Source organism: Mesorhizobium sophorae (genome assembly GCF_002270415.1).
In the GTDB taxonomy this organism is placed as follows: domain Bacteria; phylum Pseudomonadota; class Alphaproteobacteria; order Rhizobiales; family Rhizobiaceae; genus Mesorhizobium; species Mesorhizobium sophorae.
The window spans coordinates 1-57,671 of record NZ_NNRI01000017.1; the positions used below are offsets into that span (position 1 = coordinate 1).

A 57,671-nucleotide genomic window follows, 5' to 3' on the forward strand; every position below is an offset into this window, starting at 1 on the left:
GTGCCAGGGCATCCGATAGTCGTCGGCGCCGGCCTCGATGGCGGCGATGATCTGGCTGGTGACGCGCTCGTAGATGTCGGTCCGGGTCTCATGTGTGCGATTCGTGGTCATGGCTGCCTCCTCAAGCTCGCCCTCTCCGTCGAGGGCGAGGCGGCAGAGGCAGACGCGGGAAGCCGGCCCGTCACACCCTGTTCTCGGTGCTGGTGCGGAACAGGGTTGACGGGCCGGCAGCGTCTGCCACAACCCGAGCCCTGCCTCGACGGGCGAGCTTGAGGAGGCGGCCATGACCGGCGCGCCGAGACCGGATCGATGAGGATGACGCGCGGCTCTCAGCCGCCACCACGAGGCGGACGCCGCAGCGGCACGACTCTGGCGTCAACGGATCGTGCCAGCTCGTCCTGCAGACCGTCGATCACGGCATCGCGCTCGGCGACCTGCAATGTCAGCACCTGGATATGCTGCGCGAGCGTGCGGGCGAGCGCCCGCAGCTCGGCCATCTCGGCACCGCGCACGGCGCGCAGCTCCGCTTCGAGAGCGCGGACGCGTTCCTTGAGGGCGCTGGGCGACGATCGTCGCTGGCGGACCTCGGCGGTCCGGAACTCGATGAGAAGATCACCGGCCCGGTTCGCCGTCGCCCGGCTGATGCCGGCCTCGCGTGCCAGATTGGCGATGGTCAGCGCCCCGTCGGTGCGCTCGGGGCGGCCGTCGAGAAGCCGCGCCATGGCCGCCCTCAACGCGGCTTCGCTCTTCGGCCCGAGCGCTGTCATGCGTCACCCTCCAGGAGGGGTGCTACCAGTCGGCGCTTCCGCTCATTGTCCTTAAGGATTGCCGTGCGCTGCAGCTGCGACAGGCGCCGGTCGGAAAGGAGCGCTTCGCCCTCGGCGATCGAAGTCTGCCAAGGCCCGAGGTGCCGGACGGTCAGACAGGCGTTGGGACAGCGGTCCGGGCTGCATCGCGACAAGGCCGGCGCCGTTCGTTCGGAGTCCGACACGCCGGTGAGGCAAAGCGCGGTCGCCGCTTCGAAGAGACAGTCGTTGAGGAAGCCGACATGCAGCGTCCGCCCGAGATGGGCAAGCATGGTGCGCAGCCGCTTGCGGTCCATCATCCGGCCGGGGAGATCGCCTAGTTCGCCCTCAACGCGGACGAACTCCCGTCGCAATCGGGCCGCACCCGGTCCGGCCGGACCTTCCTGGCGAAGGAACGCCTCGTAATGGGCGACGATATCGTCGAGCTGGCCGAGCGCGCGCTCGCGCTCGACAGCGAGCCGGAAATCGGCCTGGCTCGATCCGGCATAGCCCTCGAACATGGCGACGGAGGCGTGCTTGTACTGGATCTTGCCGGCGACCGTACCGAACGGCCGGTTGGCGATGTACCAGGCGACCGTGCGGCGCAATTGCCGCGTCGTGAACTTCCAGGGCTCGTCACCAATGCGCGGGATGGCCGGCCCGTCTTGCGCATGCGCATCGACACCGTCGCGGAAAAGATTGAGCGTCGGCGCCGCACCTATGCCGAGATGATCGGCGCTCCAGGGCCAGTCCTTCAGGGTCACCCACAGGGACGAGAGCCCCTTCTCCTTGCGGTTGCGTGCCGAGAGCACTTCCATGACTTCCACGGCGCGGGCTACCGGCTCGATCGTGATCCAGTCGGCCGTTACGCCGCGCGGACCATGGCGCTTGTAGACGGTGCTGCGCACCCGATAGCGTTCGACCAGGCCGTCGGCGCTTCGCACCAGCGACACGCAGCCCGGCTGCATGGCCTGAACCTCGCTGTCGCGCATGCCCGTGAGATAGGCGCAGACGAGATAGCAGGCGCCCTGCAGCATCCGCTCCTCGCGGGCGAGACTGAGGCTATCGAAGCGCTCGCGCCATGGCAGGCGCGTGTCCGGATCGACCGAGATCGGCGTATCGAGACCACCGACCTCGGTCCCAAGTTCGGCGACCATCTCCTCGATCAGCCGCGCGGTCGGCTCGGACTGGCTGACGCGTCCGCTCTCCGGCGCGCCGGCGTGCAAGCGCATTAGATAGAGGTTGTAGGGCGGCAGCTCTTCGCCGGTCAGCGGATTGATCCGCCGCGCGGCGTTGGGCGCGCGCTCCCAGATCGGCACGCCTCGGCCGGCGGCTCGGCGCGCGTCGAGCCACTTCGCCACGCGGGCGCGATAGGTCTTGGCGACGGCCCGTCCTGTGCGCGCATCCCGCGCCATCAGCCGGGCGCCACGAGCTTCGAGAGCGTCCAGTTCCGCCCGCGCGGCAAGGATATTGGATGCATAGACCTCGACATACTTGAGCGCCCAGCGGAGCATGGCCCCGATGATCGGCTCGGGAATGCGCGGCGTGGCGTTCTCGGCCGGCGCCGGCGGCCGGCCGGCAACGCGGTGCGCGGCGCGCCCGCGCCACGGCAGAAGGCCGATGCCGCCGCCGGTCAGCCACGGCGACAGGTGATGCATGTCGATCGGCACCTCGACATACTTGACTGTCTCGTGAGGCGTTCTCCGGCCGCCATCGCGGGCATGCGCCAGATAGGCGTCGAGCAAAGCCTGATCGATCCGGCCGAGGTCGACTACGCCGAGCTGCGTGCACAGGAACGCAGCAAAGTGCTGGACGTAGCGCAGGAGCCGGATCGCCGAGGTCGCCCCACAAGGTGCGCGATATCCCGGCACATGGATGCGCAGGCGGGCGATCACGTATTCCTTCGCCAACCGCCGCGTGGCCGGATCGGCGATCCCTGCGAAGTTGAGCCGGTAATTGCTGTAGCGGGCGTTGACCCGGAAAATGGCGGCGCTCAAATCCCAGTGATCGTCACCGAAGCGGGGAAGCTGCGCGCGGTCGGCATCGTCCCTGATCGGAATGCCGCTGAGCACCGGCTCGTCATCCCGGTACATGGCCGAAGGCAGCGACGGCCGCGGCGAATGCTTGGCAGAGCCCGGCATTACGGCGCCCGCGCTTCGGGTGGCAGGTAGATGAGCGTCGGATCCGAAGTTGCAATCCGGCGCGCCTCCTCGATCTCGACGTCTGCAAAGCGGGGAAGAATCTGATCAGCAATGCGCCCGTGAACCTTGGCGAACTTGGTGATCCAGTCGGCTTCACTCAGCACCTGTCGCTGCGCCCGGATGAAGCCAAGGAAGGCCAGAAGCGCTGGTAGCTTGCGGGAGGTGATCACCGCATTGCTGCATTCAAGGCAGCCCCAGAAAGGGGACGGACAGGCCTCCCCTTGCGCGCCGAACGGGCTCGCGTAGAAGCCCGAGCAACTGGCGAGCCAGACGTCCTGCTCGCTGCCGAGCAGCGCGTTTACCGCGGCGGCGCCTGCAATCGGAAGGCCGGTCGCCTGGTCGGGATCGGCCCGAACGGCCGCCTCCTCTTCCGACGATAGGACGCAGGGGCGCATGGCGGCGTCGAGCGCATCGCTCATGGCGTCGGCAACGGTCGCCTCGTGCAGGTGGCGGAGCGCGGGGATATCGGCGTAGTGGTTCGCCGCGACCGCGACGGTGTGGCCGACGGCGAAGCGGTCGAGTTGGCCGCCCGTGCGCCGATACCATGCCGCCTTGTGGGTCTTGCGCAGGCGCGTCAGATTGAGACGAAGCGGCTGACCCTGTTCATCGGCGATGCCATGTCGCCTGACCCATGAAGCCGCAGTCTCCTTCATGCTCAACACGCGCGGGGTCAGTCGGCCCCAGGCGCAATGGACCCAGAGCGTGTCGGTGACGAGCCGGCTTCTTGCCGGCTCCGTCCATTGCAGCACCTTGCGCAGCAGGCCGCCCGGCGTCGAGGAACCGCCGTCGCGCACGCGTAGCCGCTTCCACTCGGCGCCGCGCGCACGCCGCTTGCAATACTCGATCTCGACATAGCCGCCTGCCGGGTTCTTCAGGCAGTCCGCGCGTAACTCCTTGATCGCTTCGATCTCGAGACCCGTGTCGAGCGAGATAAGCACGATGAGCGGCACGAGATCGGCGGCGATGAGATGCCGGCGGCCATGCAGATCGTGGATGAGGCGGTCGTTCGGCAGGCCGCTCTCGCGGCGCAGCGTGTAGAGCCGCGTGAAGAGAGGATGCCGGTGCCCGATGACGCCTTCCGCATCGATCAACGCCATGGCCGCTTCGTGAGCCGTTGCCAGAGCCTCGTTCCGATCAACAACGTCGACCGTCGGAATGCGATCGGCCTCGGCGAAGCGACGAATGATGGCGGCGAGATCGGTGCGCGCAGCGGTCCGCAACGCCGTAGCGATGTAGTCGCCATAGGCATCGCGTGGACGGGCGCGCACGCCGGGCCGGTCGCTCGTGTACATCAGCCGCCGCGAGGCATCGGGCGGCAGGCGGCCGGGCTCCGCCGCCTCGGCGAGCCGGAGGAGGTTGAGCACCTTGCTCATCCGCTGCAGCCGGTGATTGGGATGGAGACCGCTCTCCTCCATCCAGGCATCGAAGCCGTCGATGCAAGCGGCGTTGACGTCGGAGAGACTGGCGACGCGCGGTCTGGTGGAATCGAGATAGCGCCAGAACGTCTTGAGCGCATTGGCATAGGCGGAGGCTGTCGAGATCGAGCCCGCTGGACCCCCGACCTGGCAGGCGCGCCAGAGCGCGCCTGCAAAAGTCCGGGCCAATGCGGTTCGACCGCTCAGCGTCATCAGGTCGATCGTGACGCTGCGATCCGCCAGTGTGACGGTGAAGCGGAGCGACGCGATCGCAGCACCGGCTTCGCCTTCCGGATCGGGCAACGCCTCGGGAAAGAGGGCACGGCGGCCCGGCCGCCGCACCGCCGCAGCTACCGTGGTCATTCCACATCACCGGTCGTCTCTTCAGCCCAACGATCGGCCGCCGCATCGACCAGCTCCTGCGCTTCGGCAAGGCTGTCGAGATAAATGTAGGTGCTCGTCACACTAGCGTGCCCCAGGAGGTGCTGGAGCTTCTGCAACGGATCGCCGAGAATCCGTCGATAGGCCGCACCATGCCGATCCTGTGGATCGAACACCGCGCCGATCTGCTCGCGGATCAACATGGAAAGCATGCTGACAGCGAAGGTGTGCCGCAGGGTGTGCGGCGTCACGTCGAGATCAATACCGAAGCGGCGGCAGCGGGCGCAGGCCCGGCGGAAGGCGGCTTCCCAGGTGGCCGATGGCACAGGCTGGCCGCCTTCGGTGAGCCAGAGCAAGGCGTGCTGCGCCTTGCCAAGTGCGCCGATCAGCACACGCCGGCGCTCGCCCGGCGTGAGCCGGTCGAGCCGGACGCGCTTGCCCGCCGCGTCGACAGCCTTCCCGGCATCCGGAGTCAACCACAGCGGATCGGGCATCGAAAGCTCTGAGCGCGCGGACGTGATGGTGCGCTCGAGATCGACATAGTCGCCGATCAAGGTCAGCACGCGGCGGGGAATGCGAATGCGCCGCGGTCGTCCGCCCTTGGCGATCGGACCGGGAAGATCGAATGGAACGGAGCGCGATCCGGGCTCGGTCGAGCGCGGCAGCTCGGTCAGAAGCAGGCTGCCCGCCTCCGTCAGCCGCAGACCGGTGGTTACCAGAAGCTCGGCGAACAGCGCGTTCCGCTCACCATTGCGGCCGCGCCATGTCGGGTCCTCCGAGCCGTCGGGCAAGCGTCCGCGCAGCCCCACGTCGCGGAACAGGAGATAGCGGCCGAGGTCGATGTAGCGCATATCGTGCCGCCGCGCTGCGCGCTCGCGCGCCCGGTTCGTCTGGACGGCCAGCACGGCGCGCGTGCCCGCCGCCCTGCGAAGAGCGACGCCATAGCTGAAGGGTGATGCCGTGGTGATCGCTTCTTCGACGGCCCAGCGGTAGAGCTTATCAAGCGCTGCAACGCTCCGATTCCAGCTTGCCGCCGAAATGCGGAACGCGGCGTCCGACAGGCGCCGCGCCCGGTGAAAGGCAAGCACGTCATGACGGTCCGCCTGCCAGACCGTCTTGCCGCCGCGCCGCTCGCCGAGAAAGCGCGCCCAGACGAGAATATCCCGGGCATAGGAGCGCCACGTGTTCGGCGACCGCGCGCCCACGCCCGGACAGGCGCGAAAGAACCGATTGAGGTTGGGATCGTAGCTGCCGTCATCCATCAGGATGAAGGGCATGCCGTCGATCAGACCGGCGCGCTCGGCGATGTCGAGCGCGCCGGTCATGATGTTCACGGGGGAGCCGTCAACAGAAAGCGGGCGCGACAGAGCGCCAAGATCGGTAAAATACAACTGCACGCACGTGACCTAAGCGGAGCGCCTACGGCGCAAGTTATTGTCTTGAATGCGAGGGGTTCCCCTCGCGCTCTCCCGCTCGCCGCGTGGCAGGGGTGCAGGACTTCGCCTGCACCCCATGAACAGCTTGTCGTGCCGCCGCCGCGTCAAGCGTTGTCCTCGCTACGCTGCGGGAACGCTTGACCCGGACGTCTGAAGAGCCTCACCGGAACAGTCGGTGGGGCCCCTCAATGCCTGATTCTGAGACAGGATTACAGAGTCAGGATAACGCCCGATGGCTCAAAAGGCCATGCTGCAAATTGATGCCTGCCAGAGGTGCAGGAAGCTGGCGCATGTAGGTTGCCGGTGCGCTGACAAGACTGCTAAGCTGGCCAAAGCTCCAATGCGTCGGCGCGATTGGCTGCTCCTGTCCGGGAACGATAAGCGAAAGCCGCTCTGCATTGTCGCGGGTAGCTTCCACGCGCACCGCGCGGCTCTCGACGGTGCGAGCCGTTGCCCGATCCGCTCGCTGCTTTACGGCGTCGTAGAGTTCAGTAAGGCCCAGAAAACGCTCGTCATCGGGGCGCGAAAACCATTCCGAAGAAACCCGCCCGATCCGCTCGCCGCGTGTAATGTCGACGCGGAAGCCGCTAGAAGCCGCCTGCCGCTGGTTGTTGCTCTCGCCGTCGATGATGGTGGTCATGTTCATTGTGCTCACTCCTTTTTCCGTCAATGCCGAAGGCATGTCTCCCGGCATGCCTTCCGGGGGCGCGTGAGCGCGCGGGAGTGATGGGGGCCAATGCCGGAGCGCGGAGCCGGGCTGCACGGTCGAGCGAAGCTGATGGAAATTGAACGCGACAAATTGCTTCGGTCGGCCGCTTTGCGAGCCGGCGGCCCTGCTCTGCACAGGCGGCAATGGCGGGGAAGCGAGGGGAAGTCCTCGCTTCCCGACGGATCGGCAAGGCTATCCGCAGGCGATCAGAACGATGAAAGCGAAGCTTACCTTTACAATATTGGCGAGAGGTGTGGATTGTAGAAAGGAAACGCACTATTTGCCACAATGGCGGGCTCGGGAAAACAAACGACGTTTAATTCGTCCGATACAATAAGAGGAAAACTGTATGACCACTTCTCTCGAACAAGACGGCCAACTGGATACCGTGTCGATAGCGGCTGACATTGTCGCCGCCTATGTGTCGAACAATCCACTACCGATCGGCGAGTTGCCGAAATTGATCGGCGATATCCATGCCGCTTTGAAAGGTATTGGCACGCCGGCGACGGAACCTGTGGTCAAGCAGGAACCGGCAGTATCGATCAAGAAGTCGGTAACGCCGGACTTCATCATCTGCCTGGAGGACGGAAAAAAGTTCAAATCCCTGAAGCGCCATATCGGAGTCCATTACAATCTGAGCCCTGAGGAATACCGGCAGAAGTGGAACCTGCCGGCCGATTACCCGATGGTGGCGCCGAACTACGCGGCTACCCGCTCGGCCCTGGCGAAATCAATAGGGCTCGGACGCAAGGCGACGACGCCTACACCAGCCGCGGCAGAGAAGCCAAAGCGAGCGGCTCGCGCCGCAGCGGCGACAACCACCTCGACAGCAGTTAAGTCGCCGGTAAAGAAAGCAAGGAAGGCCGCCGCCAAGGCCTAGCATGCTGCACCTGGCAACGGTGACATGGTGTGGCGAACCTGAACACAGAGAAGCCCCGCCTTGCGGCGAGGCTTCGTTTTGTGGGCCGGATCACTCGGCGGCGCGGCGGGACCAGATGAGCGAGAAATCGCCCTCGGTGTCGGTCTCGACCAGGCTCGCGTAGATCGGAGCGGGGAAGCTTGGATCGTCGAGCTTGACGGAGTGGTAGTCGCGGCCCTCGCGCGAGGTCTTCTTCCATGCCGCCCCGAACTCGGTGGCGCCGGCGAAGATGCGGAAGTCCGGACCCTTTTCATTGTCGCCGTCGGCCGGGGAGAACGTTACCGTCTTGACGTTGAGGTTGAGGGTCTTGACCGAGCCGGAGAAGCCGTTCGCGGTGCGGGAGAAAGTGCCGATCGTAGCCATTGTGGTGTTCCTTTGTGTTTTGTCGGGCCGCGCCAATCGCGGCCTCGATGGTGGTCGTGAGACCGGAGACGATCGGTCTGCATCCCGAAGGGGCTGAAACGAAGTGAAAGACGGCGGCGCGAGGCTTTCTTGGACCGCGAGGAATGGACGCGCAGCGACCAGGGGAAGAAAACGCAGCGACGTCGTTGCGGGAAGACGATCGAGACTGAGCGCAGCGAAGGCGGTCTTCGGTCAGACCCAATCCATTCGAGGACGCCGTGGGCGTGGCTTGGAAAGAATACGCGGAAGAAACGCCACAGTGGCTAAGATCAGTCACGGCCATTGTCGCTTGCGCCGCTGCGCTTCTCTATTTCGGTCAAAGACGCTTCCTCACCCGCCAGGGCGGTGTTGGTCCTACTCCAACCAGTGAAGAAGGGACGTCCGATTTCCCTAATCTTTGGGCTGAATCGTCATCGCGTTCGGGGCGGCGCCGAAGGCGACCAATTGATTGCTGAGGGCAGCGGCTTCCAAGCCGCCAAATACCGTGACGATTTCCTGTCTCACGTCGATTCGATGCAAGTCTGATTTGAGATCGAAGGCGAGGATAGCCGCGTCACACTTGATCCTCCACCGCATGACCGAATGATCCCGCTGCGGTCACGCCTCACGCACGGTGAGGCATTGCTGGGAAGGGTCGCCTCCACGCCGGGCGTCTGATGCTGAGGTGATGCGCTGCGTGACTTTCGCGATAAGAGTGGTGGAAATTCCCGGTTCGAGCGTTGGTCTGCACCGGATTCCGTTCCTTGACGCGATGACAGTGTGGAATTGCCTGTGCCATAAGGCCAATCGTTGAACCAACTCAGAAGGGATGGAAACGATGGCTGTAAACACGATCGATATTGCCGAACGCCTTGCAGACGCGCACGGCCTGTCGAAAACCCAAGCGAAATCCGTGGTCGAGGATGTGCTGAAAGGCATTGCGGAAGCCGCTGCCAAGGGCGAGGAAATCAGCCTCAATGGCTTCGGCAAGTTCAAGGTACAGAACAAACCAGCACGTGATGGCCGCAATCCGTCGACTGGCGCCACGATCAAGATCGCCGCATCGAAGAAGATCGTCTTCCAGCCGGCAAAAGCTCTCAAGGACTCGGTGAACGGCTGATCATTCAATGACGATACCTCTCGTCTGATGGTAACGCACTGTCCTGTTGGACGATGGTGTCTCATGCCAAGATCATCAGCTTCTCATTGCTGCCGTTGTTAGGTCGAGGTGCCCGGCCGCGCAAATGGCGCGGCCGGAAAATTCTCCAACAGAAAGCTGGCCGGAACCGCGCGGCGGGTCCGGCCGTCGCGCTTATTCGGCGGCGATGTTGAAGGGTTCGCCCCCCTCGGCCAGGGCGCTGCTGTCGGCCAGCTTAGCGTTCGTCGTGTCCGGCTCGGGGGCTTCCGGCTCCTGTTCAGCAACGTCCGCCGATCTGGCGTCCGCACCTTCCTCGTCTTGCCGCTCAGCGAACACCGCAGGTTTCCGGGGTCCGCAAGACTGCAGGCAGCCATCCAGTCCCGGCGAGCAACTGCTCGGCGGCTTCCGCCATTGGCTGCTTTTTCAGGTCCGACAGCCTCTCTGCCGCCTCTTCGCTGGCAGCTTCGCGCACGGCGTCGAGAATATGTGCCTTGGTGATGCGCCCGAGATACGTCCGGGCGGTCGGCGTCCAATGTGCCGTCATATCGAGGTTGACGGCTGTCGCAAGCCTGTCCGCTGTCTCGTGGGCGCAAGGCTTGCGCTCCCAAGGCTGCTTTACGGCATTGACGGTAAGCGAGGCGCAATGGGCAAACAACGCCATGACGCTGGCATGGTCGAGCGAGGCGATGAACCCCCACAGGTCAGCCACGTCGCAAGGCATGTCCGCAGACCACTCCGCATGTCGATCTGCCAGTGCCTTGCCTGCCGCAGTGTCCTCGATGCCGTCCGCATGACCGGCGAGATAGACGCTGGTCGGGCGGATTTCGAGGCAATTGGCTTCCCTACCCGGATAGAAGGTCTGCGCGGCAAGCGCATGGGTAACGGCGACAAGTGCGATGTCCGGCTGTTCGCCAAGCGCAAGCCTAAGCCCAAGCGTGCGATGAGCGGTCAAGTCGCGAATGAGAAGGTCTGACAACGGCTTGCCGTCGTCCTCAGTTTCTTCGTCGCTGCCACCATCGGTATTCGAACCGCTGCCGGCTTCGATGATCTCGCCATCATCGTTGACGGCGCAATCCTCGCCGTCTGGCCGCGTTTCCGCATCCGATCCCGCGTGTTCATCCTCGGCGCGGATGAAGCCCCGTTCGATGCGGGCCGTTCCGTCATGGGAAAGCACGACGAACACGCCGCCATGCGAAACAACATCAGGATCGTAGGCGTGACGCAGCGCGTCGATGCGCTCAATCTCGGCTTCAAGCTTGCCGAAACGCTGATCGACATCGTCCGGCAGTTCCTGGGCGCTATCCCATTCATCCGTGAGCCGGTTGAACTCGTCGGATGCCGTCGCGTAGGCAGCTTGGTCTTCCTCCGACAAGTCCACTGGCTGCGGATAGGTGCGGCGCAGGCCATGTGCGTGCGGATAGTCGATATGGACATCGGCCCATTTCCAGCCTTCGGCTTGCCTGACAGTTTCCGAGATGCCTTGCAGCTTCTCGATCACCAAGCGGTCGAGCAACGCGGCATCCTCGTAGAAACCACCGCGATCCTCAGTGAACAGGTCTCGGAGAATGGCGCCACCCCCTGCCATGTAGGCCTCCGCGCCGATGAAGATGGCGCGGCGGTCCGCCGCCGCGACATGCGTTCGCGTTAGTTCGCGGCGGATGATGTAGGGCTCGCGATTATAGGTGAGATTTTCGAAGACCTGTTCCTGCCGGGCGTGATCGTCGGTGATGCCGAAGGCCATCAACTGGTCGAGGGTCAGGTCGCCGTCGCGATAGACGCGCATGAGGTTGGGGCTGACCGCGCCGAGACGCAGGCGCTGCCGCACGACATGCGCGGTAATGCCGAAGCGGGCGACGATTTCCTCAGCACCCCATCCGCGTTCCTCGTGAAGCTCACGGAACGCCTCGAACTGATCTGCGGGGTGCATATCCTCGCGGGTGATATTCTCGTCCAGGCTGATCTCATGCGCATCGTTCACCGTGTCGATGACGCAGCGGATCGGTTCGGTCTTCTTGATCTGCTTGCGTTTCACACGAAGCAGTTGCGCCAGCCGGCGGCCTTCGCCGATGCTGACGAAGTAGAAGCCGGTTTCCGCGCCCTCGCCGTCAAGCTCCGGCTCAACCACAAGATTTTGCAGCAAGCCCTTGGCTGCGATGCTGGCCGCATAGGCCTCGATAATCGCCTCGCTGTGCGGGGTCCTGCGCGCATTGCGGGGCGACTTTTTCAGCTTGTTCAGCGGAATGAAAACCTCCGTGCCAGTCTCACTGGCGGTTGCGGTCTTCGCATTTGTCACGTTGATCGTCATGGTTCTGATCCTTTCCCGTTAGATGCCGAAGGCATGCCCCTCGGCATGCCTTCCGGGGGCGCGTGAGCGCGCGGCAGAGAGGGGGGCGAATGCCGGCGAGCGGAGCTGGGCTGCGCGTCGAGCGGGGCGGATAGGATTCAGTTGAGAGCGCCATGTTCCTGGCGCCGCCTTGCGAGCGGGCGACCCCGCTCTGAGCAGGCGGCATTCGCGGGGGAGAGATGGCCAAGACCATCTCTCCCTCTCGTGTGGGTGTTACCCTTTGTCTCGACGAATTTGAAAGGTCGCCCGACTGAGAAACCCTCAAGGTCGGGTTCCATCACTTCGTGGTGTCGAACGAAACTGCTGGACGGTGCGGGCGCACCAGCGCAGTGGGAAGCCCCGACAGGATCTATTTTCACGTATGGGCAGAAATGGGCAGCGCGCCGCTGATTTCCTAAGGAAAAGAGCAGCCGTAGGAGCGTCAGCCATTGCGGCGCCGCAGGCGCGACGCGGGACCGACTGCGGCGACGAGACCGGTTAAGAGGGTAGCCGAAGGAGCGTCAGCATAGCGCCGCCGGAGGCGGGACGCGGGGCCGACTACCCCCGGCGAGGAGTGCCGTTTTCACGAAGGCGATCGTAGCCTATTCCTGAATTTTGTGCGCATTCCCACCTGGGTGTGCGGTTGAGATTGCGCGAGCATGATCGCCGGCGCCCTCGATGCCCAGCCTGGACGACGTAGTGTGACGCAACTTTGTCGCGACCCCAGGCTGGCTCTCCGAGGGAGTATACTTCGTCGCCTGCGCGAGAGTCCTGGCTGCCAACCCCAGGTACCAAGCGTTCATTCGCTTGTCCCAGCTGCGGCACCGGACGAAAGTCGGCCAGTCGAACTCATAGATTGAGTGCAACGTCCAGTCCTGGGTGAGTTGCACGATTAGCAGATATTCGAAGAGCTGACGCTCCGGGGCGCCTGCATCCGGATACACAGTCCCGGTCTTGCGCGCATCCAGCACGCCTTTGATTGAATAGCGATCGCCCCTGCGCGAAAGCGCATCGACGTTTGTGGTACCGACGGCGGCCTCTCCAAGATTTGGGCATCCGGGTGTCTTGTTAAAGAAGTCGATTGCGAGCTTCTCGGCGACCTGACCGACATTGAGCGCAAGCCCGCGCCGCCTCATTTCCCCGTGCAGGGCAGCACGCAGACGAAGAAGGCCGGTGTCGTCCATGGACGAAAGTTCCGGGATGTCACCATGTTCTGCGCGGACCGTCATCTCACCGTCCCATGTGAATCTTCTCCGGAGATCTCCGCCGTCGAAACAGTGCCGGTCAGGAACATCTCGCAGGCATCCAGGACTTCGTGCTCGGGCCAGCGGTTGCGCCCGCGGATTGCACATTCCCAGAGCGTGAGCGTCCGCCATCCCCGAGCGGCCAACGCCTCGCAAGAACGAGCGTCGCGGGCTTTGTTCCCGGCAATCTTCGATGCCCAGAAGTCACGGCGCGTTGCTGGAAGGCGGAAGAGATGACAGTTATGCCCGTGCCAGAAACAGCCGTGAACCAGAAGCACGGCGCTCCGCTTTGGAAAGACCAGGTCCGGGCGGCCAGGTAGCTCCCGCACCTGCAGCCGGAAGCGAAATCCGCGCGCATGCAAGCCACGTCGGATCAGCAGCTCCGGTCTCGTGTCGCGAGCACGGATGCGGCTCATGTTGTAACTGCGCACCTCTGGAGAGTGCACATCGCTGGCTGGCGGCTGGACGACGGATTTCATCCTAGAGGAACGCCGGCTGCTGAGCCGCTGGTCGAACGGCAACCCGCGCCGGGATCCCAGGGAACAGGTCTGCAAGTGAAGCAAAACCGTTATGGTCTTCTTCGAAAACGGCGACGTTGTGCTGGAGCACGCCCTCCGCCAAGGTCGCCGCGAGGCCCGCCTGAATGAGCCTGTGCGAGCGACGCCCAACGAACGTAATCAGGATCGGACTGGAACCGTCATTGAAGGGAACGGATCGGATAAGTGCAAAGTCTTTGCTGTCGAGATCCTGGAAGACCTGGTGTTGCAGCTGGCTGCCTCCGAGGCGCCAGTTTTTGCCACCCTTGTTAATGCGCCGGATCTCCCGATTCATCGCGGCTCCGAACAGGCAGATGCAATCGAAGTCTCCACCCTTGTCGCGGACGATGTCCGGGTGAAGCAGCCGCTCTGCCGCAGGCTCAGTCAGGGCAATCGCGCGCTGGCGACTCGCCGTCGCCTTCCGGTGTGCTGCGAACAACCCCATATCCGAGTCCGTGAGTGAACGGACGATGATCAGTTCCCGCCCGCTCACTGACGAACTCCGGCACGAAGGCCAGCAGCCGCGCTTCCCGATTTGGTTAGCTGCGCCTTGAGGGACAGAGCGATACGCCAGGCCAGGAGGGGAGGAACTGCGTTTCCGACCTGTCGGAAGGCAGGATTCATCGTGCCGCTGAATGCGAAACCGTCCGGAAAAGACTGCAGGCGTGCAGCTTCGCGCACGGAGATGGGCCGGGCCTGATCGCTATCATAATGTATGTGGCTGTATCCGTCTTTACCGAGATGCGCGAGCAGAGTTCGTGCCGGACAGTCGGCCTCCATCTTCCGCCACTTGTTTGGGAACTTGCTCGCGTCATAGGGCGGCACGAAGCTTGCCTGCAGAGCCTTCCACGCGGTCGAACCTTCAGGCAACGCATCGCCCTGCGCCCGACGCTCAGCCAGACGCTGTTCAAATAAAGAGAGCGCGTAGCGGCGCGCTTCCGGGTATTGATCGCCAGGCTGCAGGCCAGCGAAGATCTGATAGTCGCGGGGCAGATAACGTATCACGTGATCATAGAGGGCGGACTTACCCTCGAAGCCTGGCCAGCTTCGCATGCTGCGTGTGTACTCAGTCTGTGAATCACAGTTGTGGTAAGGAACAGCGATGTCAAAACCGCGCCTCCCCCTCCGCAGCGTCCCTGCGGCAAGTTTCCGGCGGGCATCTATGCTCGGCAGATCCCCAATGGCGTCCTGAGCCGTGATGGCCGGCCTCATATCGGAAGTCGCCGCGGGTGGGTCGCAGTAGTGATGTACGTCGTCGGCGCCACCCAGAGCCCCGAGGAGCTTCAGAGCGACAGCGCGTGTCCCCCCGTATCCCGCAGGCAGATCAATCCAGTGGGTCGGTTCGGGTAGACTGATACTGTCAGCTACCTCGCGGTGCACCGCGACGAGTATCATTCGTTCCCGCATCTGGGGGACACCGTAGAAAGCCGCGTTCAGCAGTGAGTACCGGCAGACATATCCTCTGGCAGCAAGGACCTCCGCGATCTCCTCGGCGAGATTGTGTCCCCCATGATTGAGCATGTCGGGAACGTTTTCCATGACCACAGCAAGTGGAGCGCACGCTTCGACGTATCGCAGATATTCGATATAGAGCCTGGCCCTGGCATCATGACGGAACGCTTCAGGATGCTCCGCCACCTCGCGCAGCTTCGAGCGACCCACCCGGGCAAACGCCTGACATGGCGGGCCACCGACGAGTACATCCACGGCGAGGGAGACGTCCCCCAGGCCCAGCGCTTCAGCAAGTTTCGCGGGAGGCGTTTCCGTGATGTCGCGGGCGACTGAATGGCGTGCGTCGTCCGGATGGAAGTTCAGGCCGTGGGATTTCGCGGCGTGGGAATCAAATTCAACGGCACCCGCGATGTCATATCCAGCGCGCTTGAAACCAAGCGACAGGCCTCCGCAGCCTGAGAAAAGGTCCAGCACGCGAGGCGGCTTCGAACCGCCACGAACCCTCTGAAGCTTCTGGCTCATGAGCCGCGCTTCCATCTCAATGCTCCTCTGTACGCAGCGGGAGTTGCAGCTGCGCAGTCTGTTCGTTCAGGAACTTGAGAAGCGCATGGCGGATAACCCACGCTGACGAGACCTGATTTGCATCTGCGAGAGCCTGAATCTGCGCGTAGCAGTCCGCCGGGAGCATCACGGAGGTGCGGACCGATCTCATCTTCTTCGTCGCGGATTTTGCCATAGACACCCCGAATCTGGAGAATACGACATAGTGGTGAAATGTGCACCAATAATATGTAAAGTCCACAACGACAGCCGCCTGTTCCTGATGGACCTCCCCGTGGGCACGTTCATATGGCTCGGTGGATCGACATCCAGATTCTGCAGTGAAATTCAGGGAGCTTCTGGTTCCCAGCAGTTACTTGCAGTTGAAAGTGGAAGCCTGGGCGGTTAGCGTATTTGGGGGGGGGAAGCAGACTTGGATTACTTCTTAGGAGACGGCACTACTGACCTGAGCACGGGACGTTCCTCGGGATGAAGTTCGAAAAGAACCCCCCGGATGCAGCCTCGCTCATGATGTCCGCGCGCAGTTTTGGCAACTACGATCTGCCTGGCGCCCTGGCCGATCTGATCGACAACAGCATCAAAGCCGGTGCCGGAGAGGTCGCGCTGACCTGCGATTTCGCCGGCGGCGCGCCCGCAATCCGCATCAGGGACGACGGGCATGGCATGTCCGGTGCAGAACTCCGGCAAGCCATGCGCCCGGCCAGCGCAAATCCGCTGGCAGAGCGATCGCCCGATGATCTCGGCCGCTTCGGCTGGGGCATGAAATCAGCCTCATTCTCCCAGTGTACCCGGCTGTCGGTACTGACCCGCAAGGGCAAAGAGATGAGCGGCTGCGTCTGGGATCTTGCAGACGTCGACGGCTGGCGGATGGGTATCCTCGAGCCAGACGAAATCGCAGGAATGGCATCGCCCGACCTGCTGGCGAAGAACGGCGTTGAGATCCTGTGGTCGAACTGTGACAGACTGTCCGAGAACGGCACCCTGACGGTCAGCGAATTCAACGCGCTGGTCGTCCACGCCCGCAATCGCCTCGCCCTGATCTTCCACCGTTACATAGCGGGCGAGGTCCGGGGCCGCCGCCTGGTCATCCGGCTGAATGGCCAGAAGGTCGATCCCTGGGATCCTTTCTACCGCGATCATGAAGCGACGCAGGAGCTGGAGCCCGAACCGCTGGAGATCGCGGGCCGCACGATCGACATCCAGCCTTTCATCCTGCCGCACTACTCAAAGCGTACGACCGGCTCGGCGGCGAGGAGGGCTTTCTCCGGAACCAGGGCTTCTATGTTTATCGGAACCATCGACTGATCATCAGCGGCACCTGGTTCCGCCTCGTGCGCCACGGCGAGCTTTCGCAGCTGGTCCGCGTGCGCGTGGACATCCCGAATGCGCTTGATCACGTCTGGAAAATCACCATCGATAAGTCAGATGCCCAGCTGCCGGCCGCTCTGCGTTCGCGTCTGCATCAGATCGTCGAGGGGCTGCGCCGGCGCTCGGCGCGTGTGTATCGCGCCCGAGGCGGGAGACTGGACCGTTCCGGGACCACTTCCGTATGGAGCCGCCACGCCCGTGGCGGTGAAATCCATTACTCAATCAATCGTGACCACCCGATTATCGATGCCCTGCTCGGGGCTGGAGACGACGGGCAGAAGCGCGCTGCATCTGCCGCCATAAAAGTGATTGAGCAGGCCTTCCCGGTCGTGGCTTTTGGTCGTGACGCTGTCGCGAAGATCGATTCCATCCATCAGACCCTGTCCGACCCCGAGGCGTTCCGCGCCGACCTGATCAGCGCGCTTCCACTGCTGTTAGACCAGGTGGAAGGCGACATCGAAGCCTTGGTTGCGCTTCTGCGGGTGACCGAACCCTGGTGCGAGGTCTGGAAGACGACTGAAACGGTACTTCAGGAAAAAGGATGGCTGCGTGCAGAATCTTGACAGCGAGCTCGCATATTACGTCCGCAAGCTCGGCCAGAAATATTCGACCGAAGTGTCTCAGGGCAAGTCGCTGCCCGACGGCGCTATCTCTGCGTTCGTCACCGCAGGGCCATTCGACCTTTCCGGCGAAGAGGTCGAATGGTTGATCCGTGAGCTGGAGCAGAGCTTCACGACCAGCCAGAAGCGCGGCGCGTCCGTGACCAGCGACTTCAGGCCATGGCTGCGTGAGCGGCGGGAACGTGGCGATATCGACTTCTACTACTGGAACCGGCTGCGGCGGTACTACCTGGAGGGCAATGTCATCCCGCCTCAGGTCGTCGCCACGCTGGATACCGTCACCGACGAAATTCTTGACTTTTCCGGTGATCCCCTCGATCCCGGCACAGGTCTGCGCCGCGGCATGGTGATGGGTCACGTACAGTCAGGCAAGACGACCAATTACTCCGCGCTGATCTGCAAGGCCGCAGATGCGGGCTACAAGACAATCATCCTTCTTGCGGGTATCACGAACAGCCTCAGATCGCAGACGCAGGAGCGCCTCGACGAGACCTTCATCGGCAAGAAGTCGGTGTTTCACGCCCTTGCGCAGGAACCACTGCCGATTCAGACCTATTCGACCGTGAAGAGGTTTCCCGCCTATGGCACGTCACGCGACAGGGACTTCACCCGCGATGCCGCAGGCATGTTCTTCAGCCTCGATGCGCACAGCGAGCCCATCATCTTCATCAGCAAGAAGAACAAGGCGCCGCTGACCCGGCTCCGGGACTGGCTCATCGAACAGGGTCATGGTGCCGCGATCGCGTCACCCCTCCTGCTGATCGACGACGAAGCAGACAACGCTTCCATCAATACCGCCAAGGACCCGGCGGCGACCACCGCGATCAATGGCGTAATCCGGGAGATTCTCACCCTCTTCGAGCGCCGGTCCTATGTCGGCTACACCGCCACGCCTTTCGCGAACATCTTCATCGACCCTGACAACGAAGACGCGATGCTCCGCGACGATCTCTTCCCCAAGCACTTCATCAAAGCGCTCGATCCGCCCTCAAACTATGTCGGCGCCTCACGCGTGTTCGCCGCCGATGGTGATCTGCGGCCGACAATGACCATCGTCATCCGCGACTACGGCCAGCTGCTGCCTCTGCGGCACAAGAGTGACCAGCCAGTCATCGCGCTTCCGGATTCTCTGCTGACCGCAATCCGCGTTTTCGTCCTCATCCGTGCAATGCGTGTGCTTCGCGGCCAGGGCGACAGTCATTGCTCCATGATGATCAATGTGAGCCGGTTCAACGCCATCCAGGAGAAGGTCTACGGTCTGGTCTACGCCTACCTGGACCCGCTCAAGAACGCTGCGGCCGTCAGCGCCGGGCTGGGCCCCCGTGCGCTTGCCGATCCGGTGATTGGCATCCTGAAAGAGGACTTTGACAGGGAGTTTGCGTCGGCAGGCGCGTCGTTCACAGACGTGCTGGGCGTTCTCAATGAAGCGGTCGGCAGCATCATCCCGGTGACTGTGAACATGAAGGGCGGCGTGCTGGAATACAGCCGCAACAAGGCCAAGGGCCTGCATGTCATCGCGATCGGCGGTCTTGCCCTGTCGCGAGGCCTCACGCTCGAAGGCTTGTCCGTCTCCTATATCCTGCGCAACACGGCGGCCTCCGATACCCTCATGCAGATGGCCCGCTGGTTTGGCTACCGTCCCGACTATGAGGATCTGTGCCGGGTCTATCTGCCTTTGGCATCACTCGACCACTATGAGCAGATCAATGAGGCGATCGAAGAGCTGCGCAATGAAGTCGGCCGGATGCAGGCGCTCGGACTCACACCAGAGCACTTCGGCCTGAAGGTGCGCCAGAGTCCCACCGCCATCCGCATCACCGCGGCAAACAAAATGCGGTCGGCAACCCAGATGACGGTCGCGCAGGACTATTCGACCCGCCACCTCGAAGGTTACATCCTGCCCAACGATCAGAAGATCAATGCTGCCAATCTCGAGGAAGTGAAGGGCTTTCTCAGAGGATCTGGCGAACCATCGGCTGCATTCACAGACGACAGGACCGTCATCTGGCGCGGAGTCGCCGGCGCGCGGGTTCTGGCACTGCTGAAGGGGTTCACTTTCTCGCCCGCGCACGGGGACCTTGGACTGATCAGCGGCGGCAGCAGCCTGTTCATCGACTACTTTGCGGACCGGCTGCAGGACGAACTTGCGGAGTGGGATGTCGCCATACCACATCCCAAGTCCGGAACGCCCATCGCTGATGTGATCGTGACTGGCCAGAGTTTTCCGTTGCGGCAGCGACTCGGCGGCAAGGTTGTCGACGGCGGCTTTCGCGTGACCGGCGGCAAAAACAGGGTCGCCGACCCCAACGATGCGCAGATCGCCCTTACCGAAGATCAGCTGGCCGATGGGCGAGCTGAAAAGGAGCGGGAGGGAGGTCTGCGAGGCGACAAGGCGTTCTGTATCCAGAGAACCCGACCTCTGCTCCTCATCCACATTTTCACAACGGGTGACGGGACCAAGGATCTGAAGCTGACCGGTCCGGTGGTTTCCCTGAGCTTCTGCCTGCCTGCCACCCGGCGCGAAGCCGTGGCGCGCACTTATCAGGTCAATGCCGTCTACCGCCGACAGGTTCAGATGGAAGCAGACAGCGAGGCCGAGGACGACGAACGCATGCTGGAGGAAGGCTGACGTGACGGTCGACGAATGGAAGGACATCGCCGCCGCAACCGGGCCAGCGTCGGACAACGTGCGCCGTGCCGACGCTGGACATCCCCTGGAGTTCTTCCGGGGCCGGGATTTCGCCGGCCGCTATCTGCTGTCGCTTGCGGCGGAGACTGCGGCAGAAGGTCTGCCCGACCTGCCTCGCCTCAACGGCATCGAGGTGCGGCTCGAGAAGCTTCCACAGGACAGGGTACGGCTTGTTCTGACGCTTCTGGACCGGAATCAGTTCGACCTGTTCCGTGATCTCGCAGACCACCTGCTCAAGGCGACGGCCGGCGTGGCGAGGGGCAACAGCTCTGCAGGCCTGAAGCTCGTACTTCGCAGGCTGCGGTCATGGCATGACCTCCTCCGCCGCCGGCGTGATGACCTGCTGTCCGATTCCGAGGCGATCGGCCTTGCCGGGGAACTGCTGTTTCTCCGCGATCAGGTCCTCACGCGGCGGACGCCGACCCAGGCGGCTCTATCATGGCGAGGGGCCCATCGCGATGAACAGGATTTCGCTCTGGGCCAATGGCAGGTCGAGATAAAGACCCAGCTTTCGACCTCAGATCAACGGTTGCAGGTCTCGTCGGAGGCCCAGCTTGATGCCGGATCAGCCCGACTGCTGATCTGTCATCAGACTTTGGCGCCCGCGCCAGCCGCGGAGCCGCGGAGCTTCACCCTGAATTCGCTGGTCATCGAGATCGCGGCGCAGATGGAGGATATTGGCGATGTCGGCCGGGACGCGTTCGAAAAGGCGCTCGAGGCCCTGGGCTACGTCAATCGCGCTGAATATGATGAGATGCGCTGGGTCACCACCTACCGACGGGCTTTTGAGGTCACTGAGCGGTTTCCACGTATCGTTCCTGCGATGCTGCCGTCGGGCGTCCAGAACGTGCGCTATGACATCGTCCTCCGTGAGTGCGAGCCCTTCGCCGTCGACTTTGACGTTGCCATGGACCAGGTGTTCACATGAGCAACCCGGATCTCGACGAGACGTTCTCGGCCTTCTGGAATGACCTTCTTTTCGAGGCGGAGGTATCTGCTGAACCCCAGGGGCGGGCGTTCTTCCAGCTGTATTCGAGGCTCGCCACACAGAACGGGGACTGTCTCGATCTCGCCTACGCTCCGGCCCATCGAGAGGGCCGCGGCGGATATCAGATCGATGGCTATGCACTGGAGACCGAACGCGGCGACCTCTACCTGGCCATCTCCGACTTCCGACCTGGCCGCCAGCTTGAAACCCTCAACGCCGCTCAGATCGACGCGCTGTTCGAGCGGGTGCGCCGCTTCTGCGAGCTGGCTGTACAGCCAGCTTTCATCAACGGGCTGGAGGAGACGAGCCCAACCTTCGAGGCCGCGTGGATCGTCCATTCCCACCGCTCGGCGATCCGGAGAATCCGGGTGATCGCTCTTTCCAACGCCCGCCTGTCGACACGGCGCAAGCCGGAAATGATGGGCGAAGTGCTTGGCGTGCCGTTCGTCTGCAGCGTCCTCGATTTCGCGCGGTACGTCGACATTTCGGCAGCTCACGGAGGCGCCGAACCCATCGAAATAAACGTGGCCGAGCTGAATGGCGCGCCCCTTCCGTGCCTGCCGGCGCATGACGTCGGTGGCGATCACGCTTCGTATCTGATGGCCGTTCCCGGGCGGCTTCTTGCTGACATCTACGGACTCTACGGCGCACGCCTTCTTGAGCAGAACGTCCGGACGTTTCTGCAGGCGAAGACGAAGGTCAATTCGGGGATCATCAGGACACTCGAGACGGTCCCCGAGATGTTCTTCGCCTACAACAACGGGCTGACGGCAACCGCATCGGGTATCACCACGTCGAAGCTGCCGGATGGCACACTGGGAATCGCGGCGATCGAGAATCTCCAGATCGTGAACGGCGGGCAGACGACAGCTTCGATCCTCTACGCGAGCGACCAGCGCAAGGCAGACCTGTCGGGCGTCTTCGTCCAGATGAAGCTCTCCGTGGTGAACCCCGATCGGCTGGAGGAGATCGTTCCAAAGATCTCCAGGTTCGCAAACACTCAGAACAAGGTCAGCGAGGCCGACTTCTTCGCCAGCCATCCCGTTCATCTGGTGCTGGAAAAGATTTCCCGCGGCCAGACAGCGCCGGCAAAGCCAGGATCGCTGTCTGGATCCAAGTGGTTCTACGAGCGTGCCCGCGGCCAATACCGCGACCGGCTGGCCTATGGCACGCCTGCCGAGCGCCGTCGGTTCGAACTCGAATTTCCCCGCGACCAGTTCATCGACAAGACCGAGCTTGCCAAAGTTGAGATCACATTCGACTGCCGGCCCCACATTGTCAGCCGCCATGGTCAGAAGTGTTTTCTTGAGTTCGCAGAGACGATTGGCAAGGTGTGGGCATCCTCAGAAGCGACCTTTAACGCTCATTGGTTTCGTAGAGCCATCGCCAAGGCTATTGCATTCAACTCGACCGACAAGATGGTCGGCACTTCGGCCTGGTATAAGGAAGATCGGGGCTACAAGGTCCAGATTGTAACGTACACAATCGCCTGGCTTGTCCACCACCTCCAGAGTCAGGACCTCGAACTCGACCTCAATATCATCTGGCAGCGACAGGAGCTTCCTGAGGAGATCGGAGCCGCGATGCGTGAACTGGCGCCGCAGATTGCGGCTACGTTGAAGGACGCCCCGCCTCAGGTTCGAAATATCGACAGTTACTGCAAGCTGCAGGCTTGCTGGGCGGCTGTTTCAGGAGCCAGCTACAGCTTCGCCAGCTCACTCGAAGGCTTTGTCGTTAACCGCACAGAAGCCGAGCGGGAGCGGAAGCAGGCCATAGCGGCGAAGAGAACCGATAAGGACATCGATATCGATCGCGCAATTGTCGCCATGCTTGAGGACGCTGAGCCCTATCTGACATTCGCAAGAGCAAGGCGCCTTCTGACGCCGAAGTCCGAAGCCGCCTTGCGACGGCTGACCCGTGGTGACATCCGGCTGCCTGCCTCCGAACGTAACGCCCTCACATACATGCTGGAGAAGATGCAGCAGGCGGGGTTTGAATTTCCGGGCAGCGCAAAGTCGGCTCTAGCGGAAGAACAGGTTCAGTGACCCGACCCGCGCCCCGGGGAATTGCTGCCAGGCGCGTCGCTTTCACGTCTGGAGCGAACGATGACGCTCATTGAACCAGGGGGCGTCTATCCTGTTTGATATTGACGCGTCGGACAGGATGAAACCGGGTGCCGCATTGTCATTGTACTCTGTCGGTAAATTCCAGGGAGCGAGCGCAGTCAAGCCGCGATATCTGCCGAGGCAGAAAACGGACAGACCAGCGCCTCCAGCACATTCGGCACTCTGATCATCCGCTTCCTAGAGAACTCAGTTTGCTTGATTTTGTCGTCTTAATTTTGATCTGTGAACGAGCGCCCAGCTCGCTCATAGGAAACTTCTGGCTCTCGCCCACGACGTGACATCCAAAAAGGAAGTCCTCACCATACCACCGGTTTTCTTTCGCGATGCCGTCAAGAGCAAACCGGAACGTGAGCTGAGCGGAAAGATCATTCCAGTCGTCAGGGATAAGATGGAGAGCAGAGAGCCAGTCGTAAACGTACCTGCATTCATCGAAGGGCAGCACGTCGAGATACATGCTGGCTGTCTTGCCTTCTGCAACATACTGATACCGCTTAGCCTCGCGGATGTTACAGTGCGCTGGATATGCAATCTGGGCGAACGCGGGATACAGCCCGATCTCCTGCGTGGGAACGTCGCACAAAAACGGCATTTTCTCTTGATAGGGGTAGCTGGAAAGCTCCCGCATCGCTTCTGACCTGAACGCGGTATCGTGTCTCCAGGCGTAGTATGCCGCTACAATGTCGGGGGCAGTCTTTTTATCAGTTGGCGTCCCGTAGAGCTGAGAGAGCCAGCCGTTGAGGAACTTCTCGCAATCTGCGGGGATTTCATCAAAGTCCGAACCGCTCGCATAGTATCCACACGCCGCGAATGTCCAAAGAAGAGAGAAGGCTGGCGGGTCGATAATCGCATCGCCGTCCATCTCGGTCTGTTCCATCTCAGACTTGAGGCCGTCCGCTGAGACATCGTCGTCTGACTCGGTCTTTGCTGGTGCGCCTTCAAGATCGGCGGAGATGTCGTATCCGGATTGGCTGGAGCCTGAAGATGCCTCGTCACTCTCCTCCGCATTGTTGTCGCCGTAAACATCAGGCTTAAAACGAACGAAACGCTCGCCCCGCTCGGCCGCCTGTTTAACTTCACCTTTGAATATCAGGCCCAGGAGCTTTGAGTTCGCCAGACGGGCAAGTGGGGCTATCAGTGCAGCAATGTCGAAGATATGCCGCGTGATAAATGTGCCGTAGTAGTGGTCGAAATTTTTTGCGACCTCATGATAGAATGACTCGCTCTGGTCATTGTCGTTTCGCAACATGAGACCGTGCTCCTGAGCGCCACCGGTTATCCCTCCGCCAGGCGCGTCCAGAAAGCTTTTTGGGTACAGATAGGAGGAGACCAGATGTGCGTATGGTTCCATCTTCTGATCGGACGATACGTCGGGTCTGGCAAAGTTGGTGATCAGAACACCGAGCGGAGCCAGTGCTGAGTGCCTGAAAAGGTTTGCAAGAAGCCGCGTCGTCTTCTGGTCCTGGCTCGGCAGGGGACCGCAGGCATCCAGATAAATCACATCGAAACGCCGGGGTGTGCCGGTAAAATAGTCCTCTATGCTGATGGGCACGAACTTCACGCCGCGCAGCAATGCGGTCTGCCGGAGATTGCCGAGTCCACTGGCAAAGGTTTTCTTCTCGTCCTCGAAGGCCCAGATATTTTCGGGCCGAACGCCGCACTCCAGAAAGACCTGGAGATCGTTTGATGGCTCGGGGCCGGCGAGGTACGCGACAGAGATTTCAGAAGCTTTTCGTGTCCCGATCACGCTGCTGCGAAACCGGCGCCACGACTTGATATCTGCCGTGTCACAGGCCATCGCAACGTCGAAGTCACCCACCGCATCGCTTGTAAGAAGGTGAGTGCGGATGCGTGTGATGTGGTCGGCAGGAACGACAGCGGCATTTGCCCGACGTGTAGTGACCAGTTTGACGGCGCGGGAAATAGCTTTGCGACGGGCAGCCTCTTTGGTCGGCTGCTGGTAGCTTGAGCTGGAACTTTTCGAGGACATCGTAATGTCATTCCGCGGGCGCAGCGCCGGGAAGCGCCGCAATGTCGATGCCTGCGTCCTCCAGTCTGCCCGTGGCCGCTGCAACCACCTCTGCGCCGAACTGGCGCGCATGCCGCAAAACAATGGCCTCGCCGGTCAGCTCCGGCATGTTCCGCTCCAGAAGCATGGTGAAGCCGTCGGTGCTGTTGGCGCTCGTGGCCCAGTCCTTGAGGGTTTGAACCACCCCCACTCTTGCAACCTTCTGCCTTGTGCGTGCGAGCCGGGTCGTCTTTCCCCGTTCTTCGGACAGAACATGCTCGAACGCATGAATCGTTTGCCAGAAATCGTATTCGACGGTCCCAGGCTTCTCTTTTGGCAGGACCGAAACCAGCTTGCGGAAAGCGGCGTCAGCGACGCGGGGCTCGGCCTTGTCCCGGGCGTTCCTGATCCAGGATCTCAGCTTCTCGGGGTCGGAGCAGTTTTCGATCAGCGCCAGAATCTTTGCCACGTCGGTCATGCCATCCTCCCCAACTGCCTAGCTTAGATTACTCTGTATATCTCAACATGCGATCAGCCGTTCGAGGGCCTTGAATGGTCTCACGTCCAGGCAAACTGAAGATCGTTCCGCCAGAACATGGCGTCGACGCCCTCCAGGACGGCGTAAGCCGCTCCAAGACTTAGGGCGTGCTCGTGGGAAATTCGCGCGTGGGACACCAGCGGTCGGATCTGAGGACGGGTGTTGCGACGCTGGAACACGAACGCGATATGGGAAATATCGTTCCGCACGTCCTGGCCGATCAGCTCGGTGCTGACGCCGATGTATCTCCTGGGCGGCGCGACTTCGTCGGTCATCTCCCTGGCGGAATTGAGGAGATCACTGGCCCTGCGGTTGAATCTTTCATTGGCAAAGACGCGCAATGACTGGAGCCCTGTGAACTCCCGATGACGCTTGCGCCAGCTTTCCCATCCTCCCCTCGTCACCTCGATAGGAACAACCGGCCTCAATGGCTCGCTGGTAGCCATCGCCTCCTTGACATGGGCGAGCCAGGACTCAAAACCCATGAGAAGCTGCTCGGCCTCCATCACCGCACGAAAGCGCCTGTACTCTCTTTCGGTTAGAGTTGGGATCGTCGTCGCAACATGCGGGAGGTCCTCGAAGTCCAGCGCATTCAATCGTGGCCGCCGCCGCCCGTAGAACTTGCTCTCGCTGCCAAAGGCGATCGCCGGCTTGACGTAGGTGATGCCGTCAAGATCGAAGGTGATATCGGCAACAGGCTTTTTCTTGGCGTCCAATCCATGTTTGCCAGTCACGAAATCAGTCATGTGCCGCTCGGAAAGGCCGTCCCATGCATCCTTCAAGGCGTCGAATGCGGCAAACGGCCGTTCGGGGTGGATGGCCACATAGTCCAGCGGCCAGAGCGCAACTGTGTCGAACCCATCGCTATGGAAGTAGCACCCGCCGACTACGATGCCATCGATTTCCCGGCTGTCATTCTTCGCACGCCTGACCACATGCTCGACCAGTTCTTCCTGCGTGAGTGCAGCGAAGCCGTTGTTGATGACGAACAGAACCGTAGTGGCGATATCAGGATTTTCGTTCCGGGATTGCTTCAGTTGAGCACGACCCTTGGCGACGGCCCCGCGGACGGGCCGTTCCACGATCGTCGCGTAATCTCGCCTCGCTTCTGGGGGCAGTAGCTGAGGATCTAGAACAACAACCGGCCTGCCAGGCTGATAGCTCGAAAAGAGGGTGGCGAGCTTTGCCTGATGCTCTGGCTTTTCAAGACCTTCGTCATCCAGAAACTTCAGCTCGATGACGGTATCGCCAAGCCGGTAGTCGGCGTTGATCTCGGTACGCCGGTCGGCATCGGGATGCGCCCGGCCGCCCCCTGCGTTCTCGATCACTGAGTCGATATCGGCTTCGCAAAGCGCGCGGATGACCGGCGGTGGGAGTGGGGTGCGCCGGCTCACGGGGAACATGGCTCTGCGGCGCACGGAATGAAGCGAGGATGCGCGGCGCGCCTCTCGCCGTGGTTTGGGCGCGAGTCGCGGATATCGATTTCGTCAGGCAGCACCGCCCCCCGGCAGTCAAGTCGATGGCATGGCGTGAGTCTGTGATGATCATCTCCTTGCGGTCCCGCATCTACGAAATACAGCCGGGTCATCATCTTACCGGTTTCCTGCTCGCCCACTAAGCTCCGAAATTCAGCGCCCTTGAATTGAGAGGCAAGAGCCACTCGCGAAATTATCAAACGGCACGGGACGACGTGCCGGCGGTGATTCTCAACGTTGGGACAGTTGACAATTCTGGATGGCATGAGATGTTTTCCTAAGCGGAGCAGTCTCCCGCACCGTCCACATTGGTGAAGCCTTCGGGGCAAGTACACTTTTAAGACGTCGGCCCTCTTTCGAGCGCGCCGTTGGGTTGAGTGGACCGACCCGCACCAGGCGCCTTTGGGAGACGATCATGAGGCTGTACTTTCCGAATTCCACCCGACCGAAGAAAGCTGCCAAGCATATTGGAGGCGAGCTTGGATTGGCGCTATCCGCTGCGCAGAACGGCCTTGCCCGCGCATGCGGCTATCGCGACTGGCACGAGTTCAACCGAAGCTTCGGCACAGATACCCCTAGCGCGCTTGATCAAGAACTGGAGGATCATGCGTTTGTCGAGCGCCAGTCCGACCTCAGCCTTGCATTGGGACGCGAGCTCGGCGTGCAGGATGGGGACGCCCAGTACGCGCTCTCGGCTGCGCGACTGACCGGTGATAGACCTCTCCTCCTCAACGATCAGATCGCCATCCGCATGAGCTGCTGGCGCAAATCAGTGCTACCAGTGGTCGGTGCCCGGCAGCGTGGCGCGATGGGCAAACTCAAGACTCGTGGTCGCAATGGCGAACCGGTCATTCTCCTCGATTTTGGACAGCCAACACAGGTGATTTCTCATCAGGAGGTCACGACCATCGCGGATTTTGAATACGTGGCCCCGCGAACTTCACTACCCCTTTTTCTGCCTATGCGCCTGTACCTGCCCTATGGCTACTGGACAGAGCCGGATGGCTCGGAAGTGTTCTTCTCGCGCGACTACAAGCCCGTGTGGCGTTTGCGGAAGGACGGCTCGGTCGAGCGGCTCGAACCCTGGCTCTGGATCAAGGTCAAGGAGGAAAAGCATCTGTGGGACGATGCTCGAACGCCTTGGCATTCAGCAAGTCTGAAGGACTCGCTCGACGAGCGTCTGGCGGGTTGGGGATTGCCGGCACTCCCGATTTTGGCGGATGCGCTTCCCCTCCTCATCCATGAGACGGCACATCGGCTCGACCGATCGCTCAGCGATGGAATAGCATTGCTGGAACGAGCGCGAAAACCCACCCCGGTGGCAGCTTCATGATCGGGGGTGCGCTCTTGAGACATCGAGAAATGCATCGGGCTATACTGTTGATTCTATGAGACGATTAATTAGTTTGGTGTGTTTGAGCCGACGACCCCTCACAACAGATCCTGTTATTTAGATACAATTTGGCCATGCGGCTATTTGACTACTTCGCCGTGCTACAATCAGCTTCCTTTGATTTCCAGGGGGTTCCGGCGACTATCGGCGAATCCACACGACATGGATGCGATATGGCTTATGAACTCCCAGAGCTGCTTGACGAACCTCGAAATCTTTTGGCGCCGTCTCTGATTGGCTTCCTGAAAATACGGGACAAAGGGGAGATCGTGGACTATCCCAACAGCTTGGGGTCCGGAACATTCGTGAGATTGCCCGGCGATATTTATGGCGTCCTCACTGCCGCACATGTCCTCGACGGACTTCCGGAAGACACCCCGATCGGAGTTATGATTTTCACCAGGCTGGAGGCTGGCCGGCAACTCAAGATCGAAGTCGACCGGCGCCAGAAAGTCTTCGCTCCTGGCTGGACCGGGGAAGGACTGCCCGATCTTGGCTTCCTCAGATTGGACGACTTTCGCGTCAGAGACCTAAAGGCGTTGGGGTGCGTATTCTACGACCTCGAAAAGGACCGCTCGCTCGCTGCGGCCGTCCACGAACCAGACATCGTCTGGCGACCTTTTGTTGTCGGTATCGTAGCTGAATCGAAGGCTGAATCTCGTTGGGAAAGTGGCCACGCTAAGACAGTTTATACAGCGCTGTTCGGTTCGTGTGAGATCAGACGCTCTTATGACCACGACGGCTGTGAGTTGGTGGCTGTCGAAGTCCAATTTGAGGGACCAGCAGGACCACCGAGTTCATATGGCGGGATAAGCGGCGGCGCTCTTTGGGCGATAGCGGAATTCCAGACCAATCGAAAGCCACATCAGCGCGTATTTCTTGGCGTCGCGTATTACGAGGAACGGAATGAGGCGGGTATGCTAGAGATCATCTGTCATACGCTTTCCGACGTGGTGAAGGTTCTTCTGCCCAAAGTCCAAGCCCACTTTGGCATCCGGGCAGGCTAACTGTGCTTACCGGCGCCTGGTTGTCACACATCCCGCCAGACTACACGGCGCTCCCACCGGATTTCGACCAGGCGCCGAAAGCGAAATGCACTACAGTTCTTGCCCGACCGGATGGAAGAATTCGGCGTTCATTGATTCCTTGTTCTTGCATTTCTCGCAGCGGACTTTTGCTCGGACCTGGTAGATAGTGACATTCCCGATGACTTCGCGAAGCTCCAGCGGGCTAGCGTTTGACGTTGCGGTGGCCGCATCGGACGCGGGCCGCCTGCCCTGCGGCAATGGGCGGCCGAGATGGTCGACGGGTGATTGGGCCAGTGCGCTCAACCAGATAATTTTTTTGCGAATTGGGCAGTAGTTTCCCTGACGGGTTACTCGGTCTCACATCGAGCCTTGGTCATCTTGATCGATAGCTGCTTCGATCTCCTCGAGTAGCTCTTTGAACGTGACCGCCTGGGAACTTTCGTCAATCCGGAATTCAGGATGCGACAGGAACTCGTTGGCAGCACTTTTGATCAGAACTGACGATATGCGCCTCGCAAGGCCCTCATCAGCAGGAAGGTAGCGCGGCACGATCCGTTTTTCGCTCTCGCTGCCGCGCAAAGTCACGAAGCATGCCGTCGGCGTCAGCGGCACGATCACGCGGAGACCATCGCCCAGGTCCGCCCGCGCACCAAAAACATCTGGCAGCACAAACAAAGGCGACCGAGTTCTGACGAGCGCCCACCGGCTCCACATTACGGGATGTGCGAGCAAATTGTAGAACTCATTGTTTTGGTAAATTGCTTCATAGGCTTTCGAGGCCATCTCGAGATCGCCGGCGAAACCATGCTCTGCCAACGTGGGGGCAATATCGACGCGGACTGCGTCGATGAAATATGGGTTTCTGAGCATCTGTATCACAAGGAATCCAACCAGCGACTCACGCTGCGGCCCATTCAGCGGCCTTGTATCCAAAAGCATCTGAACCGGTTCTTTCGCATCCCCCTCAATCAGAGAAAAATAGGCCTCAAGCCGGTCGCTATAAAGCTTTTGCCTAAACCCCCATTCACCAAAACCACGAGGTGCGGATTTCCAGCCGTCGTTGGTGCGCCGCCAACGCAGAACTTTGCCGCCAACAGCCCAATGATCGCGAATGAACCAGCGCGGGATGAAGTGGTTTTTGCCCACCGGTTTGACAGAGAGCTTGGGCCTGGGTGGATTGGCGTCCTTTTCCATGGCCTTCTGCGATTTCGGCTTCCAACGCATCTCCATGGATCTCTTCCAGATGTGTTCGTATGCCAGTTTCGCAGTCGCAGTGATCATCGCTGCACCTGCCGGTCCCAAGCAGTCCTGGCGTTCCCGTTCTGGATCGACAAAAGCCAGCGCTTGACCAGTCGCGATTCGTTTCTCAACGATCCTCTCACCCAGCCAGAGCTGCAACCGCGCGAGCTCAAGCACCATCTCCTCGCGGATATTGATGTGCAGCAGAGACTGATCGTGCTCGCCAAAGGTGAGCATCTCGCCAACAATCCGATGGACGACCTCATCCCAAACATGAGCCAGAGGATCGATTACGGCGACACTGAGATCGGGAAGAAGCTTCTGTGCAGCAGCTCGCGTCGCCGGACGATTCGACTTTCGAAACGCAACGCGCGATGCCGTGCTGTGATCTCTCTCGGAATTCATTCCGGGGCGCCGCTCATTGTAGCAAGATAACTCCCCACCCATCGCTGCAGCGGGCTTCTCCCAAGAAGGGCGACAGCAGGAACGTTAGCCCCCACCGAACCGCTATCCCCACAATAACTGGATGCCTCCACATGCCCAAGGATTCCACACCTTGGACAAACAGACCATCCGACTCGACTTCCTGAGAGACTCCGCGCATTTTCTCGACACCGAATCGAGGACGATATGGCCGACGAGAAGAAGGATCCACCGCCAGAGCGCGAGCCACCGCCGCCGCCCCCGCCGGATTGGGGCGGCAAGAAAAGCGAAACGGATCCTCTCAAATACCGTTGAAAATCATACCGATGGCGCCAATCGCAATTCCTGCGATTGGCGCCACGATTCCCAATCGCTTAGCCCAGGCAAGTGCACTCGCGCCCCGTTTGTTTGTAGCCCGATTCATATCCTGTACAGCTTTTGTCTGCTGAAGGTAGGCACGAAGGGCTTCCGCTTCCGTCACAAGTTCGCCGGTCGTCCACTGCCAGAACTCAGCCGCTCTTCCTGGCAGCCCAATGTCAGATGGAACCATCGCTCGAAGGCAAAACCAACACGCAACTGCGAGTATAATTGCAATTATTGCGGTCGGTGGGCCTGCGAAGTGTAAGATCGGGTCTCTGCTGAGGATTCCCGATGTTGCAGCGACGGCCGTTGCCACCCCAACTGTGACGTAGACTCGAAACAGTGCCATGGCTTGCCGGTCTGTGAAAATGATCAGGTTGATCAATGCAGCATCTCGAGCTCGAGCATCATCCAAGATTGTTTTTAGATCTGCCTTCATCGAACTCTCCAGGGCCTCGGGCGACATTGTGGTGGTATTCGCTTCTGTAGCAAGGGGGCGGCGCGGCCCCGGCCGCCTCCCTGGCAGCACGCCGTTGATGCTTGCCTCGATTGGCCAAATAACGAAGCCGGATTTGGTAGTTCGATGGGCGTGGGGAAAGGCGGTAGCGCGCTAGCGCTACCACCATCCAGTACACCAATCTCATGAGCGGACGCATCCGATCCGCCCCGAAAGGCACTCCCAAGATGGCGGCGGCCTCTATCCGTTCTCGAGATCGACAGACCCGCCCCAGGCACTGAGGCTTGCCCCAGCCTGCGGTTTCAGCAATCCTGCTACGATGCGATATTCACCTCGTGCATTTGTGCTGGCGCTGGCAAAAGGGCGGTTGGCTCAAAACCCTTCCGCCACAGTGGAGGATTGGAAACCGCTGTCGGCTGCTACAGGCTCTACAACAGCCCCCCAGGTATACTACTCGCCGGAGGAGTTGGAGCGACAGCACGAGAACACGAGACGGGCAACCGAACTCGCCACCACCTACATCGCCGCTGAGTTCCAAAAAGCAAAAGGGCGCAGAGAACGGCGCAGCAGCAGACAATGACCCGCCTGTCCTTTGCAGAGGAGCTTGAAAGCGCCGCGGATCGCATAGCGGACATGTCGCGGCCGGATTTGCAGATCATCCTTCGTCGCGCGGCTTTGATGCTCAGGAATGTTGCCGGCGTTTCTCTGGAGCCGGCGACTGAGGATGCACTCAACGACCTGGCTGCCGAGATGAAAGTGGGCCGATCCGACCTCATACAGATTGTCTTGCGCGAGTGGCTGGAGACGAACGCCTATCTCCCGGTGCGTACCATCGACGAGGAGAGCGAAACCGACGGGAGCGCATAGTGGCGACGACGCCGTCCTCATTCGTCTTTCCAGACGACGTGCCGCTCCCTCGTTGATCTTCGCGCCGGCGACCGTCGGCGCTCCAAGGAAGAACGGCGTATAAACCGCAGTCCTGCGCACGTCCGCAACAGGGACATTGTCGCGCGCAGGACGGAGGAAATTCGCCCCCGGCGCGGGCGGTAAGCAGGACAGCCGCAGGAGCGTCAGCATAGCGCCGGCCGCAGGACGGGACGCGGGACCGACTGTCCCCGTCCGCGGCGGTCCGCATGACTTTGCGTCCCGATGGAAGCCGACCAGCAGTGATCCCGCGCAGTTCCGGTCCTCGGCAGTCAAGCCGCGGATCGACAACGATGCTACCGGCTTGCCAGCACCAGCCCGAGTTGGCCTGGAAGAAATCGATGAGGCCTTGCTTCCCTTCAACTCCCTCAATTGCGTGGCAGCTTGTGAATTTCAAGCCGGACAGGCCCGCCCCTGTCACAACTGGTGCAAAAAAGCGCGCGTTCGACAGAACTGAACAGAGCGCCTTTGCCATAGCGTTTGATGAGGCCGGCAGGCTTTACCGTTGCATGGTGCGAACAGGATCTGCACCAGGCCCGCACCACATGCCATTCGCGAAGGTCTCCGAGGGCGACATCGAGGCCGGCGTGAACACTACCGTCGATGATGGTCTGTGGCGGGATCTTCACCTCGCCTGGCGTCAGGATCTTCTCCATCACATGCCGGCTGTTGTAGTGGATCAGCAACATGCCAGGCCGGCGCCGGATGGCGGCCTGCCAGGCAGCCTGGCTCACCGTCGAATCGGGGGAGCGCGAAATGGTTTCTGACAGAGCCTGCTCCTGGCGATCCCAGACCTCGATCCGAAAATTGTCTTCCGCTGTTTTCGCCATAGCTTCGCCGGCCAGCGCGATTGACGCCGAGCCATGGTCCTTTGCTGCTCAAGATCACGCTGAAATAAGGAACATATTCCTTTCTCGTCAAGGGGCGCACTTGACTCTTTGTTCTCTTTTTGTTCACACTAACAGAGATAGGCCATAAGAGGCGAACCATGGAACTTCGCTTGAACATCGAGAACGCAACACCCGAAGAGCTCGCACGCGGCATCGCCGCAGCCGAAGCCGTGTTTGCACGCGCCGGCATTACGGCTTTGCAGGGCGCGGAAGGACTGTTTGCGTTGGAAGGGTGGGATATCAATGGCTTTCCCGAAGACGACAAGCGTACCGAAGACGAGGACCGGGCCGCCACGGTCTGGCTGGAGGCCGACGAGGCTGCGACGACTGCTTGTTGTGCGGGCTGGCCGGAGGACAAAATTCCGCGTCATCAGGTCATGGAACTGATCAACGTTCCCCGCACGAAGTTGCAGGCCGAGGCGCTTCCGGACACTTGGCCGGCGCGCAAACAGCTCTATCCTGACGTCGTCAAACGGCTGGAGGTTACAGCTGGCCCAGACCGCCAGATCGATTTCGACATTGCCTTCGTTCTGGGTTGGTGCCCGAGCGACCGACGCTGGATCGGGTTGAGCCGCTTTCGGAAAAGGGAGACCGTATCCCCTTCTTCACCAGCGACCTTGCCCAGGTCGAAGAGATGGCTCGCAAGGCGCTCAAGGACTGGACAATCGAGATCGACCGGGATCCCTGCGATGCCCACGTTTTCGACCCGGCGGCCAGTGATGACGATGATGAATTGCGCATGGCGGCATGGCGTGATTTCGACGGCTCCCTGCATATGGAAAAGCCACCGGCAAATCCTGCAATCGCGCTGACGCTGGCCATGATGCGCGGCCAGTCGATGCATTTCGAATAGTGGTCAAACGCCGTCGGGGCGCACCAACGCCATCGGTCATCGACCGCGACTGGCCGCACCAGGTTGCGCTGCCGGATGACCTCTGTACCGACAGGAACTTCACCGTGATCGCAACGTTCTGTCGGGATCGAGGGCTAAAGCACCAGACGCGGCAGGTGCAGGCGATATGGCCGAACGGCAAATATGAAACCTATCGGGTCCATTGCTTCAGCGATGCCGCATCCGCAGCGCCGTTCCTTGATCACTTCGAGGGCTTGATGTTCGATCCGAGGCGGGATCGGGAAAATGGCAAGGTGCGGGGCGTCTGGCGCCGCACGGGCGAATACGCGCCGGTTCTCGATCTCGGTCCGCTCAGCGTGCCGAAGATCCTGCGCAGCTAAGTCACGGGCTTTCGGGGCGAACTGTCTCCACCGAGAGCGATCCGGCTGGAAGCGGCCGCAAAAGCTCGGCCTCAGGCTTTGTCAGATTAATCCAGGCCGCCCAATCCTCGGGCTGAAGCACGACCACCTGCCGATTGTGATATGGCGCGACATCCGGCCCGGGATCGGTCGTCAGCATGGTGAAGGTCGGTGGCTTGTTGCCGACAGCTTCGCGCCAAAGCCCCGCGACGGCCATGAATGGAGAGCCGTTGAGCGTGAAGCGATGTTTAGCTTTCGGATATTTCTTGCCTGTGAACTCGAAGAACGCGGACGCAGGAACGAGGCAGCGCTTGCTGTTTCCGAACTGCCGGCCTTCGGAGCGAAAGTTGAAGACCGGCCCACCTTTGGGTCCGGTCGGCGGAAATCCGAACGTCATCGATGCCAGTTCGATCGTGTCGTCTCCAGCACGCATGATCGGCGCTGGGTCGTTGATGCGGACGTCATCCGCCTGTGGCAGATCGAGTTCGGTCTGGTGGCTGGGGATTTTGAGCGCCAGCGACGCCATCATCCGGCAATATTCAGCCCAGAGGACATGCTGTTCATAGTCGTTGCACATGGGAGGCTCCGGAACTGGGCGACTTGTTCAGAGTAGGGCAATCGAGGCCACGATGAAAAGCGGATCGGCGCTCAACCAAACGGATCCCGCTCAACGAGGATGTCTGCCTCCTTTGCGGCCTCGACAAAGGCTTTGCGTGCATCACAGGTTTCTTTCAGACCCTCAAGCACGCCAAGGCAGGCTTTGCGGGCAGCGACATGTTTTTTGTCGGTCACCGCCGGCCATCGGTTCAGCAAGATGTCCGCTGCCTGGGCTACTCGGTCCACGGTATAGACCATGTTCCTCGACCTGCCGAGCGCCACATGTACAGGCCTTTCAAATCGCTGATCTTGCACGCAACCTCCTGAGCGCGACCCCAACTCAATTCGCGATCAGGAGATAGGTTCCTGTTCTGGGCCGAAGCCAACGTAGTATGGCGCGATACAATGCGACTGATCGCGCTGGCCGCTCTCCGCCGTTTCCTGCGGCGCGCACAAGACGGGCCGACTGGTCAATTGCTGACGGATTGTCTACCAGCATCCCTATTGGAGGGGGGCTGCCATGCGATGGGACGACAAGAAGACGCCGGCGCTGTGGGGATTGTTCTATCAACTCGGTTCGGGTGTCCCCCGCGGAAAGGGGCGCAGGATCACTGTCTTCGAGAAGGAGCCCATTTCCACCGGGCTCGTTCACGACGCAATCGACGAACTTCGCGCCGAGGAGAACGTCAGGCTCGCAACGGCCGATCACCTTGCGGCTATCGCAGCCCTCGTCGGGAGACCATCCGACAAGGGCGACGCTGCGACCCCCGGACTTATGAGCGGGCTGCAGGACGTAGTAGACCAACGCTGGGACCTCGCGCGCGAGCTTGCGGCTGTCTCCCTGGCATACGGGCAGCGTCGACGACAGGTCATGCTGGCGCTCCCGCGGCTGGTAGCCTCACCGGAGATGCTCGATGCGATCTGCGACGCTCTTGAGAACGACGATCTCACGTATCTGGGCCACGATCTTGACTACGGGTCGCTTTCGGTGCCGACACGCGATCAGATCCGGCGCTTGCTCTCACTCGCCCACAAGGAAACCGGTGGCGATCTCGCAGCAGTCGCCATGCGTTCGATGAGCCACCTCCAAGGCTGGTCCTCCTGGTTGAAGCTCTTCGGTATTCTCTTCATCCATCCAGAGCTCGCCGAACCAAGACGAGCGATCAAGCCCCACTATGACATAGACGGACATCATTGGCATCGGCAGCAGGCGGTGTCGCAGAAGGCGATGTCGGAGCTGTGGGACGCACTGACCTCCGACCCACGGGTGCAGGATGTTGCCCGAATGGTGCAGGACCTGGATGGCGTGCTGAGGAACGCCCCGCCAGATCTGCGAACGGTCTATTCGAACGACATGCTCTCGCTGACAGGGAACGACAGCGACCTGCGCAAGGCCGCGATCGAAGCGTTGCTATGGTTCGGAAGGGGGCGGACCGGCGACTTCGCCCTCTACACCGCCATGGAGATAGTACGCTCGGACGATGTTGCGCTTATGCAGGAACTGACGAACCATCCCGATCGCGAAACGCAGTACCGCGCCAAGCAGGTCGCGCTGGCCAATGATCAGGAATTTGGCGAGGGGCGCGCATGGCCAAGGCCGAAACGGATCGGGGTCGCCGATCGCCTCTATAGCCTGACCCTTGCGCAGGACGACCGAGCGCAGAATGGGCGCACCTGGTTGGGCGACAGCCTGCTGGAGAGCATGATCGAGCGGACTGTCCTGGATCTGGAGACGCAGGTCGCCAATGAATATCCGCTTCATCACGGTGTCGGAGAAGAGAAGCTGATGGAGCGCTTCTTTACCATGCTGTCGGATCGGTTCGAGGCTCTCGATCTGGCGTTCCTGGACACAGCCAGAGCCCTGGGCAGCGGACGACGAACGAGCGTCCGGATGCAGTATCGCTCGATCGACAAGTCGGAGGAGGGCAAGGCGGGCATAGCCAGACCCGGCCAAGAGGGGCCGTCAAAGACTTTCGCGGCGGATCTATGCCTGATCATCGATCCGTACGTGAACGGAAGACCGCTGGGACGCCGGGCCACGCTTGTGCAGGCCAAGCGCCTCTATCCCCGCGATCGAGCCGATGCGTCCAAGGGCTGGAACCACTCGTATCAGTTGGATACACAACAGACCACCGACCTCGTCCGTCAGACCAGTTCGTCGATCTTCCTCTTTCAGGGCCCGGGACTCGCCGGCCGCGGGCTGCCCGTGCTGCCCGCCCAATTGGTAAGCGACCTGGCTAACAACCAGAGCGCCACAGGAAACGTGCTCGCCGCGGATGCCGTCGGCACCGCGTCGCGATCGTTCGCGGACTGGTTCACCTACGACCTGCTGGCACTGCGTGTCGGCGACCCGTACGGGCCTCTCGTCGCCAAGGCTGAAAAGTCCTCGGGGTCCATGCCCTACGACCTTTTCCGTTACGGCGCCGTGGAAGTGCAGGTGATGGTGGACGAACCGATCAAGGGCGGTGACATCGAATCATAGGCGATGCAGATAGCGCCGGAGGCGGGCCGATGAACAATCCTGGCAACGGAGCCAGGCGGCGACCGCAGCTGCGCGGACCTGCTCAGCGTGCCAGCGCCGCGTGTCACTGCCTCTAATTCACACGTTTATTTGGAGCATGGGTATGGTCGGTGAGATCGATTTGGTGAATGTCGGCGCGGCGTCTGGAAGGTTCTTTCGGCTCTACCACGCGCACTGTGTTTCACCGAATCCTGATACGCTGTTTTCGTTGCTTGAGGCCGGACACAGTCTGAACGATCGGCTGAAGGTTGGAATAGACCTCGATTTCTTCGACGTTCCGGAATTTACGGCCCTGAAGTGCCTTAGGAACTTCTTCCATCATCAACAGGAATTGCGGCACGTCATCAGGCTCATTCCGATCGGGAACTACCCGATCGTGACGGATTTGATGACTTTGTGCCTCGTCCCGCGCGATATCGTCACCGCGGCGATTGAAGAGACACGAGGACGGCGCCAGGAAGAGACGCGGCAAGCCTGTCATGACGTGTTCCACTGGTATGGCACGGTCGTGAACATCAACCCGTCCCTGTTCAACTTCGTAGTCCTGGCTTACGAGCGCCTGAAAAATCGAGGTGTCCCACTAGCGGGAGAAGCGGTTGAAGAATTCGAGGTCAGTTACCGCCATGAAGAAGAGAATGGCCTTCCGCACCTGGTCGGCGGAAGGCTGGCGACGCTGGCTGGAGACATCAACCAACTCCTGAGTGACATTATGAACACAAAAGGGTTCTAACGGCTCGATGACGGTCGCGCTGAGCGAACGGCTCGAGTTTCACTTGCGGCCGCCAAACCGCCCAGTGAGCGGACTGGCCAGGATTCGGCTAGCCACTTCGATATGGAGAGGCGCCGCCGTTCCGACTCCGCGACAGGCGGCCTCCTTAGAGGCACTCTTTACTTCCAGTCCTCGCCCCAGATCATCACCGTGTGACCAGGCGAGACCTCGCGATACTGACGCGCGGGCGGGGGGCCTGATCCCGCTCTTGATCTCGTCATTCGCGACCGGGCGTTTCTGCAGGCGCCGGGCCGGATCGGCAATGGGCACCGCGGCCAGCAGCCGTTTGGTGTACGGATGCTGCGGGTTCTGGAAGATAGCCTCGCGAGGTCCGGTCTCCTGCAACGCGGTGGCTGACACGTTCGACCACAGTCATGTCGTGCGATATGAACAGATAGGCAAGGCCCATCTCCGCTTGCAGGTCGAGCATGAGATTGACCACCTGGGCCTTGACCGACACGTCGAGCGCCGACACGGCCTCGTCCGCTACGATCAGCTCGGTTCGAGTACGAGCGCGCGCGCACTGCAGATGCGCTGGCGCTGGCCACCGGAGAACTCGTGCGGATAGCGCCTGGACATCTCCGGCTCCGGGCCCACGCGGCACAGCACCTCAGTCGTGCCCGCTTCGTGCGCGGCGTAGCCAGGAGCTGGCTGGTCTCTGCCCGGCTATGAATCGGATGCGCCTTGGCACAGCATTGTAATCGGTCAGCGAGGCCGTTCCGACAACCAGATCCCACCGGCCGTTTGTCGTGTGAGTTGTCGAGACTTCAGGGAGATCGTTCGTTCGTTTGTATGCAGTAATTCACTATTTATGTAAATTATCGATGGTAAGGCAATGGACATTGCCGCAGGGCGGGTGTTACCCTATACTCCTAAGTTCGCACTTTCTGCTAAGTGGTGCATATGAAACAAAACACCGCTCGCCTTCCGCAAGGTCGCGCACAATTGGTTCGCGTCATATCCACAGCGGGCGACGTGATCCACGTGGATGACGTTGCCGGCGCATTGCAACTCGACCGCACGGCCGCCGCCCAGCGCCTTTCGCGTTGGACCGAGCAGGGTTGGCTGAGGCGGGTTGGCCGGGGCGCCTACGTTGCAGCGTCAATCGATACCATGGGGTCCGACCGCGTCCTTGACGATCCTTGGGTTCTCGTCCCCGCGCTCTTTGCCCCAGCCTATATCGGCGGACGCACGGCAGCCGAGCATTGGGATCTAACTGAGCAAATCTTCAAGGACGTCCTCGTGATGACGGCACAGGCCCTGCGCCAGAAACGCCAAGAGCGACACGGGATGCTGTTCTCGTTGAAGCACATCGATGAACGGAAGCTCTTTGGCACGAAGAACGTCTGGCGCCATCAGACCCGCGTGCCCGTGTCCGATGTGCACCGCACGGTCGTCGACATGCTGGATGACCCTGCGATCGGCGGCGGCATTCAGCATGTAGCCGATTGCGTTGCCGCCTACATGCGACGCGGTGATCGTGACGATGAGAAGCTCATCGAATACGCGATGCGTCTTGGCAACGGCGCCGTCTTTAAACGCCTCGGGTTTCTCGCCGAGCGCTTGCCCAACGGTGCTGACCTTGCCCGCCTTTGCGAGAACCATCTCAGCGGCGGCCATGCGAAGCTCGATCCAGCCCAGGACGGCCCGCGCGTCGAGACAAAGTGGCGGCTGCGCGTACCCCAGCGATGGGCTCGCGAGGGAACCACATGATCGACAAGCGCGAAATCCTCACAATCTCCCAGCAGACATCCCTCACCCCACACGTCGTGGAGAAGGACTATGTCCTCGGTTGGATGCTCGCGGGCATCTATGGGCATGAGGATCTTGCGGAGAACTGGGTCTTTAAGGGTGGCACTTGCCTGAAGAAATGCTTCTTCGAGACCTACCGATTTTCCGAAGACTTGGATTTCACGCTTATCAAACCGGAGCACCTTGACGCCGATTTCTTAAAGAACGCATTCTCTGAAATCGGTGAGTGGATTTACGAGCAGACAGGCATCGAGATTCCATCCGACAAGCAGGAATTCGAGATCTATGAGAACCCGAGGGGACAGATTTCGTGCCAAGGCAAAATCAGCTACAAGGGTCCTGTTTCGTCGACCCATGCGCTTCCGCGGATCAAACTTGACCTGACAGCGGACGAGCGTGTCGTTCTCCCACCCGTTCGCGTCCAGATTTTCCATCCATACAGCGACGCTCCAGAAGACGGCATTGAGGTCCTGGCTTACGATTACATCGAAGCGTTCGCAGAAAAGTTCCGGGCACTCGCCGAACGGACCCGCCCACGCGATCTCTATGACGTCGTACACCTGTACCGAAACGCTGAGGCACGTCCAGATCCGAAGCGCTTCATGGACGTTCTGCGCGCCAAGTGCGTGTTCAAGGGCATCGGTATCCCCCGCATAGCTGACCTTGAGCAGCATCGCGCTGACCTTGAGGCTGGCTGGATTCACATGCTGGAACACCAGCTTCCCGCGCTTCTGCCAGTTGCGACTTTCTGGGACGCGCTGCCAGAAATCTTCGCCTGGCTCGAGGGCAACATCGCACGACCCCTCGCAGCGATGCCTATCGGCGCCGGCGACACGCTGATCCGCGAACGCATCATAGCTTTTCCCACGGGCGGCCCGGGCCAGAACTTCGTCGAGACGATCCGCTTCGCTGCGGCCAATCGGCTTCTTGTGGAAATCGACTACCGCGACAAACAGGGCAACCGCTCAACGCGCGCGATCGAAGCCTACTCCCTACGTCGGTCGCAATCAGGGGACGTGCTGCTCATGGCAGTACGCGCGGACAACGGACAGTCGCGCAGTTATCTCGTCGATAGCATCCTTGGGGTCAAAGCTACCCAGACATCATTCTCGCCGCGATACCCCATCGAACTCACGCCATCTGGCCCCCAGGGTGTCCCGCAGACGAAGTACTCTGGTTCAGGAGGAGGGTTCGGCTTGCGCCGTGCGCCGGTTATTCGGCGTTCGCAAGCCCGGAGCGCGACGCGTAGCACAGGCTTCGCGGGGCTAAGCGGCCCAACCTACGTCTTTAAGTGTTCGGTCTGCGGAAAGACCTTCAATAAAAAGAGCTATGACGCAACGTTGAACAAGCACAAGAACAACCGCACTGGCTACGAATGCTATGGCACGTTCGGAATTTACGTGAGAACGAAATACTAGCGAGGCACCGCCGAATGGTTGATGAAAACCAACGCGGGGGAATGGACGAGACGGGTCAGTGGTGGTGACGCCGGATCAGCAACTCATCGATGCCCTGACCGCCCTGTGGCGCATTCCGCGGCCAGGCCCGGATAAACTGCTGTCGGCACCGGCCTTCGTCGCACTGAGTGAACTCTGCGACCAGCGCTATGGTCGCGGCAAGGCCACCTTTGCGCTGAGCAGCGCGCTCAGGTCACTCGGCATGCCATGCGGGCTGCCGCGCGACCAATCGGGACTTGCGCTTGACGTGCCGACGGCCGCGGCCACACTCGACGCAGCTTACACGCGTGTGATGACGGTGCGTCGATACATCTGCCCGCTCGATCTGGCCGACGATTTGCCACAGATGACATTCGGCGGCGTGCGAGTTGGTCGGTTCAGTGCCGAAGAATTGGAGAGATTTTTCGATGCGCCGAGGCTCGCGCGCAACTTCCCAGCACAGCCGCTCGAATCCAACCGCCTTTCTAATTTCCATTGGCTGGTGGTTGAGGAAGCAGTGGAGGTTGATCCGAGACCCGAGGCGCGCGGGACCCCATTTCTGTTCGTGGACATGCGCCGGGACTACGGTGAGATCGAACCCCATCTGGGTCGGTTTCCTCCGGCCGTCGAAGGTGCACTGTTTTTCTTGCTGCTGGCCAGGTGGGAGGAGTGGTCGACGATGCAGGAGGTGGACTGGCGCGGCTTTCGCGTGCCGTGGATCTACACCCTTGATGAAGACCTTTTCATCCGGCCCGCGCGGCCACCCAGCCCAGACAGCCTTACGCTGGAGCCGTGGATGGTTCAGAACCATTGGGGTGAAGAGATCGAGATGGAGCGGCCGAGCACGCTGCCGCTCGATGACCGTGCCAAGACCGAGTTGCAACTCTTCACTGACTCATCTTGGACCGAGTTGCAGGCGGCGCGTGCAACGCCACTCTTTGAGACGCCGATAGTGCATTTTCTTGTCCGGGCCTTCCTCGCGGACGGTATCGATGAAGTAATGGCTCATATGACCGCGATCGAGGCGGCGCTTGGTCTGGAAAGCGACCACAGGCGCCAACTGCGGCCCAAGCCTGACCCGCATCCAAGAACCTCGCCGACCGAACGTGTCGCAGCCCGGATCGGTGCGGCGCTCACTGATGCCAAGGCAGTACAGGACTATAAGGGTCTGTTTGAACTGCGAAGCGCATTCGTCCACGGCCGGTCCGGACTACAGCCAATCTCAACCCCACAGCGCATCCTGGCGCGCAATTTGGCGCGACGCGCGGCGGGGGCATTGGTCGTACTGGCTGCGCAACCAGGTCGCTTGCGGGCGGCCGTGTTGGCCGACCTTCTCGATCAAGGCATTGTCTATCTATAGAACGGGTCCGCATCCACGATGTCGGTAGCCGGCCGCCGGCTATTTCCGCAATTGAAAGCCTCGTCCCGCATCAGTTTCTCAATGTAGCGCGCCACTCAACTGGCGGCATCGTCCAGAAAAATGCCCCCTGTGGGCGAATCGCGAGCGGGTGCTAGTTTCCGGCCAAAACCGAGTTGAGCATGGCGGCCAGGCGCAGGCCGCCAATGGCAAGTTGCCCGTCGAGCCGGTCCTTCACCGCAGCTTGGTACGTCTCGTCGATGACGATAAACCCGTCGGCGTTCGCGGCAGGCAACTCCTGATAGAGCTTCTGTCCGACCTGGTGGCACTGATTGACCCACTGCTCGGCGAACCCTTCGCCATACGAGACATCGGTGATGCCGGGCACCAGGGTCCTGTCGATTTCTGCAGCATAGCTGCCCCAAGAGAAGGCACGCGTATCGATCAAGCTGTCGTCCCAAACCGCGTGAAGGTTGGTGTCCGGCACCGGTCGCAGCTTGCCGTCTGGCCGTTTGCCCTCGAAATCTACCTTCACCTTGTTTGCACCCACGTCGCCGTGACGCTCGGTACAGTGGAAGGGTTGTGTGGAATCCCCCACCAGATGCGCCAGCAGGAGCAGTGCCTGGCGGCGATCGGCGTCAGACTTCGTGCGGTCGGCGAGGATCTTTGCCTCATCAACGAGCGCCGTGACGAGGCATCCATTCGCGCCTTTGCAATCGACGGATGCATCATAGGCGTCGTGAGAGACGTCGATGTCCACGAAATGCCAGTCGTATGTGTGCTTGCCCTCATCCGTGAATTTGTAGTCGTCAGCCCAACTCGCCGTACCAGCCAGCGATTCCTTGCCGAGCAGCCTTTCCACCTCAAGATACACTGGATCATTGAGGTGACGGAGAGCGATCTCTGCAACGATCGAGTGCCCGCGATCGCCCCAGGCGAGGCAGTCCGTAGACGTCGCCAGCGTCAGCAGCGCAGCGAGAGCCAGCGTTTTCATTGATGTCTTCCTTCTCATTTTCACAAGCGGCGGTTCAGATCATCGAAGGCGAGACTGGACATCACATCAGCCCGTTGCGGCGCCCTCTATCCCGGGCCACTTCAGGACCGCGCCGATCTCGTCGATCTTGTAGGAAGTGAGGAATTTGCCCGGGGCAACGATCTCCATCGAATGTTCCGGCGTGAGCGCGACAGTGTTGCGGTTGCCAGACTCGCCGCCGCCCTCCTCCCAGGCGCTTTCCCAGAGCACCGCCAAAAGATGTGTGCCATCCTTCATGACGTCGATGGTCGCAGCGCCGTAGTTATCCCACATCGCAATGAGCTGCTCCTTGGCGGTTCCGGCGCTGTCGAACGTGTTGACGAGCTCGTGCGGGGGCACCTTGTTAAAGGTATCCCGCATAAGCTTGACAGTTGCGAGCGCGGCGTCGCGGCCATTGGCAATATGCTCATTCGCGCCGACCGCGGGGGTTTTTGCGAGTCCCGCCAGAACAGCCTCCCGGTTTGCCATCAGCATGCCGTTCTCGTAGGCGTCATGGACCTTGTCGCCAAGCGCGAGCACTTGATCGGTTGTGGTGCCATTCTTGTGGTGGACGGTGTGATGCTGGGGCTGAGTTGGATCACCGTGGTGCCACGACGAGATGTGGAGGGGCTGGCAGGCGTCGGCGACATAGTGGGCGAGGACGCCCGCGGCGCAGACGAAACTGTCCATCTTATTGGCGCGGACGAAACCGACCATTTCGTCGAATATCTGCCAGACACGGAACGGGAGCAGCCCGCGATGCTCATAGCTGATCACTTCATTGGTCAGCGGGTCGCGGACGGAGGTGTAAAAATCGTCCCAGACCTTCGGATCGACATTCGCATCGCTCTGGCAAAGCTTCAGCAAATCCTGTTTGTCGGCTGGACGGACCTGGTCCATGTCGGCGAAATGATTGGGTCCTTCCCACTGGCGTGAATGGCCTTGGCGGCCATGCTTCCAAAAGAAATCGGGAACGTCGGCCATCGGTACGATGGCGTCGTCGGACATGCCTTTGAAATCGCCCGTGTGCAGAGTTTCGAGAGGGTGGCTGATGATGGAGATATTGTTCTTCATCAACGTCTTGAGCTTGGGCACGCGGCTGGACAGTGCGTTGGCGACGCTGCTCGCGATCGAGAAATGGCCAAGAGCCCCCCAAGTGTCTCGTTGATCGAGATTCCAGTCACGGATGATGTCCAGTTTGAGGTAGGCGCAAGCGGTGCTGAGCAGTGTTGCCAGGGCGTATGCGCGAACGCCATTCTGGCTGTCGGCGACGAGCCGGTCAGCGCCCCATTGGATGGCAATCGGGTGCAGGGTTTTGCTGTCGGCAGCGCGCTTCTTCTCGTCGCGCGGCCGCTCGAGGCTGCCTTCAAGCAGCCACAGCGTGCCGGAGTCTCCGGGGCGGGTGGCGAACGGGACAGCGGGTTCGCCGTCATGCGGCGTCCGCGGGCCGATCAGGAAATCGGCGACGGACTCGAAGCCGCCGCGCGACTTGTAGCGGTAGAAGAGTCCTTGGATTTCGCCAAGCATCCAGGTGCTCGCCGCGCCATAGCCGCGCACTTGCCGACCGACCAGGGCGAGCGGAAAAAGCTTGGAGGATAGATCTATCATCTGGCCCATGACTGAGCCGTCCTGCAGCCGGGCGGTCCAGCGATCAAGCTCGTCGACGCGGATGAGCCCGATGTCGGCGTTGACCACGGTCGATTCAGTCACCCAGCCCGGATAGATCGTCGAGAACGGAATCTGGCCAATCTGATCGGGACCTGAGGTCCCGACGCGCATCGCTCGACGGTCAATAACCGAATTGATGACGGTGCCGGCCGGGCCAGTGACGTGGCGGTTGGTGAGGGCGTAGGTGGTGTGGCCATCGCTCGCGAGGCAAGCGACAGTCGCGAGATAGCGTTCGCCCTGGACTACGACGGTGACCGGATTGCCGCTGCCGATGTTGTTGAGGGGATAGCGCAGTTGCGGCACTTCGACCGGGCGTTCGGCGACGCGCGGTGCCTCGATCACACATATCGGTATCTGACGGCCATCCGGCAGAAACACCGCCGCCGGCAACATGTCGCTCGGCTGGTAGGACTTGCCCTTGGCGAACTCGGTCTCGCTGACCCAGCCGGATACGAACACAAGGATCGCCGGCCACGAGTAGGGTCGGACCTCTGAATTGTCGAGCCGGCGCGAGAAGGTGCCCTTGATCTTCTTGGTGTCGTCAGGCCAACTGTCGCTGCTGCGGATGCGATAGTAGCCGAGGCACGTCGCCACCACGTTCGGATGCCGCATCAAATGGACGTGAAAAGCCTCACGGGCTTCAATAAGATCGTGCAAGGAAAGCGCCGCAAACGGATCGTCGCTGCGCTCCCAGTTTCTCTTCTCCGGCATGACGGCCTCCCCCAGGACCTTAAGTAAAGCGTGGTAGTATTATAGGCTGATACTTTGTCATACAGAACTGCCAATTTGATGATTTTTACCTCTTATTTTGCCGACTAAGAAGACGCCCGAAGCCGTGCGTGTGCAAAGCGGCCGGCCAGGTATGGAATATGACAGGCACCCTCACCCGCGCTACGCGTGCCTCTTGGCCGTTCTTGCCCGACGGATTGCCTATGCTTCTTGACCTTGCCTCTTTGACGTTTGACGCAACTGAAACTGCACATGACGAGGGTGGTGGCCTCAAAGGTCCAGCCGAATTCTGACTTCCCATCTCCGCCTGCTTCCTGGGCGAACTCCCAGAGCGGTCTTGAAACTTGCTGAAGCGGACGTCGTATTTGTGTCCGACTCCGGGAAAATTGACCATTGTCATGGCCCTTCCAAACCGAGCGCACAATTTGAATTGTGGATCACTACGAGACGCGGCTGGCAAAAAGTCAGCAAGAAATCCAGGTCAGAATTGCAAACCCAGCGTCATGCCAAGCTTCCTGTTCCTGCTGAACAGAACTTTGTCGATACCGTCATCGTAGGTGAGCGCCAAGGTCGTTTTCGACCCTGGGCGGATCGTTGCTTTACCCCCTTTGCAGGATTGTGAATGCTCATCATTCGCGCCAAGGTTATAGTCGACCTCTGCGTGAAAATTGCTGATCGGATCTGAGCGAGATATGCTCCAGAGATATTGATAGCTGGCCTGCAGTCCAATGCGACCGCAAAGCCAGTCCGGAACTGAGGTGTTATTTTCAAAAAGAATCGCGTTCGCCTGGATCGTTGTGCCGACAAGACCATATGTCGTCTTCGACGCGAAGTTGGTAAGTCCGGCATCGTCGACGCGCACCAAATCCACTTCTGGAATAATTCGCCAATATGGACTTAGCACCGCATCGAACTCGATATTCCTGCCTCCCAGATACAGAGAGTGAACGAACGGCTCGGCAACGGCTGTGACGCCATAAATACTCCCCCGGCCGCGGAAATCGGTCTGATAGTATGGTGTGATGCCGAGATTGTAGGCATCGAGCGCCCTATGCCCTGGAACGCGAAAAAGGCATCGAGCCCCACTTGTGCGGCTGAGCGCTCAGTTGAAGGCTTAGACGGATAGGCGATTTTTCCGGAGACATACGCAAATGGCCCAATACCGTAGTAGGCCAGCGCCCCGGAGCCGTCACCGCGAAACAGATAGCTGGAATAGCCCTGGACCTGAAGCGTGTTCGTCCCGGCGAGATAATCATCCGCCCACGAAATGGTCGCCCCTCCACCTAAGAAAGTGGCGCTATAGGGGTTCAGCATTGTCGAGAAATCTATGATACTTTTTCGGAGAAAGAAATTCTGTGCAGTGTTCGCGCCGCCCTTGGGTGACGACGGTGATTTCGCTTGCGTCGATCTCGCGTTGTCCGCAGGCTTTGCTTGCGTTTGCGCATTGGAGCCGGCTCCGGCCGACTCCAGCTCTGCAATCTTGGCCTTAAGTTGGGCGATTTCCTCCGATTGCCGCTGCTCCAACTCCGTTGCGCTGGCAATGCCAGGCCCAGCAATCGCGGCACCGAGACTGACGTACAACAAGTGCCTTCGACAAAACCCCATTGTCCCCTCCCCCAATCAATCGCTACTGCATGTGTTCTGATATGACGTCAGCCACCGGCCCCATGGTACGAAGGCCCGCCAGATCATTTCTGCGAAGCTTAAGTCCGGCCGCCTTGAACGCCGGCCAGTTGTTGAGATCCTTGTAGCGGGTATCGATACCCGCCGGCCCGGTGACTACCTGAGAAATCGGCATGTCATCGGTAATTGGGTGGCCTTCGCGATCAAAAAATGCTGTGAGTTCGTCTAATATTCTCTTGTGACTCAGGCGCCCGAGCAGAAGCATCGCTTCCGTATTTATTTTCAATGCCTTGGTATGCGCTCTTAAAGCACTGGCGTGGTCTTTCAGCGCTTCGGTTGGCAGATCTATATCCGAGCTATTCTTCCCGCCTGACTTTACCATCACAAGCTGCCCTCCCAATTCCCCTGGATTTAACAATGCCCTAGAAGAGATTGACTAGCAACATTACATACCATCAAAAAGAGCAATGCGTGCTTTCAGAAACTCGTTTGATTGAATAAGTCGTGAGGCCGCCGCCTGGGAACCTATTCTGCGCGGATGCCGTACACTGATGCCTCCGCTTTTTCACAAGACTGAGCATGCCTTGTTCCATCTATCCACGCGCTTCTTGTGCTGACCTACGGAAACAGGCCTTGCGAAACGTGGATTCTACGTGCGACGCCCTCAGCCCGCATTCGCGGTCCAGCGATCCGTGAAATTCTCGGAAAACAAGTTCACGCCGCGCAGGCGGCGCGCACGCCTGGCTTCTATCGATTGCGGATGACGCTCGGGGCCTTGGGAGTCGTGCTTAGATCCAACTCCAGTTCAGTCAGTCTCGAGGGCAACCAGACACCCACCGTGAATCCTCCATACGCCACGAACTTCAGTTGCGCGACCTTGCCGTCGAATGGCACGATCAGGTGGTCCGGATCAAACGTGTCATGAAGGAAGAACTCTGCGACTTCGCCGTTGGCCGGTCTGTCGCTGAATACCTTGAGCAGAACCTGAACCCAGGCCTTATTTTGCTTGACCGGTCCAAAAGTCGCGGTGAGCCGTGCCCCGTTCGCGCTCGCTTTGCCACCAAAGCGCGCTCGCAAAGGGTCGTCGGGGTAGGAAACCGGCCGATTGAGTGCAGGTGCACTCGACCGACCTGCGATCGGCCCGGCGATTTCCTCGATCGGCTGTCCCGTCTGAACAGCGTTGAGCGCCTTGTCGACGTCCGCCAGCGCCTGTCCGGCAGCTGAGCGAAGCGTGCGGGCGGAAACCTGCATGGTGTCGGCGACCTGTCTCGAAAGATCCCTGGGACTAGTGTTCTGGCTCGCAACCTGTATGGCGGTATTGGCGAGCGAACTGCTTTCCGCTGGTAGAAAGGCCAACAGATCCTGCCACCGTTCCGACCCCGAGCCACCCATCTTGATCAGCGCCGATGTGGAGACGACCAACCGGTCGAGGGTCTCGACGAGGCCGCCGCTGCTCACCGGTTGCGTCGTGGCTCCGGCCTTGGCTGCAGCGGGCCGCCAGACAAGCCATGGAGGAGCATTGACTGCACCTTGCTCGACGCCGCGAAAGCTGAAGCTTTCCGGGATTGCGCGAGGATTGCTGAAGCTCCCGTTGATCGCCCAACGCCAGCTGGCCTGCAGCACAGGTGGCGATTCCAGGACAGGCAGTTTCTCGCGGCTCCTCAGGTCCTCAGCGCACCGGCGACGCATAACGAGGAAGTCGACCGGCCATCCCTTGCGCGCGCGCCGGATGACCAGCCGCTGCGCACGCCGCAGCCAGTCAGCCTGGAAGATCCTCCGCTCGGTCCGTTTCGTGGGGTATGCCTGATCGAGTGTTGGCGACATATCGCGTTCCAGCCGACTGAGGATGACGCCGGCGGCATAGAGCTTCAGCAACGGGTCGCAGTCGGCACGTTCGATCGATTGCATCAGATCTTTGCCGAGCGATGTGCGATTGTTGGCAAGATCGCTCAATAGGATAGAAGCGGTCCTCGTTACCTCGCGGTGCGCGGCAATTGGCTGTCCTGCGGGGATGCTGACCATGGTCGCGAGACCCGGGTCGATCCCCACATAGGTGCGTGTTTCGAGCGTCTCTCCGGCACTGACCAGGACGTGCCCCTCGCCCTGCCTGAGAAAGAGGATCGTCTTTCGACCTGCGATGGCGGGCACGCTCTGGCTGAGCATCTCGCCGGTCATGCCGCGATATTGCAGCCGGTACACGCCCGGAGCGACATGATAAACACCTGCTATCGGATCGTCGCTCGTGTGATCGCGAGCTTCACGCACCGCGCCCACATCGGACCGCATGGCCGTTCCCAGCTTGTCCGCGGCGAACAGGCGAATGCCCAATTCGGGCGAGCGGCCTGCAGGTGGAACGTCAAGAAGAATGACTACGTCGGCACCACGCCGGATTTCGGAAGGGCGCGACAGATCGGTCAGTGCTGCGGTGGTCTCGGCAGCCAGCTCCGAGGAGGTCGCTGCCGGCGGCGGCGGCGCCTCCACATGACGTTCTCGACCCGCATTTACCCGGACAACGTCCTTCTGTATTACCTCCGCCGTTTTCCAGTTGATGATGTAGAGTCCCGGTGCCAGGTCAAGCCGCAGCAGAACGGTGCCTTTGCCCCTGAGCCCGAAGTTCTGGTCGAGGATGCGGATTTCCGACCCCGGATGTCCCTTGACAATCAGCGTTCCAAGTTCTGACGCATCAGAGGTCGACACGGCGGTCTCCATCATCACCATGCAGGAACCCCTTCTCTACTGAACCGTCCGCGGTTTCGAGCGAGTAGAGCCGCCCGACTTCTAGAGCAATTCGCCGATCAACGGGACCTGCAGGGAAGGTCGAGAGCACGATACCGTTGGCATCCTTGAGGAACACTTGGGTCCCGGCCGGAAGGCCGCCGAGATTGATGACTACATCTTCGCTGCCAAGCTGGATGGGTGGTCCGTTTGCCAGGATAAGAGCCCTTAGACCTGGGTCTCCCGTAAACAGCGGGCGCTGCTTGCGCGGATGCACAACGGCTTCAATACGATTGGCCACGTAGTCTTCGAGCGCATAGGCCGTCAGCGTATTGTTCGCGTCACGGACCCGTCGCAACCCCTCGATCAGGATCTTGGAGAACGCCCCGCGGGTCGGATTTGGGTCGGGCGTCTCCCAAGCCACGCTGTTGCGGTCGGCTGCGAAGCCCGCACCCCACCTTACATCGTCTGGAGAGGGTGCGCGATTGAAGTTCAAGGATTGCACGACCGCATTCGACCGGACGAGGTTCAGTCTGCAACAGTCAAGGAACATGAAGACCTCGGAAAAGCCCTGGGCGAGCATTGCGATTCTCAGGTCATTGGCCGGAACGAGACCACGGATCCTATTCACCTGACCCTGGTAGTCATTCGCTAGAAAGCACGTCTGCGGCTCAAGATCGGTCTGCGTCTTGCCCTGCACGCCGTGTCCGGCAAAGAAGATGAAGAGTCTGCTCTCGCTCTGCTGGTTCTGTCGCTCCGCGAAAGCCCGCTTGGCCGCCTCTTCGGCGGTTTCGGTAATCTCGTCGACCGTCGGCCCACGAGTTGGATCCGGCACAACGTCGGCTCCGTTCCACCACGCGGTGGGAGCAGCAAGGAACTCGCTAAGGCGTGACCCAGGTTGCGCCGCGGCTGGCGGATAAGTCCACACATGCAGCTTGTCCGGCGGCACATTGCCGCCGTCCGGGTGCAGCACCCATTCTGCGAAGTCGGCGGCATCGCTCACCGCGCCAAACAGCGGTTGCTGGTCTGCGCCATGCGGATACTGGTTGATGCCAATGACGAGAGCGAAGTTGCTCAATGGAAGCCCGCCCTATGAAAAGAAGCTTGCAATGCTGGCCAGGGTTTCGTGCTCGTCATCGAAACCCCCGTGCATATCGGCCTGCGTCCGCATTCCCACTGCGGCATCCGCTTCAGTCTTTGAATAGACAATTGCATCGGCCGCTGGGGAAAAGAAATCCATGACCGTTTTCGCGGCCGATACCTGATCTTTTTCTATCAACCAGGGCGTATTCCCGCTGAGGAAACGCTGCATGCCAACCAGGGGGGCGTCGGGGAATGGCGTGGCGCCAACTTCCTCGAACAGACCCGACACGAGGTAGAGGAGGGAAGACGGATAGATGTATCCCTTGTCATGACCAAGGACCGCATCAGCGCGCTCCAGGGAATCGGACAAGGCGTAGATGCGCCGACGCGCAACAGCGTCGCCCCCATTGCGGATAGCTTCGGCGAAAAGATCCATGCGGGCTGCTGGTCCCAACAGAACAAGATCAAGCCGGAGCTCTAGTCGCAGCGCAGCGATGACTTTGATCATCTCGGCCGCCCAGATCGATCCGGCGCTGTGGGCAGTTACCACCAGCCGACAGCCAGCCGGAATCACGTCAAGCAGTTGGCGACCAAGGTGGCCGTCCTTGAAGTGATCCGCTGCATCCTTTTTCATCATCCCCCACACAGCTGCACCAACGAGGTCGCCGTAGAGTTCGCGCGCCAATTCCTCGACGATCGTTGCGTAAAAGCCATGATCGCGTTGCGCACGCATGCGCCGCACGATGCGCAGAATGATGCTGGCTGCGTGCCTGAGCACGGCGATCGTGACCGAGACTACCCCCCGCCCGCCCGGTCCATTGACTCGCTCGCCCAACTCGCCACGTATTTCGGCGGACAGACGCGCCAGCATTTCCCCAGCTGCGCGCTCGTCGTCAGGCGTGCCGACAAGGCCACCCCTTCCAGCCACCGGCACGATGGCACTGGTCAATTGCACAACTGCATCGGCGAACTGATTGTCCTGCTCGAGCTCAGCCTGAAACTCCTGGGCCAGATCGTACTCGGACTGCGTCGGCGATAGAGAAGCACGTCCCTGGCCAGCGGCGTCGGGCGGGAAGAGATCACCGATGTCGGCGAACGGATCGCCCTTGGGCCGCCGGGCAAGACGTGCATCGATCTCCGCCCGGGTAAGACGCACCGACGCGCCAGCGCCTCGCCCCGCCTCGACCGGCAGGATGATCTTACGAGCCGCAAATTCGATCAGTTTCCTCAGCAGGGCCTTGTAAAGACGATCATTCTCGAACAGGTCGATCCAGTTCGTCGCGACAGTTTCGAGCGCGCCGGTGCGCCATACAACGAAAACCTGCTGCCATTCCTGGCCAAGCCCAAAGCCGTCCGGGGTGGCACCACCAAGCCTTGACGCTGTCGCCATCCCGTTCGCCTCGTTGACAAGGCCGCCATGCAAATGCAGCAACAGCTTTGGTTCTGGCTGCTGGAGCGCCGCTTCCAGAATGGCAAGGTGCGCGGTGTCCTCCGCGTCGAGCCGGCCGTCGCGCGTCCGAAGTACAATGGCCAAGGACTTCCCCCTTACATGCCGGTCCTCAACGAGGATCGCCTCAGCAACACGGCACGAAACTTGCCGTAACTATACTGATACGACTTGTACCGAAAAGAGTCACGTTACTGGAAATGTGAAATCCTTCTGAATGACCTTGACGAGACATAGAGGCCGCTGGGAGTGGCTGGATCGTTGTCGGGTGCCTCGGCCGCCGAGCTCCGAAGAACGCGCTCTTGACACCGAAAGGTGTTGCAGGCTTTACGAGGGCACGCCCTTCCCACTCGAACACGATGTCGGTCTGAGCTTCCTTCGCCGCTGCTGGACCATGCTCGCCCTTGGATCCGCCGCCGGGCGGGTTATCGAGCGAACCCAACGCATTGCTAACTTATAAATCTTCAGTATAACTTTGCACTCGGGACTGGAACAGTATTTCTGGTTGCCGGGCAATGGGTGCGTCGCGAATTGCGCTGATTGCTGCGCGCCCGGCGCCCAGGAGCAAGAGATCCGAGCATCATGCTGTGATCCTTGGAGCTGACGATGACTCTGGCAAGAGTTAGCGTTGCATCTGGTTACCGGTTGAGCTCGCTTCGCGTATGGGAAGATCGTCCACTGAGGTGAACCACCTTCGATTTGGAGGGCACTATGACGCTTAATATTACTTTTGTTAAACTGGGAACGAATTCTGAAAACGCGATCTTTGGTGACCTGACGCTTCTAGATGGCACGACGGTTATACAGACATCGTCCGCTTTTTCCGGTGGCGGCTCATATAATCCATTGGACGACGGCAATTACCGGTTGCGACTCGACATTCGCGGCGAGGAAGATACCAACGAGGTCAATGAGGATGGAACTCTAAAACCGTTCTATGGTATTCAGAAAGTCAGTGACCACATTCCAAGTGATCAGGGCCCCTTGGACGGGCAGTACGAGTGGGGTTCGATTCGCGCCCGCCTGAATCCAACAGGTGGAAACACTGATCATGGCGACTATATTCATGGAAAGAAGAGGACGAAAGATTGGACACACGGGTGTATTTGTGACCGATCTGAAGTCATTTTGAATTATTTGTGGAACTTGGCATCACCTCCGATTGGTGCTGACGTCGTCGTTTCTGGTGGGGCAAATTTCGATTTGGAGACTTTGGTGAAGAAGAATATCGCGAAAAAAGTTGTTTCCACTAGATCCCGTCGCTATTCGAAAGGGATAACCTCGAAGTCACCGTGGTAGTGGCGCGGTTCTCTGGCCGACGGAATCGTAAGCTATAGACGCGCCTCAGCCCAAGGGAGGAGAGGAGGTCGCCGCCGCTACCAGATTGCGCCTGCTTTTGCGTCGACGTCCAATTGCCACCTGCAGTACCCGCTTTGACCTCGCAACCCGACGACCTCCCTAGCCCGCGGAAACAGCCTAGCTGTCCGAGAGCCTCTGGCACCATAGCGGCGCTGATCTGATCGCATCCGTCAAATCTGCATAGGCTTACGTCTGGTTAGTGCGCGAGCCTATCCTTCCTGGGATGATGCGGCATGGTGCTAATGGCCGACAAGCCTATAGCCTTTGGCAGCTCGCCTATAGCGCGCTCGCCATACGCGAACCCGAACCGTTCTTCGATGACGCGCCGAAGGTCGATGCGTCCCCAGCGGGCCATCCCGTCGACGGCAAGGTCTGGGCCGGCTTTCACGATGTCGACTAGGCTCAGGACCTATTAATTTGGATTGAGATGTGATTCACGGTTTCCGAGAAGGAGGCCGTGATGGGTTATTTGTTTCTGCTGAGCGAGCGCCAGATGGCGCGGATATCGCCGCATTTTCCGCTGTCGCATGGCGTTCCACGGGTCGATGACCGACGGGTGGTGAGCGGGATCGTCTACGTGATCAGGAACGGCCTGCAGTGGAAGGATGCGCCAACGGGCTATGGCCCGCCCAAGACGCTTTACAACCGCTTCATCCGTTGGAGCAGGATGGGCGTGTTCGACCGTATCTTCGCCGGCCTTGCCGGCGAAGGGCCGAAGCCCGAGCGCATCATGATCGACGCCACGCATCTGAAGGCCCACCGCACCGCGGCGAGCCTGCTCAAAAAGGGGATGTTCCCCGTCGTATCGGGCGAACAAAAGGTGGGCTGAACTCGAAGCTCCACACCGTTTGCGACGGTGAAGGACGGCCGATCATCCTGCTCCTGTCGGAAGGCCAAATGAGCGACCACAAGGGCGCCCGTCTCGTCCTTGACGCCTTGCCACCAGCCTCTCATCTGATCGCCGATCGCGGCTACGACAGTGCCTGGTTCCGCGAGCAACTCGCAGCCAGGGGCATTGAGCCGTGCATCCCCTCGAGCCGAAGCCGCAAAGTCCCATACGCCCACGACACAGCGCTCTACCGCCACCGCCACAAGGTCGAGAACCTGTTCGCCAAACTCAAGGACTGGCGCCGCATCGCAACCCGCTACGACCGATGCGCCCATACCTTCTTCTCGGCCATCTGCATCGCTGCCGCCGTCATCTTTTGGCTCTGATCAATGAGTCCTGACCCTAGTTCCGCCTACTGCGCGACTGACTAGTGGAAGTCAATACCCAGGGCGTCCTTCGGCAAGAACCGAAAGAGGCTGCCCATCTCATGGGCTCGCCATCCCAACAGGCAATAGATAAGTGGCTTGCGATTTTCCACCGACAACTCCAAACGGCAGTGCGAAGGGTGACTAAGCACGAAGGCCGTTTGCCTCGACATGCTTGCATCTGACGATGCGAGGTTATTGGCGAATAAAACTGCTTGCAGCGCGGCATCGTCCACTGCGTCTATTTTGAGAAACGGCTTGCTCACTTCGGCTTTCTGAGTGTATCATAGGAGGGTTTACCAGACTTTCTCCGAAAAGATTCTTAGCCTTCTTGGAGGTGTAAATGTCACGTGGAAAACTCAAGCAATTCAACGTAAAGCCCTCGGTCTCGCCCGTAAAGAATGAAGACAACTGGAAGGTTGAGGTAACACTGATAAATGAAGATGGCACTCCGCGAACGTACGAGGGAGTCACCGATTCTCCTGCCGTTCTACTTGTTCTCGCAACGGCGCTATATAAACCCCAATACGTGTTTACAATAGAGTTATCGGATGATAGGCCGAGCAGAATTTTAGAGGTCAACCTTGATGACAGACGAAGTTATTGCTCCGATGGGGTAATTGCGAATTGTCCGGCGGATACACCAGTCAATGCCGTTACCCCAACCGCGACGGTGGACGACAAAGGCCCACTGTGGTCATTTTACTTCTCCGTTGGGACCAAATGCGTCGAATGTAGCGGACACAGTTTGGATGTTTATGCCATTATTGCAAAAGCTTGGCGGAGTGACAAAAAAGTTCGACTGCAAATCAGTGATGGTTTTATTGTGGGGGCGAAAGAGGAACCCTAGAGCGATTAGAATACTAGACTTTGCTCTTGAGGTCTGAGCGGAATGAGTTGCCCTGTTCAGCCTAGAGCTTTAAGATCAACCCGCTAGGGTAGAGGTATACCGAGATGGACGTTCTGTTCACGGAGTTGGTGTTTCACAATAAGTCCGGCGCGGACGTAACTGTCTGGCTTGAGTCACCTGCCGGAAGTGGCAATCTTCTAGTAAATGGTGAACGAGTTGCTGGCGATAAAGATCGCACATT

Annotated in this window: 52 protein-coding genes and 4 pseudogenes (1 of these 56 running past the window's edge); 21 read left to right on the plus strand and 35 right to left on the minus strand. The window is 60.4% G+C overall.

What is annotated here, in order from left to right:
- The 6 genes and pseudogenes from CGZ66_RS41950 to CGZ66_RS24585 all read right to left on the minus strand — a co-directional run.
- The coding region (locus CGZ66_RS41950; protein ID WP_342586873.1) for an ArdC family protein at nt 1–285 on the minus strand (285 nt) is incomplete at its 3' end.
- A gap of 44 nt (nt 286–329) precedes the next feature.
- Nucleotides 330–767, minus strand: coding sequence for a hypothetical protein (locus CGZ66_RS24565; protein WP_095084957.1), 438 nt, complete (start codon nt 765–767; stop codon nt 330–332).
- Entirely contained in the window at nt 764–2,926 is a 2,163-nt protein-coding gene (locus CGZ66_RS24570; RefSeq protein ID WP_095084958.1) for a hypothetical protein, read from the minus strand. The genes CGZ66_RS24565 and CGZ66_RS24570 overlap by 4 nt, the downstream gene beginning before the upstream one ends.
- Nucleotides 2,926–4,764, minus strand: coding sequence for a hypothetical protein (locus CGZ66_RS24575; RefSeq protein WP_095084959.1), 1,839 nt, complete (start codon nt 4,762–4,764; stop codon nt 2,926–2,928). Before CGZ66_RS24575 ends, CGZ66_RS24570 begins: the two co-directional genes overlap by 1 nt.
- Nucleotides 4,761–6,107: a tyrosine-type recombinase/integrase gene (locus tag CGZ66_RS24580; RefSeq protein WP_245331108.1), complete on the minus strand. Its 1,347-nt coding sequence runs from the start codon at nt 6,105–6,107 to the stop codon at nt 4,761–4,763. Before CGZ66_RS24580 ends, CGZ66_RS24575 begins: the two co-directional genes overlap by 4 nt.
- Before the next feature lie 337 nt (nt 6,108–6,444).
- Nucleotides 6,445–6,858, minus strand: a pseudogene (locus CGZ66_RS24585) (DUF932 domain-containing protein); the annotation flags it as partial.
- Nucleotides 6,859–7,276: 418 nt separating this feature from the next.
- Between CGZ66_RS24585 and CGZ66_RS24590 the strand changes: the two are divergent.
- On the plus strand, nt 7,277–7,810 hold the full coding sequence (locus CGZ66_RS24590; protein WP_095088919.1) for a Ros/MucR family transcriptional regulator: 534 nt from the start codon (nt 7,277–7,279) through the stop codon (nt 7,808–7,810).
- A gap of 90 nt (nt 7,811–7,900) precedes the next feature.
- Here the strand turns inward: CGZ66_RS24590 and CGZ66_RS24595 are convergent, their stop codons facing one another.
- Nucleotides 7,901–8,212: a DUF736 domain-containing protein gene (locus CGZ66_RS24595; protein WP_095088921.1), complete on the minus strand. Its 312-nt coding sequence runs from the start codon at nt 8,210–8,212 to the stop codon at nt 7,901–7,903.
- A gap of 429 nt (nt 8,213–8,641) precedes the next feature.
- A complete protein-coding gene (locus CGZ66_RS24600) occupies nt 8,642–8,827 on the minus strand; it encodes a hypothetical protein (RefSeq protein WP_095088923.1) in 186 nt (61 codons plus the stop codon).
- A gap of 241 nt (nt 8,828–9,068) precedes the next feature.
- Between CGZ66_RS24600 and CGZ66_RS24605 the strand changes: the two genes are divergently transcribed.
- Entirely contained in the window at nt 9,069–9,350 is a 282-nt protein-coding gene (locus CGZ66_RS24605) for an HU family DNA-binding protein (RefSeq protein ID WP_095089546.1), read from the plus strand.
- A 192-nt stretch (nt 9,351–9,542) separates the two neighbouring features.
- Here CGZ66_RS24605 and CGZ66_RS24610 read toward each other — a convergent pair.
- From CGZ66_RS24610 to CGZ66_RS24635, 6 genes and pseudogenes are all read right to left on the minus strand, one after another.
- Nucleotides 9,543–11,673: pseudogene (locus tag CGZ66_RS24610) on the minus strand (ParB/RepB/Spo0J family partition protein).
- Nucleotides 11,674–12,293: 620 nt separating this feature from the next.
- Nucleotides 12,294–12,875 carry a hypothetical protein gene (locus CGZ66_RS24615; RefSeq protein ID WP_206073767.1) on the minus strand — a complete coding sequence of 194 codons (582 nt, stop codon included), beginning with the start codon at nt 12,873–12,875 and terminating at the stop codon, nt 12,294–12,296.
- Between the two features lie 41 nt (nt 12,876–12,916).
- Nucleotides 12,917–13,414 carry a very short patch repair endonuclease gene (locus CGZ66_RS24620; RefSeq protein WP_095088927.1) on the minus strand — a complete coding sequence of 166 codons (498 nt, stop codon included), beginning with the start codon at nt 13,412–13,414 and terminating at the stop codon, nt 12,917–12,919.
- 1 nt (nt 13,415) lies between these two features.
- Nucleotides 13,416–13,964 carry a hypothetical protein gene (locus CGZ66_RS24625; RefSeq protein ID WP_095088929.1) on the minus strand — a complete coding sequence of 183 codons (549 nt, stop codon included), beginning with the start codon at nt 13,962–13,964 and terminating at the stop codon, nt 13,416–13,418.
- Nucleotides 13,961–15,460 (minus strand): DNA cytosine methyltransferase, encoded by a 1,500-nt coding sequence (locus tag CGZ66_RS24630; RefSeq protein ID WP_095088931.1) that lies wholly within the window; start codon nt 15,458–15,460, stop codon nt 13,961–13,963. The genes CGZ66_RS24625 and CGZ66_RS24630 overlap by 4 nt, the downstream gene beginning before the upstream one ends.
- Before the next feature lies 1 nt (nt 15,461).
- Nucleotides 15,462–15,659 carry a ribbon-helix-helix protein, CopG family gene (locus CGZ66_RS24635; RefSeq protein WP_206073768.1) on the minus strand — a complete coding sequence of 66 codons (198 nt, stop codon included), beginning with the start codon at nt 15,657–15,659 and terminating at the stop codon, nt 15,462–15,464.
- 293 nt (nt 15,660–15,952) lie between these two features.
- On the opposite strand from CGZ66_RS24635, the gene CGZ66_RS24640 reads away from it, so the two are divergent.
- Genes CGZ66_RS24640 through CGZ66_RS24660 form a run of 5 tightly spaced genes read left to right on the plus strand, consistent with a single transcriptional unit; the run spans nt 15,953 to nt 23,194 of the window.
- The gene (locus CGZ66_RS24640) at nt 15,953–16,789 is read left to right on the plus strand and encodes an ATP-binding protein (protein ID WP_095088933.1); all 837 of its coding nucleotides are present in this window, start codon (nt 15,953–15,955) and stop codon (nt 16,787–16,789) included.
- Nucleotides 16,790–16,815: 26 nt separating this feature from the next.
- The gene (locus tag CGZ66_RS24645; protein ID WP_095088935.1) at nt 16,816–17,415 is read left to right on the plus strand and encodes a hypothetical protein; all 600 of its coding nucleotides are present in this window, start codon (nt 16,816–16,818) and stop codon (nt 17,413–17,415) included.
- A complete protein-coding gene (locus CGZ66_RS24650) occupies nt 17,402–20,101 on the plus strand; it encodes a Z1 domain-containing protein (protein ID WP_095088936.1) in 2,700 nt (899 codons plus the stop codon). Before CGZ66_RS24645 ends, CGZ66_RS24650 begins: the two co-directional genes overlap by 14 nt.
- Before the next feature lies 1 nt (nt 20,102).
- Nucleotides 20,103–21,089, plus strand: a complete 987-nt coding sequence (locus tag CGZ66_RS24655) for a PD-(D/E)XK motif protein (RefSeq protein ID WP_167392237.1) — start codon at nt 20,103–20,105, stop codon at nt 21,087–21,089.
- Nucleotides 21,086–23,194 (plus strand): AIPR family protein, encoded by a 2,109-nt coding sequence (locus tag CGZ66_RS24660; RefSeq protein WP_095088940.1) that lies wholly within the window; start codon nt 21,086–21,088, stop codon nt 23,192–23,194. The genes CGZ66_RS24655 and CGZ66_RS24660 overlap by 4 nt, the downstream gene beginning before the upstream one ends.
- A gap of 247 nt (nt 23,195–23,441) precedes the next feature.
- Here the strand turns inward: CGZ66_RS24660 and CGZ66_RS24665 are convergent, their stop codons facing one another.
- The 3 genes from CGZ66_RS24665 to CGZ66_RS24675 form a co-directional block, all read right to left on the minus strand.
- Entirely contained in the window at nt 23,442–25,262 is a 1,821-nt protein-coding gene (locus tag CGZ66_RS24665) for a hypothetical protein (protein ID WP_095088943.1), read from the minus strand.
- Nucleotides 25,263–25,269: 7 nt separating this feature from the next.
- Nucleotides 25,270–25,758: a hypothetical protein gene (locus CGZ66_RS24670; protein WP_095088945.1), complete on the minus strand. Its 489-nt coding sequence runs from the start codon at nt 25,756–25,758 to the stop codon at nt 25,270–25,272.
- Between the two features lie 80 nt (nt 25,759–25,838).
- Nucleotides 25,839–27,212 carry a hypothetical protein gene (locus tag CGZ66_RS24675; protein WP_143748832.1) on the minus strand — a complete coding sequence of 458 codons (1,374 nt, stop codon included), beginning with the start codon at nt 27,210–27,212 and terminating at the stop codon, nt 25,839–25,841.
- 496 nt (nt 27,213–27,708) lie between these two features.
- On the opposite strand from CGZ66_RS24675, the gene CGZ66_RS24685 reads away from it, so the two are divergent.
- Nucleotides 27,709–28,626 carry a hypothetical protein gene (locus CGZ66_RS24685; protein WP_095088951.1) on the plus strand — a complete coding sequence of 306 codons (918 nt, stop codon included), beginning with the start codon at nt 27,709–27,711 and terminating at the stop codon, nt 28,624–28,626.
- 233 nt (nt 28,627–28,859) lie between these two features.
- Nucleotides 28,860–29,693 carry a hypothetical protein gene (locus tag CGZ66_RS24690; RefSeq protein ID WP_143748833.1) on the plus strand — a complete coding sequence of 278 codons (834 nt, stop codon included), beginning with the start codon at nt 28,860–28,862 and terminating at the stop codon, nt 29,691–29,693.
- A gap of 90 nt (nt 29,694–29,783) precedes the next feature.
- On the opposite strand, the gene CGZ66_RS24695 is transcribed toward CGZ66_RS24690, so the two are convergent.
- The 3 genes from CGZ66_RS24695 to CGZ66_RS24705 form a co-directional block, all read right to left on the minus strand.
- Nucleotides 29,784–30,017 carry a hypothetical protein gene (locus CGZ66_RS24695; RefSeq protein ID WP_095088955.1) on the minus strand — a complete coding sequence of 78 codons (234 nt, stop codon included), beginning with the start codon at nt 30,015–30,017 and terminating at the stop codon, nt 29,784–29,786.
- A gap of 54 nt (nt 30,018–30,071) precedes the next feature.
- Nucleotides 30,072–31,358, minus strand: a complete 1,287-nt coding sequence (locus tag CGZ66_RS24700) for a DUF4238 domain-containing protein (RefSeq protein WP_167392238.1) — start codon at nt 31,356–31,358, stop codon at nt 30,072–30,074.
- A 319-nt stretch (nt 31,359–31,677) separates the two neighbouring features.
- On the minus strand, nt 31,678–32,175 hold the full coding sequence (locus tag CGZ66_RS24705; protein ID WP_143748834.1) for a hypothetical protein: 498 nt from the start codon (nt 32,173–32,175) through the stop codon (nt 31,678–31,680).
- 594 nt (nt 32,176–32,769) lie between these two features.
- On the opposite strand from CGZ66_RS24705, the gene CGZ66_RS24710 reads away from it, so the two are divergent.
- Nucleotides 32,770–33,060 carry a hypothetical protein gene (locus CGZ66_RS24710; protein ID WP_095088960.1) on the plus strand — a complete coding sequence of 97 codons (291 nt, stop codon included), beginning with the start codon at nt 32,770–32,772 and terminating at the stop codon, nt 33,058–33,060.
- A gap of 425 nt (nt 33,061–33,485) precedes the next feature.
- On the opposite strand, the gene CGZ66_RS24715 is transcribed toward CGZ66_RS24710, so the two are convergent.
- Nucleotides 33,486–33,947 carry a hypothetical protein gene (locus tag CGZ66_RS24715; RefSeq protein WP_095088962.1) on the minus strand — a complete coding sequence of 154 codons (462 nt, stop codon included), beginning with the start codon at nt 33,945–33,947 and terminating at the stop codon, nt 33,486–33,488.
- A 598-nt stretch (nt 33,948–34,545) separates the two neighbouring features.
- Here CGZ66_RS24715 and CGZ66_RS40875 point away from each other — a divergent pair.
- Together CGZ66_RS40875 and CGZ66_RS24725 are read left to right on the plus strand one after the other, a co-directional pair.
- Nucleotides 34,546–34,860 carry a hypothetical protein gene (locus tag CGZ66_RS40875; RefSeq protein WP_245331195.1) on the plus strand — a complete coding sequence of 105 codons (315 nt, stop codon included), beginning with the start codon at nt 34,546–34,548 and terminating at the stop codon, nt 34,858–34,860.
- Between the two features lie 104 nt (nt 34,861–34,964).
- On the plus strand, nt 34,965–35,240 hold the full coding sequence (locus CGZ66_RS24725) for a hypothetical protein (RefSeq protein WP_143748835.1): 276 nt from the start codon (nt 34,965–34,967) through the stop codon (nt 35,238–35,240).
- Nucleotide 35,241: 1 nt separating this feature from the next.
- Here CGZ66_RS24725 and CGZ66_RS24730 read toward each other — a convergent pair whose 3' ends face one another.
- Together CGZ66_RS24730 and CGZ66_RS24735 are read right to left on the minus strand one after the other, a co-directional pair.
- The gene (locus CGZ66_RS24730; protein WP_095088966.1) at nt 35,242–35,835 is read right to left on the minus strand and encodes an SOS response-associated peptidase; all 594 of its coding nucleotides are present in this window, start codon (nt 35,833–35,835) and stop codon (nt 35,242–35,244) included.
- A gap of 71 nt (nt 35,836–35,906) precedes the next feature.
- A complete protein-coding gene (locus tag CGZ66_RS24735; protein WP_095088968.1) occupies nt 35,907–36,170 on the minus strand; it encodes a DUF982 domain-containing protein in 264 nt (87 codons plus the stop codon).
- 205 nt (nt 36,171–36,375) lie between these two features.
- On the opposite strand from CGZ66_RS24735, the gene CGZ66_RS24740 reads away from it, so the two are divergent.
- A complete protein-coding gene (locus tag CGZ66_RS24740; protein ID WP_095088969.1) occupies nt 36,376–38,337 on the plus strand; it encodes a hypothetical protein in 1,962 nt (653 codons plus the stop codon).
- Between the two features lie 142 nt (nt 38,338–38,479).
- Nucleotides 38,480–39,106 carry a hypothetical protein gene (locus CGZ66_RS24745; RefSeq protein ID WP_245331197.1) on the plus strand — a complete coding sequence of 209 codons (627 nt, stop codon included), beginning with the start codon at nt 38,480–38,482 and terminating at the stop codon, nt 39,104–39,106.
- Nucleotides 39,107–39,264: 158 nt separating this feature from the next.
- On the opposite strand, the pseudogene CGZ66_RS41385 reads toward CGZ66_RS24745, so the two are convergent.
- Nucleotides 39,265–39,757, minus strand: a pseudogene (locus CGZ66_RS41385) (ABC transporter ATP-binding protein); the annotation flags it as partial.
- Nucleotides 39,757–39,917: pseudogene (locus CGZ66_RS40885) on the minus strand (AsnC family transcriptional regulator); the annotation flags it as partial. The pseudogenes CGZ66_RS41385 and CGZ66_RS40885, both read right to left, overlap by 1 nt.
- A 131-nt stretch (nt 39,918–40,048) precedes the next feature.
- Between CGZ66_RS40885 and CGZ66_RS24760 the strand changes: the two are divergent.
- From CGZ66_RS24760 to CGZ66_RS24770, 3 genes are read left to right on the plus strand one after another with little or no spacing between them, the layout of a single operon-like run.
- The gene (locus CGZ66_RS24760; RefSeq protein ID WP_245331198.1) at nt 40,049–40,858 is read left to right on the plus strand and encodes a type IV toxin-antitoxin system AbiEi family antitoxin domain-containing protein; all 810 of its coding nucleotides are present in this window, start codon (nt 40,049–40,051) and stop codon (nt 40,856–40,858) included.
- Nucleotides 40,855–42,315 carry a nucleotidyl transferase AbiEii/AbiGii toxin family protein gene (locus CGZ66_RS24765; RefSeq protein ID WP_095088973.1) on the plus strand — a complete coding sequence of 487 codons (1,461 nt, stop codon included), beginning with the start codon at nt 40,855–40,857 and terminating at the stop codon, nt 42,313–42,315. The genes CGZ66_RS24760 and CGZ66_RS24765 overlap by 4 nt, the downstream gene beginning before the upstream one ends.
- Nucleotides 42,316–42,373: 58 nt before the next feature.
- Entirely contained in the window at nt 42,374–43,693 is a 1,320-nt protein-coding gene (locus CGZ66_RS24770; protein WP_245331199.1) for a hypothetical protein, read from the plus strand.
- Between the two features lie 151 nt (nt 43,694–43,844).
- Here CGZ66_RS24770 and CGZ66_RS24775 read toward each other — a convergent pair whose 3' ends face one another.
- From CGZ66_RS24775 to CGZ66_RS24810, 8 genes are all read right to left on the minus strand, one after another.
- The gene (locus CGZ66_RS24775) at nt 43,845–44,684 is read right to left on the minus strand and encodes a S1/P1 nuclease (protein WP_167392239.1); all 840 of its coding nucleotides are present in this window, start codon (nt 44,682–44,684) and stop codon (nt 43,845–43,847) included.
- A gap of 66 nt (nt 44,685–44,750) precedes the next feature.
- Nucleotides 44,751–47,081 carry a phospholipase C/P1 nuclease family protein gene (locus CGZ66_RS24780; protein WP_245331200.1) on the minus strand — a complete coding sequence of 777 codons (2,331 nt, stop codon included), beginning with the start codon at nt 47,079–47,081 and terminating at the stop codon, nt 44,751–44,753.
- 499 nt (nt 47,082–47,580) lie between these two features.
- A complete protein-coding gene (locus tag CGZ66_RS24785) occupies nt 47,581–47,961 on the minus strand; it encodes a hypothetical protein (RefSeq protein ID WP_095088977.1) in 381 nt (126 codons plus the stop codon).
- 35 nt (nt 47,962–47,996) lie between these two features.
- Complete coding sequence (locus CGZ66_RS24790; RefSeq protein WP_143748836.1) at nt 47,997–48,680, minus strand: hypothetical protein; 684 nt, start codon at nt 48,678–48,680, stop codon at nt 47,997–47,999.
- 46 nt (nt 48,681–48,726) lie between these two features.
- Nucleotides 48,727–49,107: a hypothetical protein gene (locus tag CGZ66_RS24795; protein ID WP_143748837.1), complete on the minus strand. Its 381-nt coding sequence runs from the start codon at nt 49,105–49,107 to the stop codon at nt 48,727–48,729.
- Nucleotides 49,108–49,469: 362 nt separating this feature from the next.
- A complete protein-coding gene (locus tag CGZ66_RS24800; RefSeq protein ID WP_143748838.1) occupies nt 49,470–51,440 on the minus strand; it encodes a pYEATS domain-containing protein in 1,971 nt (656 codons plus the stop codon).
- Complete coding sequence (locus CGZ66_RS24805) at nt 51,406–52,515, minus strand: caspase family protein (RefSeq protein WP_095088985.1); 1,110 nt, start codon at nt 52,513–52,515, stop codon at nt 51,406–51,408. Before CGZ66_RS24805 ends, CGZ66_RS24800 begins: the two co-directional genes overlap by 35 nt.
- A 12-nt stretch (nt 52,516–52,527) precedes the next feature.
- Complete coding sequence (locus CGZ66_RS24810; RefSeq protein ID WP_143748839.1) at nt 52,528–54,054, minus strand: hypothetical protein; 1,527 nt, start codon at nt 54,052–54,054, stop codon at nt 52,528–52,530.
- A gap of 624 nt (nt 54,055–54,678) precedes the next feature.
- Between CGZ66_RS24810 and CGZ66_RS39315 the strand changes: the two genes are divergently transcribed.
- Nucleotides 54,679–55,266, plus strand: a complete 588-nt coding sequence (locus tag CGZ66_RS39315) for a hypothetical protein (RefSeq protein ID WP_143748840.1) — start codon at nt 54,679–54,681, stop codon at nt 55,264–55,266.
- A 256-nt stretch (nt 55,267–55,522) separates the two neighbouring features.
- On the opposite strand, the gene CGZ66_RS41760 is transcribed toward CGZ66_RS39315, so the two are convergent.
- Nucleotides 55,523–55,681, minus strand: a complete 159-nt coding sequence (locus tag CGZ66_RS41760; RefSeq protein WP_425352317.1) for a helix-turn-helix domain-containing protein — start codon at nt 55,679–55,681, stop codon at nt 55,523–55,525.
- Between the two features lie 105 nt (nt 55,682–55,786).
- Between CGZ66_RS41760 and CGZ66_RS24825 the strand changes: the two genes are divergently transcribed.
- Nucleotides 55,787–56,541 (plus strand): IS5 family transposase gene (locus CGZ66_RS24825; protein WP_095081339.1). Its coding sequence is split into 2 segments (ribosomal slippage): nt 55,787–56,120 and nt 56,120–56,541, totalling 756 coding nucleotides; the frame shifts between segments, so codons are not numbered across the junction.
- Between the two features lie 41 nt (nt 56,542–56,582).
- Here the strand turns inward: CGZ66_RS24825 and CGZ66_RS39320 are convergent.
- Complete coding sequence (locus tag CGZ66_RS39320; RefSeq protein ID WP_143748841.1) at nt 56,583–56,846, minus strand: hypothetical protein; 264 nt, start codon at nt 56,844–56,846, stop codon at nt 56,583–56,585.
- 77 nt (nt 56,847–56,923) lie between these two features.
- Between CGZ66_RS39320 and CGZ66_RS39325 the strand changes: the two genes are divergently transcribed.
- Together CGZ66_RS39325 and CGZ66_RS24830 are read left to right on the plus strand one after the other, a co-directional pair.
- Entirely contained in the window at nt 56,924–57,430 is a 507-nt protein-coding gene (locus tag CGZ66_RS39325) for a hypothetical protein (protein WP_143748842.1), read from the plus strand.
- Nucleotides 57,431–57,534: 104 nt separating this feature from the next.
- On the plus strand, nt 57,535–57,671 hold the 5' end (the start) of the coding sequence (locus CGZ66_RS24830; protein WP_143748843.1) for a hypothetical protein. Its footprint extends 199 nt past the window's final position; only the first 137 of its 336 coding nucleotides appear in the window; its start codon is at nt 57,535–57,537; its stop codon lies off the right edge, out of view.

Coding starts and splice junctions, on each gene's coding strand:
- CGZ66_RS24565 (WP_095084957.1), bottom strand. CDS start 767: ATGACAGCGCTCGGGCCGAAGAGCGAAGCCGCGTTGAGGGCGGCCATG.
- CGZ66_RS24570 (WP_095084958.1), bottom strand. CDS start 2,926: ATGCCGGGCTCTGCCAAGCATTCGCCGCGGCCGTCGCTGCCTTCGGCC.
- CGZ66_RS24575 (WP_095084959.1), bottom strand. CDS start 4,764: ATGACCACGGTAGCTGCGGCGGTGCGGCGGCCGGGCCGCCGTGCCCTC.
- CGZ66_RS24580 (WP_245331108.1), bottom strand. CDS start 6,107: ATGACCGGCGCGCTCGACATCGCCGAGCGCGCCGGTCTGATCGACGGC.
- CGZ66_RS24590 (WP_095088919.1), top strand. CDS start 7,277: ATGACCACTTCTCTCGAACAAGACGGCCAACTGGATACCGTGTCGATA.
- CGZ66_RS24595 (WP_095088921.1), bottom strand. CDS start 8,212: ATGGCTACGATCGGCACTTTCTCCCGCACCGCGAACGGCTTCTCCGGC.
- CGZ66_RS24600 (WP_095088923.1), bottom strand. CDS start 8,827: ATGCGGTGGAGGATCAAGTGTGACGCGGCTATCCTCGCCTTCGATCTC.
- CGZ66_RS24605 (WP_095089546.1), top strand. CDS start 9,069: ATGGCTGTAAACACGATCGATATTGCCGAACGCCTTGCAGACGCGCAC.
- CGZ66_RS24615 (WP_206073767.1), bottom strand. CDS start 12,875: ATGGACGACACCGGCCTTCTTCGTCTGCGTGCTGCCCTGCACGGGGAA.
- CGZ66_RS24620 (WP_095088927.1), bottom strand. CDS start 13,414: ATGAAATCCGTCGTCCAGCCGCCAGCCAGCGATGTGCACTCTCCAGAG.
- CGZ66_RS24630 (WP_095088931.1), bottom strand. CDS start 15,460: ATGGAAGCGCGGCTCATGAGCCAGAAGCTTCAGAGGGTTCGTGGCGGT.
- CGZ66_RS24635 (WP_206073768.1), bottom strand. CDS start 15,659: ATGGCAAAATCCGCGACGAAGAAGATGAGATCGGTCCGCACCTCCGTG.
- CGZ66_RS24640 (WP_095088933.1), top strand. CDS start 15,953: ATGAAGTTCGAAAAGAACCCCCCGGATGCAGCCTCGCTCATGATGTCC.
- CGZ66_RS24660 (WP_095088940.1), top strand. CDS start 21,086: ATGAGCAACCCGGATCTCGACGAGACGTTCTCGGCCTTCTGGAATGAC.
- CGZ66_RS24665 (WP_095088943.1), bottom strand. CDS start 25,262: ATGTCCTCGAAAAGTTCCAGCTCAAGCTACCAGCAGCCGACCAAAGAG.
- CGZ66_RS24670 (WP_095088945.1), bottom strand. CDS start 25,758: ATGACCGACGTGGCAAAGATTCTGGCGCTGATCGAAAACTGCTCCGAC.
- CGZ66_RS24685 (WP_095088951.1), top strand. CDS start 27,709: ATGAGGCTGTACTTTCCGAATTCCACCCGACCGAAGAAAGCTGCCAAG.
- CGZ66_RS24690 (WP_143748833.1), top strand. CDS start 28,860: ATGGCTTATGAACTCCCAGAGCTGCTTGACGAACCTCGAAATCTTTTG.
- CGZ66_RS24700 (WP_167392238.1), bottom strand. CDS start 31,358: ATGAATTCCGAGAGAGATCACAGCACGGCATCGCGCGTTGCGTTTCGA.
- CGZ66_RS24705 (WP_143748834.1), bottom strand. CDS start 32,175: ATGAAGGCAGATCTAAAAACAATCTTGGATGATGCTCGAGCTCGAGAT.
- CGZ66_RS24710 (WP_095088960.1), top strand. CDS start 32,770: ATGACCCGCCTGTCCTTTGCAGAGGAGCTTGAAAGCGCCGCGGATCGC.
- CGZ66_RS24715 (WP_095088962.1), bottom strand. CDS start 33,947: ATGGCGAAAACAGCGGAAGACAATTTTCGGATCGAGGTCTGGGATCGC.
- CGZ66_RS24730 (WP_095088966.1), bottom strand. CDS start 35,835: ATGTGCAACGACTATGAACAGCATGTCCTCTGGGCTGAATATTGCCGG.
- CGZ66_RS24740 (WP_095088969.1), top strand. CDS start 36,376: ATGCGATGGGACGACAAGAAGACGCCGGCGCTGTGGGGATTGTTCTAT.
- CGZ66_RS24745 (WP_245331197.1), top strand. CDS start 38,480: ATGGTCGGTGAGATCGATTTGGTGAATGTCGGCGCGGCGTCTGGAAGG.
- CGZ66_RS24760 (WP_245331198.1), top strand. CDS start 40,049: ATGAAACAAAACACCGCTCGCCTTCCGCAAGGTCGCGCACAATTGGTT.
- CGZ66_RS24765 (WP_095088973.1), top strand. CDS start 40,855: ATGATCGACAAGCGCGAAATCCTCACAATCTCCCAGCAGACATCCCTC.
- CGZ66_RS24775 (WP_167392239.1), bottom strand. CDS start 44,684: ATGAAAACGCTGGCTCTCGCTGCGCTGCTGACGCTGGCGACGTCTACG.
- CGZ66_RS24780 (WP_245331200.1), bottom strand. CDS start 47,081: ATGCCGGAGAAGAGAAACTGGGAGCGCAGCGACGATCCGTTTGCGGCG.
- CGZ66_RS24800 (WP_143748838.1), bottom strand. CDS start 51,440: ATGGTGATGATGGAGACCGCCGTGTCGACCTCTGATGCGTCAGAACTT.
- CGZ66_RS39315 (WP_143748840.1), top strand. CDS start 54,679: ATGACGCTTAATATTACTTTTGTTAAACTGGGAACGAATTCTGAAAAC.
- CGZ66_RS41760 (WP_425352317.1), bottom strand. CDS start 55,681: ATGGCCCGCTGGGGACGCATCGACCTTCGGCGCGTCATCGAAGAACGG.
- CGZ66_RS39325 (WP_143748842.1), top strand. CDS start 56,924: ATGTCACGTGGAAAACTCAAGCAATTCAACGTAAAGCCCTCGGTCTCG.